We start from the raw sequence: 54,592 nt of genomic DNA on the forward strand, positions 1-54,592 counted from the left end.
CGGCCTTTCACGCCGTCGTACCGGTCCTGATCCTGCTCGGCTGTCTGCTGGTCGCCTTCCAGCCGTGGCTGTCGAAGTGGATCAGTACGCCGTCACATCTGCACCGAGGCGCGTGGTGGGTGATCCCCGCGGTGTTCGCCACCGGTATCTACGGCGGGTACTTCGGCGCCGCGCAAGGCGTGCTGCTGATGGCCATCCTCGGCCTCGGCCTGGACACCAACCTGCAGCGGATGAACGGCCTCAAGAACGTGCTCGCGACGGTCGTGAACAGCATCGCCGCGGTGCTGTTCATCATCGTCCACGACGTCGACTGGCTGGCCGCCGGGCTGCTCGCGGTCGGCTCCACGATCGGCGGTTTCCTCGGTGCCCGCTACGGCCGCAAGCTCCCGCCGATGGCGTTGCGCGGACTGATCGTCTGCATCGGCATCGTCGCCATCGTCACGATGGTGTTCTGACCCGCAGCCCCTCGAGCAGCAGCTCGAGCCCGTAGTCGAACTGCTCGTCGCCACCCGTCGTCCGGGCCAGCTCCGGCGCGAGCTCGACCACCGACGGGAACTCGCGCGCCGACAACGACTCCATCGTCGTCCGGAGCCGTCGCCACGCCTCCGGATCACGCCGCTCGGCCGCCATCTGGATCTCCCAGGACGTTGCCCCGAGCACATACGTGAAGAGCGTGGTGTGGGTCCGCGCCGCCGTCTCCGGGTCGAACCCGGCAGAACGCAGTACGCCGAGCAGGCCTTCGGCCACCCGGGCCGTCTCGTGGCCACTCAACGGCCGGCCGGAAAGTAGTTGCGCAAGGCAAGGGTGTTGCAGCATCAGCAGCCGCAACGACCGGCACACCGCCCGGACCTGGCCGGGCCAGTCCTCGTCCCGCGGTACGTCGGGCAGCAGGCCCATCAGGTGGTCCCGGACCGCGTCGTACAGCTCGTCCTTGTTACGGAAATAGGTGTAGAGCGCCATCGGACCGACACCCAGCTCGGCGGCGACGCCGCGCAGACTGAACGCGTCGGTGCCCTTGGACTCCATCAGCTCGAGTGCGGTCCGCACGATCAGCTCGGAGCTCAGCGTGTTCCGGGGCGTGCGCGCCATGTGACCCATCTCCCTTCGATCCTCATAACGTACAGTGTATAGTACGGTGTATGCGAGCCATTCAGATCACCGAGTTCGGCGGGCCTGAGGTATTGAAGGTCAGCGACGTTGCGGAGCCGGTCGCCGGCGAGGGGCAGGTGCTGATCACCGTCGATCGCGCCGGCATCAACTACGCCGACACGCATCAGGTCGAGAACAGTTACCTGTCCAAGACCGAGCTTCCGCTGATCCCGGGCGGTGAGGTCGTCGGCCACACCGCCGACGGTCGCCGAGTCGTCGCGCTGGTCGGTTCGGGTGGGTACGCCGAGCAGGCTGTCGCGCACGCGCCGTACGCCTGGGATGTGCCGGAGGGCGTCAGCGATGGCGATGCGCTCGCACTCGTACTGCAGGGCACCACTGCCTGGCACCTGCTGAGGACCTCCACCCATCTGCAGCCGGGGGAGTCCGTCCTGGTGCACGCCGGTGCCGGTGGCGTCGGATCGCTCGCCGTGCAACTCGCGAAGCTCTGGGGCGCCGGCCGCGTGATCGCGACCGCGTCGTCGGAGGAGAAGCGCAAGCAGGTGCTCGAGCTCGGTGCGGACGCCGCGATCGACGGTACGCCAGAAGGCCTGAAGGGCCGCATCATCGAAGCGAATGGCGGCAAGCGCGTCGACATCGTGCTCGAGATGGTCGGTGGGCCGACGTTCGACGAGTCGTTCTCCGCGCTGGCCCGGTTCGGCCGCCTGGTCACCTTCGGTGCCGCGTCCCGTGAGTCCGCCGCACCGATCGACCCGAGCCGGTTGATGAAGGGCTCGAAGACCGTCGCCGGTTTCTGGCTGGCCGACTGCTTCGGAAACCCGGCGTCGCTCGGCGACCCGCTCACCGAACTGTTCGACCTGACCGCGGGCGGCAAGCTCCGCCCGATCGTCGGCGGCGAGTACGCACTGACCGACATCGCCACCGCCCACGAGGACATGCGAGCCCGCCGGACCGTTGGCAAGCTCGTGCTCGACCCAACTCGCTGAAACCCCTTGGAGACAACGCTATGACGATTGCAGTAGAGAAGGTTCTGTACACCGCCCACGCCACCGCCCAGGGCGGTCGCGACGGCAAGGTCGCCACGAACGACGGCAAGCTCGACGTCACCGTCGCGCCGCCGGTCGAGATGGGCGGCAACGGCAAGGGCACCAACCCCGAGCAGCTGTTCGCGGCCGGCTACGCGGCCTGCTTCCACAGCGCGCTGAAGCTGGTCGCGCGGAAGGCCCGCCAGGACGCCGACGGCTCGACCGTCGAGGCCGAGGTCGGCATCGGCCCGATCAACGGTGGCGCCGGCTACGGCCTTGAGGTCACGCTGGTGGCGAGCCTGCCCGGCGTCGAGCGTGCGGTCGCCGAGGAACTCGTCGCCAAGGCCCACGAGGTCTGCCCGTACTCGAACGCCACCCGCGGCAACATCAAGGTCGACCTCAAGGTCGCCTGAGCTGTCAGTCCATCCGCGTGAGCGCCTGTTTCAGCAGACTCTGGGTCGCTGAGACAGGCGCCGCCGAGATGGTCAGCCCCTCCATGATCGCGACGTACTCGTCGACCTCTTCGAGCTTGTCCAGGTACAGCGCACTGGCGGCGTGCTCGATGTAGACGATGTCGGGCAGGTCGCCTTCGGGGAACCGCAGGATGCTGAACGCACCGCCGGCGCCCGGATACCCGACACTGCTGAACGGCATCACCTGCAGGGTGATGTTCGGCTGCTCGGCCCACATCATCAGGTGCTCGATCTGGGCCCGCAGGACCTCTTCGCCACCGACCGGCCGGTGCAGCACGGATTCGTCGATGACGACCCACAGCCGGGCCGGCGTGGCCCGCTGCAGGATCTGCTGCCGGTTCCTGCGCAGATCGACCCGCTGGTCGATCTCCTCGTCGGGCTGGTACGACTTCCCGAGCTGGACGACGGCGCGCGCGTAGTCCTCGGTCTGCAGCAGACCGGGGACGAACATCACCTCGTACGTCCGGATCAGCGTCGCCGCGACCTCGAGGCCGACGTAGTTGGTGAACCAGCTCGGCATCACGTCGCCGTACCGGGACCACCAGCCGGGGTTGTTCGCGGCCCGGGCCAGCTCCATCAGCCGGAAGCGTTCCTCCTCGTCGGCCATCCCGTAGAGCTCGAGCAGGTCGCTGACATCGCGTTCCTTGAACCCGACCCGGCCGAGCTCCATCCGGCTGACCTTCGACTCCGAGGCACGGATCTGCCAGCCCGCGTCGGCACGGCTGATGCCGGCCGACTCCCGCATCCGCCGCAGCTGTCCGCCGAGCATGATCCGGAGCGCGGTCGGACCACCCTCGCCACCACTCACCGTCACTCAGTCACCCCGGCACTCGTCCACTCACCCATTTCAGCCCGCGATGCTACCGCCTGTCCACGGCGACCTTCCGCTCGCCGCTCCGCCGAGTGTGATCGCGCATCCGCCGGACCAGATGGCGGGCGTCGCGATCCACACCTTGGATACTGGCGGATGCGATCGCGTACTGGAAGTCCAGGCCGAGAAACATCAGTCCGGGTATGTCTGTGGCAACGCCGCGATCGTGCCGCGGCCGGCCACCATTGAACACCGGCAGGTCGATCCAGCCGTGGTCCGGACCGGAACCCGTGCACCAGATCACCGTCGAGACATCCCGCAGTACGGCGCCTTCCGTCGTCACCGGCCGACCATCGACCACGCTCTCGATCCGGCCGACTCTTTCGATGCCGGCCGCGTCGAGATGGGCCAGCTTGTTGCGGGTGAGTGGGAGCCCGCGCTCCTCGGCGTTCGCGATCATCTTGCGGCCGATCGGCGTACTGCGGGTGAAGACGTACTTGAACAGGAACATGACCACCGGGGTGAGGATCCGCCCACTCGCGGAGTCGATGTCGACCGGCACCTGACCCGGGTGCCGGCCGGACAGCAGAGTGCGATGCGACTTGACTGCTTCGAGGGCGACGTCCGTGCCGGAGTTGGCGGCGCCGACCACGAGTACGTCGCCGGCCGCGAACTGCTCGGGGTTGCGGTACTCCATCGAATGCAGCTGCTTGATCGACGGATCGAGCTCGTCGGCGAACGCCGGCCGCCGTGCCGTCGCATGCATGCCGGCCGCAACGACCACCTGATCGGCCCGCCAGTCGCCGACACTGGTCTCGATCACGAACCCCTCGTCGTTTCGCGACAGCCGAGTCACGCGTACGCCGGTCCGCACAGGCAGCTCGTGGTGGGCGGCGTACTGCTCGAGGTAGTCGGCCATCTCGTCGCGGGTCGGGCAATCGCGCGTCCGGATCCGCAGTCCGGGCAGACTCGCGTACCGCGGCCGGCTGAAGAGCCGCAACGAGTCGTACCGCTTCCGCCAGCAGTCACCGACGCGATCGTCCGCGGTGAGAATGACGAAGTCCATGCCTGCCTTGCGCAGGTAGTAACCCATCGCGAGCCCGGCCTGACCGGCGCCGATCACCACAACCCCAACCCTGTCCATGGCCTCACGGTAGGGCGGCGCAGGATCGTGGCGCATCGACCAAGCACGCCACTTCGGTTCAGGCCGAACTGGTCATTTCTACCCAGTCAGCTTGTGCTGGTACGCCCACGCGGTCGCGGCGGATCGGCTCGAGACGCGCAGCTTGGCGAAGATGTTGCTGACGTGCCGTGCGACGGTCCGCTCGCTGAGGAAGAGCTGGTCGGCGATCCCGCGGTTCGTCGCGCCGGTCGCGAGCACCCGCAGGACTTCCAGCTCCCGGGGAGTCAGCCCGGTGCCGTCGAACGGACGGGCCAGCTGGTCCAGCGCGGTCAGTTCCTGCACGGCACCTAGGCGTTCGAACACCACGCGCGCGCCGTCGAGCTCCATCTGCTCGGCATCGACGTCGCCGAGCGCCCGGCAGGCCTGTCCGACGAGGAGACGGGTCTGCGCTCCTTCGTACGGCATCTCGAGCCGCTGCCACAACGTCCAAGCCCGCCGCAACGACGGGATCGCCCCTTGCGGATCGCCGCAGGCAATGCGTGCCGCTCCCTCGGAGTACGCCGCCAGCGCCTGCAGGTACGGCGCATCGGTTCGAGCCAACTCGCTCAGCTCGGCGGACGCTTTGCGGGCGCTCTCGCGGTCCTCGCAGGTGATGGCGAGCTCGACCCGGGCGGCCAGCAGCATCGGACGATTCGGCGAGAACGGATCCTCGGCCAGTGCCCGTTCGACTCCCGCGATCCCGGCATCCGGGTTGCCTTGCGCCGCGCGCAGCAGGGCCAGACCGGGCTGTACGTCCATGCCGTCCCGGGCCGCTGTCTGATAGGCGCGTTCTGCTGCTTCGTAGTGACCGCGCCGCCGCTCCACCTCGCCCAGCCGGTACCACGCCGAGCCGACCGTGCCCGCCGACAGCCGACGGCACGCGTCCTCGGCTGCTCCGGCGGCCTCGGTCCAAGCCCCGCGCAACTGCAGGATCTGTGCGCGATGCACCAAGCAAGCACCGCGGTACGGCACGAGGCCCGACTGCTCGTCGCACCAGCCGGTGAGGGCTTGCGTCCACTCCTGTGCGCGACGGATGTCGTACAGGTCCAGACACAGCGCGATCACCGAGCAATAGGCCATTCCGGCGACCTCGGGACCGACGCGGCTGGCGGTCACGTGCACCATCGCCTCGTCCAAGGCCTGCACGGCCTCAGGCCCGCGCCCCAGCATCGCCAGGCAACTGCCGCGACCAAGTGCAACCAAGACCATCGTGTCCGGTTCGGTCGCCGATGCGCTGTGCTGTTCGAACGCCGGTAGTGCCGCGGCTGCGTCGCCGGAGTTCATCAGCAGGGCCGCATCGGCTATCGCGATCAGGCCGGTCAGCTCAGGATTGTCAGCGGGTACGAGCCGGCCGATCCGCGTCTGCCAGCCCGCGGCCCGGGCGAGCTCACCTTGTTTCTGCAGATGGAACCCGAGCCAGAACCCACTCCGGATCGCGCGCACCACATCACCTCGGGCCAGGTGTTCCTCGTGCGCACGCTCGCGCAGCGCCGTGACCTCGTCGTCGTGACCGAGGACGAAGGCGGCGACGGCCAGCCGGTCGAGGTCAGCGGGGTCGAGCGGGGCCTGCCGGTCCGCGGCGGTCAGCGTCGCGTACTCGGCAGGCCAGTCCCGCTGTTCCATCGTCGGCCGATCAGCCGATCGACAGGTCCAGCACGGTTGCTGTTGGCAACTTCGCCAGCTCGGCGCCGTCGAGCAGGATCTTGGAGCCGCGGATCCCGCTGCCGATCACCACCGGCCCGGCCGCGATCACGGCGGAGTCGACCAGGACCGGCCAGTCCGCGGGCAGTCCGATCGGCGTGATCCCGCCGTACTCCATGCCGGTCGTGCTGACCGCGTCGTCCTGCGCGGCGAACGAGATCTTCCGGACGCCGAGGTGCTTGCGGATCACGCCGTTGACGTCGGCGCGGTCGGTGGCGAGCACCAGGACAGCGGCGTACGTCGCCTCCCCGGCCCGCTTGCCGAGCACGATGACGCAGTTCGCCGACGCGGCCATCGGTACGTCGTACTCCGCGCAGAAGGCCGCGGTGTCGGCCAGCTCGGCGTCGATCGCGGCGGCGTACGCCGGGATGTCGCCGACGGCCGCGCGGGTCGGCTCGGCCAGCAGTTCGGGTACGTCGGCAGCCGGCTTCCACTCCAGTTTGCCGAGGACAGGTGCGGTCACTGGTTCTCCTCCGCCGGTCGCTTGACGAGGTCGGCGTACTCGGTGTGCTGCTCGAGGTAGTCCCGGTAGAACGGGCAGGCGGGCTTGACCCGAAGCCCGAGTGCGCGGGCGTCGTCGAGCGACTTGGACGCGATCCGGCCGGCGACGCCGTGGCCGCGGAACTCCGGCAGGGTCTCGGCGTGCAGGAAGGCGATCACGCCCGGGTGCAGCTTGTAGTCGACAAAGCCCATCAGGGTGCCGTCGGCGTCGAGCGCCTCGTACCGGCTGCGGTCCTTGGCGTCGACCACGTTGATCTCGGTCTCCATGCCGCAACTCTAGCCACCTGCCGCCCCGGCTGACCGAGGGTTTGCGGTTCGTGACTCGCGGATACGGGATCCAAGGGTGTGTTCGGCAGAACACGCCGAGAGGACGCCGGCGGCGGGAGGAGCACGGATGAGCTCGGAACACGCGTTGGACGAAGGTAAGGCCATACCCAGTCTGGTGCCGGCCCGGATGGACCGGCTGCCCTGGACCCGGTTCCACTGGATGATCGTCGTCGGTCTCGGCGTCTCCTGGATCCTCGACGGTCTGGAGATCCAGCTGGTCTCACTGGTCGGGAACGTGCTCAAAGAGGCCGAGACGCTGGCCCTGAGCACCTCCCAGGTCGGCCTGATGGCGTCGATCTACCTGGCTGGTGAGGTGGTCGGCGCGCTGGTGTTCGGCCGCCTGACCGACCGGCTGGGCCGACGCAGCCTGTTCATCGTCACGTTGCTGGTCTACCTGATCGCCTCCGGTCTCGCCGGCCTGTCCTGGGACATCTACTCGTTGCTGGTCTTCCGGTTCATCGCCGGGATGGGCATCGGCGGTGAATATGCGGCGATCAACTCCGCGATCGACGAGCTGATCCCGTCCCGCTACCGTGGCCGCGTCGACATCGGGGTCAACGGCACCTATTGGGGTGGCGCGCTGATCGGTTCGGCCGTCGGCCTGGTGTTCCTGAACGAGAACATCATCCCGATCGAGTGGGGCTGGCGGCTCTGCTTCCTGATCGGCCCGGTGATGGGTCTGATCATCATCTACCTGCGCCGGCACATCCCGGAGAGCCCGCGCTGGCTGATGACGCACGGCCGGGTCGAGGAAGCCGAGCGCACCGTCGACGAGATCGAGGAGACGGTACGGCGCCAAGGCGGCGAACTGCGCGAGGTCAGCGACGACGAGGCGATCGCCCTGGTCGACTACCCGCCGGTGACGTACCGCGAGATCGCCCGGGTGATGTTGCGCGACTACCGCAGCCGGTCGTTCCTCGGCTTCTCGATGATGGTCACGCAGGCCTTCCTCTACAACGCGATCTTCTTCACCTACGCACTCGTCCTGAAGGCATATTTCGGGCTGAACGACTCCAGCATCGCGCTGTACTTCTTCCCGTTCGCGATCGGCAACCTGGCCGGACCGCTGCTGCTCGGGCACTTCTTCGACACCATCGGCCGACGCAAGATGATCCTCGGCACGTATTCGATCTCGGCCGTCGTGCTGTTCATCACCGCGTTGCTGTTCAACGCCGGCTCGCTGAATGCCGCCTCGTTGACCGGGCTGTGGTGCGTGGTGTTCTTCTTCGCCTCGGCCGGTGCGTCGTCGGCGTACCTGACGGTGAGTGAGATCTTCCCGATCGAGCTGCGTGGTCAGGCGATCTCGTTCTTCTTCGCGATCTCGCAGCTGACCGGTGGTGTGGTCGCGCCGTTCCTGTTCGCCTCGCTGATCGGCGAGGGCGACAACCCGGCCCGTGGTCCGCTGACCGTCGGGTACATCATCGGCGCCGCAATCATGCTGGCCGGTGGCGCGATCGCCTGGTTCTTCGGCGTCGACGCGGAAGGTCAGTCGCTGGAGAACATCGCCAAGCCGCTGTCGGCCCGCGAGTCCGCCGGCTCGACCCGGGCCCAGGGTGCCAGGCCGCGGCTGCCCAGTACCGACGCGCAGGGGCGCCGCATCACGCCGGTCAAACCGGAGGCGGACCAGGGAACCCCACCGACGAACCCTAAGATCACTGCGTGGGCTCACTCCTGATCGCCGGTACGACGTCCGACGCGGGTAAGACGACGGTCGTCACCGGGCTGTGCCGCTGGCTGGCGCGTCAGGGTGTCCGGGTGGCGCCGTACAAGGCTCAGAACATGTCGAACAACTCGATGGTCTGTGCCGACGGCGCCGAGATCGGCCGCGCGCAGTGGATCCAGGCCGTCGCGGCCGGTGCCGAGCCCGAGGCCGCGATGAACCCGGTGCTGCTGAAACCGGGCAGTGACCGTCGCAGTCACGTCGTGCTGATGGGGGAGCCGTGGGGTGAACTGTCGGCCCGCGGCTTCCTCACCGAGCGTGCCGAGCTCGCCAAGGCAGCCTTCGCGGCGTACGACGATCTCGCGTCGAGGTACGACGTGGTGATCAGCGAGGGCGCGGGCAGTCCGACCGAGATCAACCTGCGGCGGTCCGACTACGTGAACATGGGCCTCGCGCAGCACATCCAGGCGCCGGTGGTCGTGGTCGGGGACATCGATCGTGGCGGAGTGTTCGCGTCGATGTTCGGCACGGTCGCGCTGCTCGACGCCGCCGATCAGTCGCTGCTGAGCGGCTTCCTGGTTAACAAATTCCGCGGTGACGTGTCCCTCCTGCAGCCCGGGATCGATATCCTCACCGCGGTCACCGGCCGTCCGACGTACGGTGTACTCCCGTGGCTGCCCGAGCTCTGGCTGGACTCCGAGGACGCCCTGGACATCCCGGTACGGCGAACTTCGCCGACCGACCTGCTCACGGTGGCGGTGGTGCGGTTCCCGCGGATCAGCAACTTCACCGACCTCGACGCGCTCGCGGTCGAGCCGACCAACAGCGTCTTCTTCACCACCAGCCCGGCCGAAGTCCGGGACGCGGATCTCGTGGTCCTGCCCGGATCACGCGCCACGGTCGCGGATCTGGAGTGGCTGCGGACGCACGGCCTGGCGGACGCGGTGAAAGCGCGCGTTGCAGCTGGTCGGCCGGTGCTCGGCATCTGCGGTGGTTACCAGGCCCTCGGCGACTCGATCGCCGATCCGCAGGGTGTCGAGGGCGGGGGCGAGCATGAAGGACTCGGGTTGTTGCCTGTTGCAACCACCTTCCGGGTCGAGAAGACGCTGGCCCGGCCGGCGCCGACGGCGTACGAGATCCACCACGGTGTCGTCGAGGTCACCGGCGACGCGACGCCGTTCCCCGGTGGCTGCCGCGCCGGGAACACCTGGGGGACGATCTGGCACGGTCTGCTCGACGACGACGCGACCCGGCACGCCTTCCTGACCGAGATCGCGGGTCTGACCGGAAAGCCGGCTCCGGACGGGACCGTCTCGTTCGCCGGCCTTCGTGAAGCCCGGCTGGACCGGCTGGCCGACACGATCGACGAGTACGCCGATACCGCCGCGCTGCTCGACCTGATCACCTCGGGTCCGCCGTCCCGCCCGTTCGTCCCACCTGGTGCGCCAGAAACTGTCTGACCGCTCGGCTAGCGTCGTCGGTGTGAAGGACGAACTGCAGCAGTACCTCCAACAGACTCGTGCGCTCCTGCTCGCCAAACTCGAGGGACTGAGTGAGTACGATCGCCGCCGCCCACTGATCCCGTCGGGGACGAACCTGCTCGGCCTGGTCAAGCATCTGGTCGGCATCGAGTACGTCTACCTCGGCACGAGCGTGGGCCGGCCACCGGCAGAGCCGCTGCCGTGGGAAGCGGACGGTTCGGTCTGGGACGGTGCCGACATGTGGGCGTTGCCGACCGAGAGCACCGAGTACCTGACCGGTCTCTACCTCGAGGCCTGTGCTCACAGCGATGTGTCCATCGCCGAGCTGCCTCTCGACACGCCGGCCGAGGTTCCGCACTGGCCCGAGGGCGGGCGGAGTACGACGTTCGGTGCGCTGCTGGTCCGGGTCGTCGACGAGACCGCCCACCACGCCGGTCACGCGGACATCGTCCGGGAGCTGATCGACGGGCAGGGCGGCGCTGACGCCCTCGACGACGCCGACCGGAGCGAGTTCTACGGGAAGATCCAGCAGGCCGCGGACACGTTCCTGCCAGACTGAGGGTGTGGATGACTTCGAGCGCCTGCGGGGACGGCTGTTCGGGATCGCCTACCGGATGCTGGGTACGGCGACCGACGCCGAGGAGATCGTGCAGGACGCCTGGCTGCGCTGGCAGGAGGTCGACCGGTCGAAGGTTCGCGACGCGGACGCCTACCTGGCCAAGGTCGTCACGAACCTCGCCCTGAAACAACTGACGTCGGCCCGCGTACGGCGAGAGACGTATGTGGGGGAGTGGTTGCCCGAGCCGGTGCTCACCGGGCGGGCCGAGTTCGAGGCGCTCGGTCCGTTGGAAGTCGTCGCAGAGCGGGAGTCCGTGTCGTTCGCCCTGCTGCTCCTGCTCGAACGGCTCACACCGGCCGAGCGGGCGGCGTACGTACTGCATGAAGCCTTTGGCTACAGCTACCGCGACGTGGCCGAGCTGATCGGGACGACCGAGGCCAATGCCCGTCAGCTCGGGTCGCGGGCGGGAAAGCGGATCGCCGCCGAGCCGCGGCGGGATCGGCCCGTCGACCGGGCCGGCTGGCGGAATCTGGTCGAGCGATTCCTCGCGGCGGCTCGCCTGGGTGAGATCGAGGAACTGGAGCAATTGCTCGCCGCGGATGTGATGTCGACGGCCGACGGCGGCGGCAAGGTGATCGCGGCCCGGAAGGTCCTCGTCGGCCGCGAGCGGGTCGCGCGCTACTTGATCGGCACCCTCGAACACTTCGGCGCCGGGATCGAGGCACGCCTGGCCGAGGCGAACGGGAGCCCCGCACTCGTTGCCGTCGGCCCCGATGGGGTGGTCGCGGTCTGCTTCATCGACCTCGGTCCGGACGGTGTGACCGACCTGCGGTTCGTGCTGAACCCGGACAAGCTCGCCTTCGCCGCGACCCAGCTGTCACGAATCGAAGGGCTACCGGATCTGGACTGGTGAACCTGAAAGGACACCAGCCAAGATGACCTCCATCCTCGTCACCGGCGGCACCGGCACCCTCGGCCGCCCGACGGTCACCCACCTCGTCGCGACCGGCCATCAGGTCCGCGTGCTCAGCCGAAACCCTGCCGAGGCCCGTGCATCCGGCCAACTCACCGGGCCTGTCCGGGTGATCGGTGATCTGACGTCCGGTGCGGGTCTCGCGGCCGCGGTCGACGGCGTGGACACGGTCGTGCACCTGGCCACCAGCCTCGGCCGGCGCGACATCCAGCAGGCGCAGAACCTGCTCGCCGTCCTCCCGCAGACAACGCACCTCGTGCTGATGTCGATCGTAGGAATCGACCGCATCCCGATGGGCTACTACCGGCACAAACTCGCGGTCGAGCGGCTCGTCGTGGACTCCGGCCGGCCGCACACGATCCTGCGCGCGACCCAGTTCCACAACCTGCTCGACCGGATCTTCCGGACTGAACGGTTCCTCCCGGCCCTACTCGCTCCGGACATCACCCTGCAGCCGATCGCCGTCGAGGATGTCGCCGTACGCCTGACCGAGTTGGTCGACCAGCCTCCGGTCAACGGTCGTGTTCCTGACATCGGCGGACCTGAACGCCGTCCCGTCCCCGAGCTCGCCCGGGTGTGGTCGCGCCGCTGGGTGATCCCGCTGCGCGTTCCCGGCAAGGCCTTCCGGGCCTTCGCAGACGGCGGTGCGCTCGTGGACGGACCGGCGTACGGAACCATCACCTTCGAGGAGTACCTGGCCGCATGAGAACTTATGTCCGCACCGTCCTGGTGGTCTTCGCCGCGTACGAGATCATCCTCGGCCTCTGGCTCACGATCGTTCCGAAGACGTTCTACGACCATGTGCCGACGGTCAACTGGACTCCGCCGTACAGCGATCATCTCTTCCGCGACTTCGGCGGCGCGTCCCTCGGGCTCGGCTTGGTTCTCGCCGCCGCCGCGATCCGGTTCGACCGCTATCTGACCGCGGTCGCGCTCGTGGCCTACCTCGCGTACGCCGGTCCGCACCTCTTCTTCCACCTCGGCCATCTGGAGGGCGACGAGCCTGGGCTGTCGATCGGCCTGGCCGTCGTGCTCGCGCTGAGTGCCCTGGTCCCGCTCTCCGCCTTGGCCGGTATCCGTAAGGTCACTTGACGACCGTGACAGTAGAACTGTCACAATAGGCCGCATGGGTCCTCTGGAAGGCGTGAAGGTGGTCGAGCTGGCCGGGGTCGGCCCGGCTCCGTTCGCCTGCATGCTGCTCGCCGAGCTCGGCGCGGACGTACTCCGGATCGACCGCCCCGGCGGTGGCCCGTCGATGGGTCCACCGGAGCTCGACCTGGTCAACCGTGGCCGCCGGAGCGTGGCCCTGGACCTCAAGCAGCCCGCGGCGGTCGACGTCGTACGACGCCTGGTGGCCCAGGCCGAGGTACTCGTCGAGGGGTTCCGGCCGGGCGTTGCCGAGCGGCTGGGCCTCGGTCCGGACGACTGTCACCTGATCAACCCCAGGCTCGTCTACGGCCGGATGACCGGTTGGGGTCAGGACGGACCGCTCGCGCAGACGGCCGGTCACGACATCGACTACCTGGCGTTGACCGGGGCACTGCATCTGGTCGGGCGGGCCGGTGGACCGCCGCAGGTTCCGGCCAATCTGCTTGGTGACTTCGCGGGCGGCTCGCTGTACCTGGTGGTCGGCGTACTCGCGGCCTTGCACGAAGCTCAGCGCAGTGGTCGCGGCCAGGTGGTCGACGCCGCGATCGTCGACGGTTCCGCGCACCTGACCACGATGCTGCTCGGTGCACTCGCGGCCGGCGCGTGGCGGCAGGAGCGGGGAACGAACCTGCTGGACACCGGCGCGCCGTTCTACGACGTGTACGAGACGGCCGACGGCAAGCATGTCGCGGTCGGTGCGTTGGAGCCGCAGTTCTACGCCGAGCTGATCGAGAAGCTCGGCATCACCGTCCCGGACCGCAATGATCCGGCGAACTGGCCGGCGCTGCGGAAGACATTCACTGAAACGTTCCGCGAGCGCACCCAGGCGGAGTGGACCGAACTGTTCGACGGCACTGACGCCTGCGTCACCCCGGTTCTCCCGATGGCCGCCGACCACCCACATCTCGTTGCCCGAGGCATCTTTGTGGACCACGACGGTGTCCGCCAGGCCGCCCCCGCCCCACGCTTCGACCGTACGCCGACCACGCTCGAACGACCGCCCGCCCGGCCGGGGCAGCACACCCGCGAAGCCCTGGCCGACTGGGGGATCACCGACCTCGATCACCTGCTCGAGACCGGCGCAGCCATCCAGACTGAGAACTGAGAGGACCGCCCGTGGAACGACACCTCTTCGATGCCGATCACGAAGCCTTCCGAGAGTCCGTCCGTGCGTTCTGCGACAAGGAGATCGTGCCGCACCACGCAGGCTGGGAGGAGGCCGGCATCGTCCCGCGGGAGCTCTGGACAGCGGCCGGCGCGGCCGGTCTGCTCGGTTTCATGATGCCGGAGCAGTACGGCGGTGGCGGGGTGCGCGACTTCCGGTTCAACACCGTGCTGATCGAGGAACTGACCAAAGCGCGCGCGAGCGGTGTCGGCTTCACGATCCACACCGACATCAATTCGGCGTACCTGCTCGACTATGCGACCGAGGAACAGAAGGCGCGCTGGCTACCGCGATTCTGCTCGGGGGAGACGATCACGGCGATCGCGATGACCGAGCCTGGTGCCGGCAGCGATCTGCAGGGCATCCAGACCACAGCCCGGCGGGACGGCGACCACTATGTCCTGAACGGCCAGAAGACATTCATCTCCAATGGAATCCTGGCCGACTTCGTCATCGTCGTTGCCAAGACCGATCCCGAGGCCGGTGCCCAGGGCATCTCGTTGCTGGTGGTCGAACGGGGGATGCCGGGGTTCGAGCGCGGCCGCAATCTGGACAAGATCGGCCTGAAAGCACAGGACACGGCCGAACTGTTCTTCGACGACGTCCGGGTCCCGGCCGCGAACCTGCTCGGTGCCGAGGGCAAGGGCTTCACCTACTTGATGGAGAAACTCCCACAGGAACGTCTCACCATCGCCGTGGTCGCGGCCGCTGCCTGCGAGACCGTTCTCGACGAAACCCTGCGCTATGTCAAGGAACGCAAGGCTTTCGGCCGACCGATCGGCTCGTTCCAGAACAGCCGCTTTGTCCTGGCCGAGCTCGCGACCGAGACCCAGATCGCCCGCGTCTTCGTCGATCGCTGCATCGAGGAACTGAACGCCGGCACGCTGACCGTGGCCGAGGCCGCGATGGCGAAGTGGTGGACCACCGAACTCCAGCAGAAGGTGGTCGACCGCTGCCTGCAGTTGCACGGCGGCTACGGCTTCATGACCGAGTACCCGATCGCCAAGGCCTACCTGGACACGCGCATCCAGACCATCTACGGCGGCACCACCGAAATCATGAAGGAAATCATCGGCCGCACGATGGGCCTGTGACTGCGGGCCTGTGATTGCGGGGGGTGTGGTTGCCCCGGGCATCTTGTTGCCGGAAGTCCACCGCAGCCGCGCCTGCGGGGTGGCGCGGCGCGGTGGACTCCTGCGCCTGAACCATCAGCGATCCGGTGGTGCGTCCGACGCTGAGTCGTTTCGCCGGCTCCAACCCCTCCTAGGGGCCGCGAGACAACGACGCCGGGGGCTGGGGCATGCCTGGACAGGCTCGCACAGCCTAGTCACCTACCAGGGGAGGGCGCCAGCTCTCGTCGTCCCGACCCGGGTCAGGCCGACCTGGGATCAGGGATGGTGAGCCGATCCTCGACGATGTCCTCGGCAACGTCGGTCAAGCGGCGGTTGTTGCCGCGGGCGTACGAGCGCAGCACGGCGAACGCCTCGTCGACACCGAGGCCGAGGCTGTGGCTGAGGAATCCCTTCGCCTGCTCGATCAGGATCCGGCTGTTCAGCGCGGTCTGCAGCTGCTCGGTGACGACCTCGTGCCGGGCCATCGCGCGCTGGTGCACGATGCCGATGGTCGCGGTGTCGGCCAGCGCCTGCCCGAGCGCGATCGTGTCGTCGTCGAGCGGGCCGACCGTGCTGCCGAACAGATTCACGGCTCCGAGGACGGTGTCGCGCAGCCGCATCGGCAATGCCTGCACCGAGAGGTACCCGGCGTCGACGGCCGCGGTGGCGAACCGTGGCCAGCGCGAGTTGCCCTCACGCAGATCGGGATGCTGCACCGGGCGTCCGGTGGTCAGCGCCTCCAGACAGGGACCTTCGGAGTTCTGCAGCTGGACCAGCTCGACCAGCCGTGCCTGCTCGCTGGAAGCCGCCACCATGTTCAGCACCCCGTGATGGTCGACGACCAGGATCCCGCAGGCCGAAACGCCCAGGAGCTCACTGCAGTGGTCGGCCAGCCGGTCCAGGAAATCGATGATGTCGAAATCCTCGACCAGGGTGTCGGCAAGTTCGATCAATACCTCTCTCACCCTCCGATCAGATGCGCTCATCAGTCTTCCTCCTGCTCGAAATCTCTCGGAACGCCATCGAGGCCGCTGTCCAGGACCACCCGGCCGGCCATCACATCGGCGGCGACCTCGTGCAACGGTCGCCCCCGGCTGTAGGCGTAGGCACGCAACCGGGCCAGTCCATCGGCGACGTTGATCCGTTGCTGGGAAGCGATCACTCCGGCCGCTTGGTGCACCTCCGCCCGCCGGGCGGAGAACGCGGCGTCGATCACCTCGTGCAAATCCGAACTGAGCCCGCGCCGAGCGTCCAGGGCGAGGACGAACAGTGCATCGGCGTAGATCAACGCGTCCTGGATCTGATCCGGTTGAAGGTACCCGGTCTGGCGCCGGTACACGGTCAGGACGCCGAGCCGCGCGGCACCGGCGCCGACCGGGAACGCGAACAGTCCGCGCACACCCAACTCGGTCGCGGCCGGCGCGAACGACGGCCACCGCCGCCCTGAGTCGACGTCGGAGAGGTCGGCCCGCAGGACCGGCGTACCCGTCGCGAGGACATCGCCGCTCGGCCCCTCGCCAAGAGTGGCCTGCAGTTCTTCCAGTTCACCCACATCGGGATCGGTTGCCAGCAATGGTTCGAACTCCCGGCCGTCGCGACGCATCGACAACGCGCCGCCGATCGCGTCCATGGCCTCTGCACAGGCGATCACGGCGTACCGCAGGGACGGCGGTTCGCCGTTGCTCCTGGCGACGGCATCGATCGCCGACCACACTTTGGCTCCGCGGTTGTGATCCACCCAGTCCGTCCACAGTCGGGCCGCCGACGGGCGGATGGTCCACCCTAGCGGCTCGACCGACGGACATCCGTGCACTACCACGCGCCTGTACCCCGCTCATCGAATTCTCACTCGACCGTACGCCAATTTCTTCCCGGCCGACGATGGACATCCGGCGCGGGCGTGGTTGACTTCCCCCAGGAGCAGAGGAGGTCGGCATGAACATCGTGTCGCCGGGTTTCACCGGCCGTCGCCGGAGTGGTTCGGATCTTCCGCCGGGGCAGTATCTGACCCGGGACTTTCCGGTCCTGTCGGCCGGTCCGACGCCGCACATCCAGACCGAGCACTGGGAATTCACGGTCACCACCGAGACCAACGACCTGGTCAAGTGGGACTGGGCCGCGTTGCTCGCCTTGCCGGCTGAAACGATAACCAAAGATATTCACTGTGTGACCCGGTGGACGAAGCTGGAAACGGAGTGGAAGGGCGTCTCGCTCGACACCCTGCTGGCTGACGTCGAGACCGGCGCCGACTTCGCGATGGTCCACAGCTACGGCGGATACACGACCAACCTGCCGCTGGACGACCTGCTCGACGGCCAGGCCTGGATCGCCTACGAGTACGACGGTGAGCCGCTGGACCCCGAACACGGCGGCCCGGCCCGGCTGCTCGTGCCGCACCTGTACTTCTGGAAGAGCGCCAAGTGGGTCCGCGGACTGGTCCTGTCCGACACCGAGGACCTCGGCTTCTGGGAGACCGCCGGCTACCACGAGTACGGAGACCCATGGAAAGAACAGCGATACGCCGGCGACTGACCTGGCAGACCGCCACGGTCGCCGACGTACGGCGTGAGACGGCGACCTCGCGGACGCTGGTGCTCGACGTACCGGAGTGGCCCGGGCACCTGGCCGGGCAGCACCTCGATGTCCGGTTGACCGCGGAAGACGGCTACCGGGCCTCCCGCTCGTACTCGGTCGCGTCGGCGTGGACCGGCGGCTCGATCGAGCTCACCGTCGAGCAGGTGCCCGACGGCGAGGTCTCGCCGTACCTGGTCGACGTACTGAAGGTGGGCGACCCGTTGGAGATCCGCGGACCGGTCGGCGGCTGGTTCGTCTGGAAGCCCGAGCAGGAAGGGCCGATCCAGCTGATCGGCGGGGGATCGGGCATCGTCCCATTGCGGGCGATGCTGCGCGCGCACAGCGCCGCGACGAGCACCACGCCGGTCCGGCTGCTCTATTCGGTACGGCGTCCTACGTCGGTGATCTACGTGGACGACCTGAAGGAGCTGGCCGCGTCGGACGACGTCGACGTACGACTCGTCTACACGCGCGAGGCGCCGGAGGGGGAGCCGCGGGTGGGGCGGATCGATGCCCAGCTGATCGAGGAGCACGCGTTCCGGCCGGAGGACGCGCCGACGACGTACGTCTGTGGGCCGACGCCGTTCGTGGAGACGGTGGCGGATCTGCTGGTCGAAGCCGGGCACGACCCGGCCCGGGTGAGAACAGAGCGGTTCGGACCCACAGGAGGCCCGCGATGACAGAAGCTACCTACCTCGACGGAAACGCGGCCGCGGGTGCTCTCAGCGAGCTCTTCGCCGTCGACATCACCGCAGCCATCACGCGGTGCGCGGGATGCGGCCACGTCGGTGTGTTCGCGGAGTCCCGCGTGTACGTCGACGCCCCGGGCATGGTCGCTCGCTGCGTCGGCTGCGAGGGCGTGCTGCTCCGGGTCGTGACCACCGGCGAGGACACCTATCTCGACCTCCGTGGGCTGACCTACCTCCGGGTTTCCAGCAGCTGATCAGCGACGCTGTTTGTTCTGGGTCCGCCGGATGGTGTCGCGCTGGGTCTCGCCGACGGCGCGTTCGTACGCGAGCACGAGGCCCTGGATCGTCACGGGCTTGAACCGCTCGACGAGTTGCTGGATGTGCTCCGGCGGTCCGCCCGAATCCCGGTAGTGCGGCCACACCTTGGTGCGGAACACCTCGGTGAGTTCCTCGGCGATCGCCCGGCCGTGTTCGGTGAAGATCCGGCCGGCGTCGAGCACCGCCTCAACGGGTAGATCCAGGTCGAGCAGTTCGACCCCGAGACTCAGATGAGCGGTCGCAACCTGGAACACGTCGTCGTCCGGCGTCGGCTCGACCACGCCGAGCGCGACCAGCATCTCGATGTCGTCATCGGTGAGCTCGCGGCCGGTACGGCGTACCAGGGTTGATCGATCGAGGGTCTCGGGAAGGTCCCGCATCCACGGGGTGAGCAGAGTGCGGTGCAGTGCGATGTCCTGCGGGCTCGCGTTCGGCGGGATGCGCTCGAGGTAGCCCTCGATCGCGGACAACGTGAAGCCGTGGGCCTGAAGTTCGCGCACGAGATCGAGCCGGGCGATGTGCTCGGGCCCGTAGTACCCGACCCGGCCGCGCCGGATCGGAGGCGGGATCAGCCCTCGCCCGGCATAGAAGCGCAATGTGCGCACCGTCATCCCGACCCGGGCCGACAACTCGTCGACTGTGAGGGTCGCTTCCCCCGCGACTTCAGACATGGCGGAGATCATAACGATCCCCGCTTGACCATCGTGACAGTGCGACTGTCACAATCAGTGGGGACGACCGACCGACGGGATCATCATGAGTAACGAAGCCTTCCTGTACGACGCGATCCGCACGCCGCGTGGTAAGGGCAAACCGACCGGGGCGCTGTACGAGGTCAAGCCGATCCAGCTGATCACCGGCCTCCTGCACGAACTGCGGAACCGGCACCCCGACCTCGATCCGGCCGTCATCGACGATGTCGTCCTCGGGGTGGTCACGCCGATCGGCGATCAGGGCATGGACATCGCCCGGACCGCCGTCCTCGCGGCCGGTTATCCGGAGACGACCGGCGGCGTGCAGCTCAACCGGTTCTGCGCGTCCGGTCTAGAGGCGGTGAACCAGGCGGCGCAGCGGATCCGGTCCGGCTGGGAGGACTTCATCCTCGCGGGCGGGGTCGAGTCGATGTCGCGCGTACCGATGGCCTCCGACGGCGGCGCGTGGGCGATGGACCCCGAGACGGCGCTGCAGACGAACTTCATCCCCCAGGGCATCAGTGCGGACCTGATCGCGACGCTCGACGGGTTCTCCCGGACCGACGTCGACGCGTACGCCGCCGAGTCGCACGCACGCGCTGCGAAGGCGTGGGCGAACGGGTACTTCACCCGTTCCGTCGTACCGGTCGAGGATCGCAACGGGCTGCGGATCCTCGACCACGACCAGCTCGTCCGGCCGGGGACGACGGTCGAGACGCTGGCCGGACTGCCCGCGTCGTTCGCGGCGATCGGCGAGCACGGTGGGTTCGACGCGGTGGCGCTGGAGAAGTACCTGACCGTTGAGCGGATCGAGCACGTGCATCACGCCGGCAACTCCTCCGGCATCGTCGACGGCGCCGCGCTGGTTGCTGTCGGCAACGAGAAGGCGGGCGAGGCGCTCGGTCAGGCGCCCCGTGGCCGGGTGGTCGCGACCGCGGTCAGCGGCGCCGACCCGACGATCATGCTGACCGGCCCGGCACCGGCCGCCCGGAAGGCGCTGGCCAAGGCCGGTCTCGAGGTCGGCGACATCGACCTGTTCGAGATGAACGAGGCGTTCGCGGCCGCCGTCCTGCACTTCATGAAGGACCTCGGCGCACCGCACGAGAAGGTGAACGTGAACGGCGGCGCGATCGCGCTCGGTCACCCACTCGGCGCGACCGGCGCGATGCTGATCGGAACCCTGCTGGACGAACTGGAGCGACGCGAGCTCCGGTACGGACTGGCCACCCTGTGCGTCGGCGGCGGGATGGGCGTCGCGACGATCATCGAGAGGCTTGCGGCATGATCTCCTGGGACCTGGCTGACGGCATCGTCACGCTGACGATGGACGACCCGGACGCGTCGGCGAACACGATGAACGAGACGTACCTCGCCGCGATGGCGGCCACGATCGAGCGTCTGCAGACCGCATCGGGCCTGAAGGGCGTGGTGATCACCAGTGCGAAGTCGACCTTCTTCGCGGGTGGGAACCTGCAGATGCTGTCGCAGCTCCAGCCGTCGGACGCGGCCCAGGTCTTCGAGACCGTCGAGGAGGTCAAGCGGCAGCTCCGGGTGCTGGAGACGCTCGGTGTACCGGTCGTTGCCGCGATCAACGGGTCGGCGCTCGGCGGTGGGCTGGAGATCGCGCTCGCGTGTCACCACCGGATCGTCGCGGACGACAACCGGATCGAGCTCGGCGTACCCGAGGTGACGCTCGGCCTGCTGCCCGGCGGTGGCGGGGTGACGCGGACCGTGCGGATGCTGGGTCTGCAGGACGCGCTGATGAAGGTGCTGCTGCAGGGTCAGCGGATGAAGCCTGCACACGCTCAGTCGGTCGGGATCGTGGATGAGGTGGTGCCGGCCAACGAGCTGCTCGACGCGGCCTACCGGTGGATCGCGGCGTACGACGGAGACGCGAAGCAGCCGTGGGATCGGGACGGGTACAAGATCCCCGGTGGTACGCCGGCCTCGCCGAAGCTGGCCGCGTTCCTGCCGGCCTTCCCGGCGAACCTGCGCAAGCAGCTGAAGGGTGCGCCGTACCCGGCGCCGCGGGCGATCATGAGCGCGGCGGTCGAGGGCAGCCAGGTCGACTTCGCCACTGCCTCGCGGATCGAGTCGCGGTACTTCGTGTCGCTGGCGACCGGGCAGATCGCCAAGAACATGATCCAGGCGTTCTTCTTCGACCTGCAGGCGATCAACGGCGGCGCTTCGCGGCCATCCGACGTGCCTGCCTATCGAGCCCACAAGGTCGGTGTCCTCGGTGCGGGCATGATGGGCGCGGGCATCGCCTATGTGTGCGCGAAGGTGGGCATCGAGGTGGTGCTCAAGGACGTCTCGCTCGAGGCCGCTGCGAAGGGCAAGTCGTATTCGGAGAAGCTGCTGGCCAAGCAGGTGCAGAAGGGCCGTCTTGATGCCGCTGAGGTGGAGGCCCTCCTCAGCCGGATCACGCCGACCGCGGACCCGAACGAGCTGGCCGGGTGCGACCTGGTGATCGAGGCGGTGTTCGAGAGCGAGGAGCTCAAGCAGAAGGTGTTCGCGGAGATCGCGGGCGTGGTGGAGCCGGACGCGTTGCTGTGCTCGAACACGTCGACCCTCCCGATCACCTCGCTGGCCGACGGGATCGATAGGCCGCACGACTTCATCGGCATGCACTTCTTCTCGCCGGTCGACCGGATGCCGCTGGTCGAGCTGATCGTGGGGGAGAAGACCTCGGACCGCGCGATCGCCAAGGCGTACGACGTGGTCCGGCAGATCAAGAAGACCCCGATCGTGGTCAACGACAGTCGTGGCTTCTTCACCTCACGTGTGTTCGGCACGCTGGTGATGGAGGGTGCGGCGATGGTCGCCGAGGGCATCGATCCGGTCACGATCGAGCGGGCCGCGACGCAGACCGGCTTCCCGGCGCCGCCGTTGGCGATGCTGGACGAGGTCACGCTCACGCTGCCGCAGAAGATCCGCGACGCGGCGCGGGCTGCCGGTGACAGTGCGGGTGCGTTCGACGACCATCCGGGAATGGCGGTCGCGGACCGGCTTGTCAACGAGTTCGACCGGCGCGGGAAGGCTGCGGGTGCGGGCTTCTACGAGTACCCGGCGGACGGGCCGAAGCGTTTGTGGCCAGGACTGTGGGAGCACTTCGCGCGTGACAGCGACGTACCACTGATCGATCTGCAGGAGCGGATGATCTTCGCGATGTCGCTCGAAACCGTGAAATGCCTGGACGAAGGGGTACTACGCTCCGTTGCCGATGCCAACATCGGCTCGATCTTCGGTATCGGTTTCCCGCCGCTGCACGGCGGCGCGCTGCAATACGTCAACGCCTACGGGCTTTCCGCGTTCGTCGAGCGGTCCCGTGCACTCGCCGCGTCGTACGGCGCGCGGTTCGACCCGCCGGCGTTACTGGTTCGCAAGGCAGCGGCCGGCGAGATCTTCGCCTGATCACGGACCGGTATCGACTCAAGCAAAGTCCACACATTCGAACAGAGAAGAGCGCGTCCGGTCTTGCATCGGGCGCGCTTTTGCGTCATGGTGCTGGCACTTCTACAACGATTGACCTGACGCTGGCCTGAGTCTGGTCTTCCGATGTGGCAGGGTCCGTTGCGGAAACGCGTGGCGGTAAAGGCTGTTGCAGTGTTGGAACTAGTTGTACTGTGTGCGAAATCGGAGATGCTTAACTTCGTTAAGTAACTCGGAACCTGGCGTCGTACCCCTGCGGCGTTGCTCTTCGGGAGGGTGGAATTCATGCCTGCTCATGTTCCGAACGCCGGTCTGACCCGGCGCGATCTGCTCAAGCGGACCGGTGGATTGGCCGCGCTCGCCGCGTTCACCGCGGCCTGCGGCGGAAATACCGGCCGGCCGGCCACGAATGACGGCGGCGGCGGCGCAAAGGTCAATCTGTCCCAGTGGTATCACCAGTACGGCGAAACCGGGACGCAGCAAGCCGCGACGAAGTACGCCAAGGCCTACACGGACGCGAACGTCGCCGTGCAGTGGACCCCGGGTGACTACGGGACCAAGCTGTCCTCCGGACTGCTGTCCAACAAGGGACCCGACGTCTTCGAGAGCCAGCTCAACATCGGCATGGTGAAGAGCAACCAGGTGGTCGCGCTCGACGACATCCTTGCCGACGTCAAGGATGACTTCCAGCCGGGCGACCTGGCCACGAACACCGTCGACGGCAAGATCTACGGCATCCGGATGATCGTGGACCCGCAGGTGATCTACTACCGCAAGTCCCTGCTGGACAAGGCCGGGATCAAGCCACCGGAGACGATCGACGACCTGATCTCCGCCGCCAAGGAACTCACCACGAACAAGGTGAAGGGCATCTTCGTCGGCAACGACGGCGGCCTGGCGCTCGGCGGACCGGCACTGTGGGCCTCCGGTGGCCAGTACCTGACCGACGATCACAAGCCGGGCTTCACCGACGGGCGTGCGGCGCAGGCGTTCGGCAAGCTGCACGAGCTCTACGCGAGCAAGAGCGTGCTGCTCGGCTCGCCGACCGACTGGACCGACCCGGGCGCGATCAACCAGGGCCTGGCCGCGATGCAGTGGATCGGTATGTGGGCCGTGCCTGGCATGCAGAAGGCGCTCGGCGACGACCTCGGTGTGTTCGCCTTCCCGGCGCTGGACGCGCAGAGCAAGCCGGCCGTGTACTCCGGCGGCTGGACCCAGTTCATCTCGGCGAAGAGCGCGAACGTGGACGCGGCCAAGAAGTTCGTGAAGTGGCTGTGGCTGGAGAAGGAGGACTTCCAGGAGGACTGGTGCCTCAACTACGGCTTCCACATCCCGCCGCGCAAGAGCCTGGCGGCGAAGGCGGCCAAGCTGCAGAGCGGCGTGGCGGCCGACACGGTCAAGCTGACCGCGGACTACGGCCACACCGACAACCCGGCCTGGACTCCGAAGATGGGTACGGCGTTCGGCGACATGCTCACCAACGTCATCAAGAAGGGAGCCGACCCCGCCGCCGAAATCAGTAAGGCCGAGAAGACCGTCAACGCCGAACTGTCCCGGTTGTTCGGATGAGCGCTTCGGTCAAAACCGCCAAGGACCCCGCCATCACTGGTGAGCGGCGGGGTTCGCGGCGGCAGAAGGGGATCGCCGGAAACGCCCTGTGGTTCTGGGTGTTCGTCGGTCCGTTCGTCATCGGTCTGCTGGTCTTCTCGTACCTGCCGATCATCTGGAGCCTGGTCCTCAGCTTCTTCGAGGCCTACAACACCGCGACACCGTCGAAGTTCGTCGGGCTGCAGAACTACGTCGACATGCTCAAGGACCACAACTTCCTGAGCAGCCTCGGCACGTTCACGATCTTCGCGGTGTTCATCGTGCCGCTGACGTTCGCGCTGTCGCTGGTACTGGCGTTGCTGGTCAACCAGGTGAAGATCGCACGCGCGTTCTTCCGGTCGGTGTTCTTCCTGCCGACCGCGTGCTCGTACGTGGTCGCGTCGCTGGTCTGGCGGCTGTCGATCTTCAACGGCGTCCGGTTCGGCCTGGCGAACACGGTGCTGGGGTGGTTCGGTGTCGACGGGATCGCGTGGCTCTCGACCGTCGATCCGCCGTGGTACTGGCTCCCGATCGTCACGGTGCGGCTGTGGCTGCAGCTCGGGTTCTACATGATCTTGTTCATCGCCGGTCTGCAACGGATCTCGCCGACGCTGTACGAGGCGGCGTACGTGGACGGGGCGAAGCCCGGCTGGCAGGTGTTCCGGTACATCACGTTGCCGCAGTTGCGGGCGACGTCGGTCGCCGTACTGATCCTGAACCTGATCGCGGCGTACCAGGCGTTCGACGAGTTCTACAACCTGGTCGGCAACGTGAACTACGCGCGGCCGCCGCTGGTCTACCTGTACGGGATCTCGCTGGGGTCGATCCAGGACCTCGGCCATGGTTCGGCGGGTGCACTCATCCTGGCAGTCATCATCATGATCGTGACGCTGCTGCAGAGCCGGCTCTTCGGCTTCGGAAAGGCAGGTGACTGATGGCCGTCGCCGAGCGTACGACGGGAACACCCCAGCCGATCGGGTTCAGCCGTAGCCCGCTCGGGCGGGTCGGCCTGGTGCTGCGCTGGATCGCGCTGTTCATCGCGGTGGTGCTGTTCCTGCTGCCGTTCTACCTGATCCTGCGTAACGCGCTGTCCACCGAGGGCGACATCACGGCTCCGGACTGGACCCTGTTCCCGGCGCATCTGCAGTGGGGGAACATCTCCGAGCTGTTCAAGGACACCCAGGTGCCGATGGCGCGGGCGCTGTACAACTCCGCCGTGGTGGGGATCCTGGGCACGGCCGGACAGTTGCTGTTGGCATCGATGGCGGGGTACGGGCTGGCCCGGATCCCTTATCGGCATGCGGACAAGATCTTCTACTCGATCGTCGCGACGCTGATGATCCCGGGTGCGGTCACGTTCATTCCCAGCTTCATCGTGGTGTCGTCGCTGGGGTGGGTGTCGTCGTTGCGGGGTCTGATCATTCCCACGTTGTTCAGTGGGTTCGCGGCGTTCCTGTTCCGGCAGTACTTCCTCGGGTTCCCCAAGGAACTGGAGGAGGCCGCGCGGGTGGACGGGGCCGGGTACTTCGGGGTCTTCTGGCGGATCGTCGTACCGAACTCGCTGCCGTTCTTCGCGGCGCTGGCGGCGATCACGTTCATCGGCAACTGGAACTCGTTCCTGTGGCCGCTGGTGATCGGTCAGGATCCGTCGTCGTGGACGGTGCAGGTCGCGATGTCCACGTTCGTGACCGCCCAGACCATCAACATCCATGAACTCTTCATGGCGGTTGCCGTCTCGATCTTCCCGTTGGTCCTCATCTTCGCCTTCCTCCAGCGCTACCTGATCCAAGGCGTAACCCAGTCCGGCATCAAGGACTAACAGGCCGGCGGCGGGGAGTCCACCAGGCCCCCCGCCGCCAACCCCCGGCGTACGGCGTGTGCGGATCGGCCGTCGGCACCATCTCCACCGGCGTCACCACGGCGGAGGGCACTTGGGGGGATATCCCTTGGTGATGTCGGTTGTCTGGTGGTGTGAGCGGGGGAGAAGCGGCAACTCGCGGGGATATCCCCAGGGCGCTCCTGGGACAGACTGTGCTCCGCCCGGTGTGATCACGTCGACCAGATCTCAACGTCATCCTGCGGATGCTGCCTGAGATCGGCGTGCGTGGTGGGTTAGCGCCAGTCGTTCTACCGATGCGGGGGTGGTAGGGCGGCTTTTAGCGTTTTGGGTATGGGAAAAGTGATTGTTCATAACCAGATCACCGTCAACGGGGCCTTCGAGGCGCCTACGCCTGAGCACTGGCTGGAGTTCGACGCCGACAGTGGTGACGCCGGGCTCGAGCAGCTGATCCTGGCTGATGCGCTGCTGCTCGGCCGGAAGACGTACGAGGGGCTGGCGGCCGTCTGGCCGAGCCTCGCCGAGGATCCGCTGATGGGCCACTACGCGGAGCGCATCAACGGCATGCCGAAGTACGTCGCCTCGCGGACGCTGACCGGGTCCCTGGAATGGAACGCCACCCTGATCGAGGGCGACGTCGTACAGGCCATCCCCGAGCTCAAGAAGTCGCACCCGGGCAACCTGATCATCTCCGGATGCGGGGAGCTGGCCGACACCTTGGCGCAGGAGGGCCTGGTCGACGAGTTCTGGTTCTGGGTGAATCCGCACCTGTGGCCGTCCGGTCCGCGGATCCTCGACGGCGTCGGACCCATCCGCCTCCAGCTGGTCGCGGCGACGCCATTCAGATCCGGTGTGGTCTGGCTACGCTACCGGCCGGCCGAGGCTTGAGGGATCTGGCCTATGGAACGGTTACCTTCTTCACCAGGCATCAGTGACGCATATGGAGGTACGACGATGGACACGTCCGCGTATTTGAACGCGGTTGTCGAACAGACGAACACGTTCGCCGATTGGGTGGACGGCAAGGACGCGTCTGCCCCGGTACCGACTTGCCCGAAGTGGACGCTCCTTGATCTTGTCGACCATGTCGGTGCGACCCAGCGCATGGTGACGATGCTCGTGGGCGAGCGGATGACCGATCCGAGCCAGGCCTTCGCCCGGCAAGCCAAGGGTCCGACCGATTCGGCCGAGTGGCGCGCCTGGCTGATCGCCGGAGCGGCTGAGGCGAAGCAGGCCTTCGAATCGGTCTCCGAGGACACGCCAGTATGGGATCCGTCCGGCGCCGAAGCGGGCGTGCAGTTCTGGTCACGTCGCCTGCTCGGCGAGGCTTGTGTGCACAGCGCCGACGCAGCTGCGGCCACCGGTACGCCGTACAAGCTCGCGCCCGAGCCCGCCGTCGCAGCCATCGAGGACTGGCTCGACACCATGACGTCCGCCGGTTACTGGGAGAACAGGCCGGACTTCGCCGAGGCGATGCGTGGCGACGGCCAGACCCTGCACTTCCACACGACCGACGCGCCCGGGGAGTGGCTGGCACGCCGGGAGCCGGACAAGGTCGTCCTCGAGCGGACGCACACCAAGGCGGACGTCGCCGTACGCGGCCCGGGCGCCGAGCTACTGCTCGTGCTCACCAGGCGCGGCCCGCTGAGCGAGGCTGCCAACCTGGAAGTGCTCGGAGATCGGGCCCTGTTCGAGCACTGGATCGAGCACATGGACTGGGTCACCGACTGACCGTGGTGCGGAGGGGGAGCGGGGTCGGGAACTGGATTCGGGCGACCGGGCAGAAACGGGTATGCATCCTCTACGCGTCGACGCCGAGCCCGTCACGGTTGACTCCGTGCCGGCCGGCCCCGCCCCACCCGCCGCTGTCTTGTCGGAGCCGCTCGGATCGACGGAACAGGCCAGAGACTCGCCGGAGATTAGGCCCGAGAGAGCGCTGGGTGGGGATGCGCGCGAGGTGTTTGCGCGCTTGTTCGATCAGTACGCCGTCACCATCCACCGCTACGTCGCCCGGCGGCTAGGCCGTACCGAGGCCGACGACCTGCTCGGCCAGACGTTCCTGATCGCATTCGAACGCAGGCATCGGTACGCCGGTACGTCCGAGAGCGCACTGCCGTGGCTCTACGGGATCGCGACCAACCTGATACACCGGCGGCGGCGCGACGAAGTGCGTCAGTACCGCGCCTACTCCCGGGCGGAACCGGCCGGTCTCGATCGGCACGACGACTCGCTGTCCACGGGGGTCGCGGCGCGGATCGATGCGGAGTCGGCGTCGCGGGCGCTGACCGGCGTACTGGCCGGATTGCGCCAGGCGGAGCGCGACGTACTGCTGCTCTACGCCTGGGAAGACCTCAGCTACGCCGAGATCGCTGCGGCACTGGACCTACCCATCGGGACCGTGCGGTCCCGCCTGCACCGAGCGCGTCGAGCCCTTCGCTCCGCCCTCGGACCCGACTTCCAGGAGACCCTGTCATGACCGAGATCGACCTGCTCAAGCGCGTGCGCGACGACGTACAAGACCCCGATCCCGCTGTCCTGGCCGCGGCTCGTGAGCGGCTGCTGAGTCCCACGCCTGTCCGCCGTCGGCTTGCGCCCGTACGTCGCCTTGCCAGCCGTCCGGTGGATCCGGCGCCCGTACGTCGTCCAGTCGCTAGATCGCGCCTGGTCCTCGCTGGAGGGCTTGCGCTGACGCTGGCCGGTGGGCTCCTCGTCGCTGACGTGATCGGTCGCGACAGCGGTCAGGTGCCCGGTGCGGTCGCCGACGCCGGCACCTTCCTTGCCAACGCGTCCGCCCAACTCAGCGCCAACCCGGATGCTCCGATTCCGCCCGGGCAGTTCCGCCAGATCACGGTTCAGAGGTCGAGCATCGCGCCGTTCGGAACCACGCCGGAGCTGCGGGCGACGACGTACAGCCGGTCCGACAAATGGATCCCGTCTGTGGACAACAGCCAGTACGTGACCAGGTACATCCGGAACTACAAGGTGGACTTCGAGACGCCGGCCGCCCGGGTTGCCGCGCATACGCAGGCTCCCGATCTGTTCGAGGTCGCGAAGCCGAAGATCTTCCGCACGACCTGCGGGGACATGACGATCAGCGCGGCTCCCGGGGCTGAGCGCCGGATTGCGCCGTTCCTGTGCAAACCCAGCTGGATGGTCGCGACGCCGCAGTTCCTCGCCCGCCAGCCACGGGACCCGGACGCGTTGCTCGCCTCGCTGCGGAACGACACCGGGATGGGAATGGGAGGCCTCGCCCCCGACCAAAGGGCCTTCGCGAACCTCGCGTCCGCGCTGAGCACCGGAATCGTCCCGGCCGACCTCCGCGCAGCCCTGTACCAAGCCGCCCGCAAGATCCCGGGCATCCAGCTCCTGCAGGACGTCGTCACCCTCGACGGCCGCCGCGGCCGCGCTATCGGCCTGGCCAACAACGGATACCGTCACGACATCATCATCTCCGCCGCGAACGGTCAGTACATTGGCGACCGAATCGTCGTCACCCAGGACGGTCCCGGCAAAACCAACGCCAACGGCCACCCGGACAAGGCGCTAAAACCGGGCGACACCTACTACTCAAACTCAGTAACCACCCAGATAACCCCAACCCGACCGCCCACCAAGTAGGCCGTGCCGCTCGGTTCTGAGCCGGGGTTCAGCGGTTGGGTGGGCGTTGGGTCCAGAAGAGGGTGTGGCCGGTGGAGGCTTCGGGGATGAAGGATTGGTGGGTGACGGTCAGGCCGGCTTGGGTTAGCCAAGTTTTGTTGGTGGTGGCGTCGGTGTGGCTCCACCACATGGGGACTCCGCCGTCCAACCAGTTGTCGTCGGTGCCGGTCCATTCACCGTGGCCGGTGGTGCAGAGGAACCAACCGCCTGGTTTGAGCCACGTGGCGATGTTCTTGAGCAGGTCCTGTTGCTCGTTCAGCGGGATGTGGATCAGGGCGTAGAGGGAGACAACCGCGTCGAAGGACTCGGGCGGGAAGTCCAGTGTGGTTGCGTCGGCGCGGATGAACTCGGCGGCCGGGACGAGTTCACGCGCACGTTGGATCTGCACCTCGCTGATGTCGACGCCGGTGACGTGGTGGCCGGCGGCGGTGAGTTCGCGGGCGATCGGGACACCGCTGCCGCAGCCGACGTCGAGTACGCGACTACCTGGCTCGAGTCGTGCGGTCAGCTCGTCGATCCAGCTTCGGTACTTGGTGTCCGCGCCGGTTGCTTCGTCGTACCTGGTGGACAGTACGTCGTAGCCGCGCCGGACCATCTGTTTCGGATCGTCCGCTGTCATGCCCGCCGACGCTACGGCGAGATGATGCGCCGGGCAACGGGTTTCCCTGTGCCTTGCATCCGCGGGGGTGGTTCGGTTGGATGCGTTGGTGATCAGGCTGGTTGTGTTGTGTGGGACGTCGTTCTCTGGGAAGAGCACGGTGGCGCGCGTGTTGGCCTCGCGGTTGGGTGCGACGGTCGTGAGTCTCGACGAGATCAATGAACGCCGTGGGTTGTGGGGTGGGGACGGGATCCCGGTCGAGGAGTGGGTCCGGACCCATGAGCTCGCCTCGGATGAGGTGCGTGGGCTCCTTGCGTCGGGTACGTCGGTGATTGTTGACGACACCAGTTCACCTCGTTTCCTGCGCGACGGTTGGCGTTCGCTGGCCGCGGCGGCGGGGGCTCGATTCACCTTGATCTACGTCGATGTGGACCACGCAACCGTCCGTCGCCGACGAGCCGCCAACCAGGCGGATCCACACCGCCGTGACGTCACGGACGCCGTACTCGATCAACACCTCGCCGACTTCGAACCACCCCAACCCGACGAGAACGCTGTACGAGTGAACTCCGCGGACGACCTGCAGCACTTGACGATCTGAGTGCTTGTACGTTGGCCGGTTGGTCGATTTGGCCTGATCGAACAAGTGTTCTAATATTAGTGCATGCGAGAGATCTTGGTCAGTGAGCGTGGTGGTGGTCGTTCAGCCGTCGCCGACACCGCCACGCCGGCCTCGCAATCTCGCGTACATTGCCGATGCGGTGACTCCACCTGGTCGGATGATCGTGCGGTGTCGGAGGAGTTCGGCATTCCTGATGGTCTTGATATGCCGGAGGAACCTGGCGATCTCGCTGGCCCGCGGTTCGTGAGTGAGCAAGATGTGTGGGATGCCGAGCTGGATGCGCTGCTGGGCCGGGATCGGGTGTCGCGCGTTGATGGGCTCGAGTGGGAGTTGTGGGACGGTGTCGAGCAGGACGCGGCGGAGCGGGAGATGCTGCGTCAGGCGGCGCCGGACTGGGTGCTCCTGCCGCCTGGTGGTGCACTGGCGTCTGCGTTGGAGGGGACGCGGCCGCAGGCGATGTCGCCGATGGCGCTGATCGAACTGATGAAGGCGGCCAATCGCCTGTGTGGTTGGGCGGAATCGATCAAAGCAAGTGCGATGGCGTCGTTCTACCGGCAGCGCCGGGCGGAGCATAGCGAGTCGCCTCGCCCGACCCAGCTGGACTCGTCAGGCCGCCCGATCGATCCCGAGCGGTCCTGGTACGGCGAGATCGGTTTGGCGCTGGGCCTGTCGCCGAACACGGTCGGTCCGCGGGTCGAGACCGCATTGCGGCTGACATCGACATTGTCGGCGACGTACACGGGCCTGAAGTGTGGGGCGCTGACCTGGGGCAAGGCCCTGGCGATTTCCGAAGCGACCAGCAACCTGTCCGACGAGGCGGCGCAAGCTGTCGAGGCGCATGTGCTGAAGCGTGCCGCGAAACAGACCCACAAGAACCTGCTGGTATCGCTGCGCCGTCAGGTCGCCAAGCACACGATCCATGAGGCGGCCGAGGCGCATCGTGCGGCCGTAGCTGAGCGGACCTGCAAGATCGTCCCGCTGGCCGACGGTATGGCAGGCCTATGGGTGGTTCACACCTCCGACAAGATCCAGCAGATGTGGGTCGTCATCCAAGCCATGGCCACCCTCGCCAAACGCAACACCCCCACACCCATGAACCCTACGACCGCCCTCACCACCGCCAACGCCGAAGCCGCCAACCCCACCACACGCTTGCCGGCCCCGGTCAACCGGGAACAGGACATTGTCGGACCCGTCTCCAGCGCGGGGCCACGCGACGTCGGCTCGATCGGCGGCGACTCCGCGACGCAGGCCTGGTCCAGTGGATGCAGCACTGCTTCCAAAGGTGCAGATGTTGTGAGTGGTGACGGTGCTGAACACGACGTTGGCGGTGCGCATGGTGGTGGTGGCGAGGAGGCGGTGGGTCGGGACGGGCGCAGTGTCGAGCAGCGGCGGGCGGATGTGGCCGCGGATCTGTTCGAGCAGATCCTGCACAACGGTCTGGACTGGCTCGGCAGGCGGTTGCCGGATCAGCATCGGCGCCGCCCCCACATCGAAGTCGTAGTACCCGCGTCCACCCTGCTCGGCCTCGACGACGATCCGGCCGAGCTGACCGGCTACGGCCCGATCCCTGCCGACATGGCACGACGCATCGCGGCTGACGGCACCTGGCGACGGCTACTCACCGATCCCACCAATGGCACAGTCCTCGAAGCCTCCACCACCCGCCATGACCCCGGAGTCCTGGTCACCGAGACGCTGCTCGCTCGCCACCCCGTGTGTGCCTGGCCCGGCTGCAACCGAACCTCGCGAGACTGCGACCGCGACCACACGACACCCTTCGCCCGCACCGGCACCACGAGCCTTACCGGATTGGCGCCGTACTGCGAATACCACCACGTCATCAAAGACACCCCCGCCTGGGGCTGGACCACCACCAGCCACCCCGACGGCTCCATCACCCTCACCACCCCCACCGGCCACCGCTACACCACCGTGCCACCCGCCCGCGGCCCCCTCACCCAACCACCATCCACCGAACCAACCCCTACGCCGAAACCCCACATAGCAAGAACCCACACCGCGGAACCCCGCACAGCCGGGAACCACGCAGCCGGAAGTCACCCAGCCGGGAATGAGGCGGTCGGGAATGACGCAGCCAAGCGCCACCCTCGCGGTGCCCTACCGATGCCTCCTAGCGAGCAGGCTGCCTACCTCGAGCCTCCTCCGTTCTGACAGCGGCGCGGGATTCCGGGGTGCGGGCACGCGCCGCGCGCCTACCCGGAGCGCCAGTACTGGCACGGGCACCGGCGGGCGCCTATCTCGCTGAACCGGTCGAGGGCCGAGCTGTCGCGGGCCTACCAGGCGCCGTACGCGTGAAATCGGCGGACGACCCTCGGGACTTGCCTGCACAGTTCTTAGGGCAGCCGCAGTTGGTGGGTGGTGAGGCGCTGGGTGACCTGGAATCCGTGTAGCAGGTAGAGGTGCTGGGCGCGGGTCGGGCTTTCGCCGTCGACGGTCAGGGTGATGGGGCCTGATCGGGTCTCGCGGCAGAGCAGGAGGACCGATGCCAACAGGGCAGAGGAGATGCCGCGCGTGCGCCAAGCCGGGATGGTGCCGATCGGGCCTAGTTCGATTCCGCCGTGGTCCTGGATGAAGCCGAGAGCGAATCCTGCGACTTGGCCATCAGGAGCTACTGCCAGGGTGGCGAGATCGGTGGCGAACGAGTCGGAAGCGGTCAGGCGCTCCCAGGCTTCTGCGGTGTGTGGTTCAACGGGGCGTTGGTCGCGGTAGGCCTGTTCGTACGCCGTCTGGAACTCGGACAGCACCTCGTCGGACCAGCGGCCGTAGCGCAGCGGGGCTGGCAGGTCTGGTTGAACACGAGGCCAGGTCTTGTTGTCGTGAACCATCGTCCACAAAGGGAAGGCGCGGTCGAACCCCAAGGCACGGAGCTGATCTGCGTCGGCTGACCGCTCAGTAGATAGGGCGATCTGCAGGATGCTCAGGCCGGGCGTCGAGTTCGCCAGTTGGATGAGGCGACTGATCTCGGCGAACCGGTCGAGGGTCGAGTCGTCGCGGGTCCACCATGCGCCGTACCGCGACTATGACCACTGGCAGGTCGAAGGACGGCTACTGCAGCCTCCGTGGCCAGGCCCGGATCGGCGATCTCGACGTGCCAGGAGCGGTAGGAAATCCGAGGCCGGGCTGAACGCGGTTCCCGACGTTGTGCTCGCTAGGTCGGCCAGCAGGACTGCGTCTGTGGGGGTCGCGCGGCGCCATTGCATGAGTGTCACCTCCCGTGTCTCGACCTGCTCAGGAGGTGTTGTAGTGAGTCGGGGACTGTCATGTTGGGGAACTCTGATTGTTTGTCGGCGATCGCGCGGTGCAGGAGCGGCAGGTTGAGTTGGGTTGGGTCGATGGCGGTGATGGTTGCGTCGATGCGGGCGTCCTGGCGCCGGGAGATCATGGTGGCGAGTTGGACCTCGATCGGGACGGTTGGGATGGGTTGTCCGTGGCAGGTCAGGGTTTCGCGCTCGTGCCAGACGAGGGGTGCGCGGGTCTCGATCATCAAGGTGGCTACGGCGGGTGCGTCGATGTGCGCCAGTTCGACCTTGACGCTGCCAACGATCCATCGCCCGAAGGTCCAGCGTTCGCCGGCGTCGCCGAACTGGAGTGTCGGTTGCGTCGTTGTGCTGAACCACAGTGAAGGGCTGGCTGTGGCGTCCTGCACTACCGCCGAGCTCGGCTCAGCCAGCTCTGGCGTCGGTAGGACGGTCGCGGCTCGGGCTACGTCGTCGGCTGCGCGGATGGCGATGTCGATATCGCCTGGGACGATGGCAGCACCATGGAGCGCGGTTGCCGCGCTGCCGAGGAGCATCCACTCAATGCGACTGCCGTTCAGCCGCTCGGCGACGGTTGCCAGCGCCATGGTCCACGGAGCATCCATGTCTCCTGAAGCTAGCTGGCACGACCGACAGTCGTTGCCTGAGGCTAGCTGGCACGACCGACAGTCGTTGCTTGGAGCTGGCTGGCACGGCCGACGGCCGTTGCTTGGAGCTGGCTGGCGCGGCCGACGGCCGTTGCTTGGAGCTGGCTGGCACCGACGACTGCGTTACTGCGGCAGGGGGCCTGAGATGGTGAGGTGGTGGCCGTCCGATAGGACGAGGGTGGTGGTTCGGCGGTACCAGGGGGTGTCGGTCGGCGGGGTGGAGTTGGTTAGGCCGGCGGAGAGGGCTGCGGCGTACAGGGGGTCGACGAGGGTGCCGACTTCGAGGGTGAGGGTTGTTGGGGTGATGTCGGCGGTTGTGTGTTGCAGGTCGAGGCCGCTGCCGCCGCTCCAGGGGGTGAGGTCGAGGCGGGCGAAGGTGGGCTCGGGGTCGCCCAGTTGGAAGGCGAGATGTAGTCCGAGCAGATCGCGCAGGAGTTCGACGGTTGTCGGTACGTCGCGGACGCGGAGGACGGGATGAATCGCGAACGTCGTCGGGTCCACCGGGTTCGCGGCGCAGGCCATGATGACTGATTGGGCGATCTCGCCGGGATGGGTTCGGGGGAGGCGGCCGACGAGGTCGAGGCCGGCGTGGCGGGCGACTCCGATCGAGCGGACGTTGCGCGAATCGATCCAGGCTTCGACGCCGGTGATGGCGGGTTGAGCCAGGAGGTGATCGACCACCGCCCGGGCCGCTTCGCTCATGAGACCGGCGCCCCAGTGGTCGCGGTGGAGGTACCAGCTCAGCCCGCGGACCGTGGTGCCCTGGTCGGAGAAGACCCCGATCAAACCGATGGCGGCATCGTCAGGCCGAAGGCGCAGCACCCAGGTCCACCCACCGTTGTCCCCGTACTCCTGCTCCAGCCGATCGACGGTCTCAGCCACGCTGCGGCTCGGTGTCGAGTACCCACCCCGTGCCCATTCCTCGTCGGCGAACATCTCGTGCAAGGCGTCGAGATCACGAGCCAGTTCGTATGGCGCCAGTTCGAGTCGCCGAGTCGTCAGCATCTCCATCGGTCGATTCTGCCCTCTTTCGCACGGCAGGATGCTGTAGCCAAGGCGTGCCGTCCGGAGTAACGATGGGCGCCTGGGGAAGGAGAGAACGTGGCGGAGTCAGCTAGAGACCCCTTTGGTGGGCGCGTGCCTACTAGTCATGAGCGGATGACCGGGGTGCCTTGGGATGCGTCGTACGCGGATGGGCCGGCGCCTTGGGAGGTGGGGGAGCCTCAGTCGGCGGTTGTGCGGCTGGCGGCAGCAGGTGGGTTCACGGGGGCTGTGCTTGATGCGGGGTGTGGGAGTGGGGACAACGCGCTGCACCTTGCCTCGTTGGGGTTGTCGGTCCTTGGCGTGGACGTTGCGGAGACGGCACTGGCCAGGGCTCGGGTGAAGGCTGAGGAGCTGGGGCTCACCGTCGAGTTTGCGTACGCCGACGCGTTGCAGCTCGAGAAGCTGGGCCGGACGTTCGACACGGTGCTGGACAGCGCGTTGTTTCATACGTTCGGGATCGATGAGCGGCGGCCGTACGTCGACAGTTTGGCGAGCGTCGTCGCACCCGGCGGGACTCTCTACGTGCTCTGCTTCAGTGACGAAGGGCCCGATGTCGGACCGCATCCTGTCGCCAAGGACGAGCTGACAGCAGCGTTCGCGGACGGCTGGAGTATCACCGCGATCGAGTCGACGAGAGTCGAGACGCGCTTCCACGAGGATGGTGCATCGGCCTGGCTGGCGACCATTACGCGCTGAAGGTTCGACCTCGCTCGAATAGTTCTGCCCGCGGACCTGTGGGTGCCTATGGTCCGCTTTATGGCTGCTGGGGTGGGGTATCGGGAGGTCTTTCGGGTCGCTGAGTTCCGGGCGATGTGGCTGGCGGAACTGCAGTCGGTGGCCGGGGATCAGTTGGCCCGGGTTGCGTTGTCGGTGCTGGTGTTCAACGACACGGGCTCGGCGGCGCTGACCGGGCTGACGTATGCGTTGACGTTCGTACCGTCGTTGCTCGGTGGGATCTTCCTGACCGGGCTGGCGGATCGGTTCCCTCGGCGGGAGTTGATCTTCGCGGTCGATGTGTTGCGCGGCTGTCTGATCCTGCTGGTCGCGTTGCCGGTGATGCCGTTCTGGTCGTTGTGTGTGCTGGTCGGGATCGTGTCGTTGCTGCAGCCGGTGTTCAAGTCGGCGCAGCTCGCGGTGCTGCCGGACGTGCTCGGCAAGGAGCGGTTCGCGACCGGGATGGCGATCCGCAGCATCACGATCCAGTCCGCGCAGATGGCCGGGTTCGCGGGTGGTGGTCTGCTGATCGCGCTGTTCAATCCGTACGTCGTACTCGCGCTCGACGCACTCACCTTCTTCGGCTCCGCGATCCTGATCCGGATCCGGCTGACGGCCCGTCCGGCCGCGGATCGAGCGGCCTTCGAACACACCGGCGTACGACGGTCTTGGCGGGCGTCGGCGGGTGAGTCGTGGGGGCTGCTGTTCGCGGATCGTGGGATGCGGACGCTGGTCCTGATGTTGTGGTTGATGGCTCTCGTCGCGGTGTACGAGGGGATGGCTGCGCCGTACGCCGCTGTCTTCGGAGGCGGGTCCGTGGTGGTCGGGTTGATTCTGGCTGCGGATCCGTTCGGCAGTGTGGTTGGCGCGTTCTTGTTCAGCAAGTTCGTGCCGGAGGAGAAGCGGTCCGGCCTGCTCGGGCCGTTGTCGATCGCGTCGGCGGTGCCGGTGGCGGTCTGTTTGTTGCGGCCCGGGCTGGCGGTGTCGATCGTGATGTTCGTACTGGCGGGTGCGTTCGGGACGGTCGTGGTGATGCAGACGACGACGTCGATGACGATGATGCTCCCGGACGAGCGGCGCGGGCAGGCGATCGGGATGTCGAACAGCGGGTTGACCACCGCGACGGGGGTCAGCCCCTTGTTCGCCGGCCTACTGGCGGACCGGACCGATGCCGTGAATGCCGTTGGCTGGTTCGGGTTGGTCGGCACTGTGGCGGCCGTTCTCCTCGCCCTCGCCTGGCAACGAGTTCCGACCCCCGCCACGGAGTGACAGGATGAGTGGGTGGAGGTTCGTAGTTTTCGAAGTCACTGGCTGGTGCGGGTCTTGCTGTGCATTCCGCCGCTCGCCGCGGTGGTTGCTGGATTCATCGATGCCGGGTTCTGGCTGGCCGTGCCGGTTGCCATGATCCCGTTGTTCGCGGCGATCCTTGACGAGGTGCGCTTCACCAAGGACGAGTTGCTGATCAGAGGGCTGTTCAAAAGCGCGCGGTTGGCGAGGCAGGACGTGGATCACGCGCGCTTCGACTACAGACCGCTGGGGGCCTTCCTCGAGATCTACCGTCGAGACGGTCAGGTCGTCCGGTTCCAGCGCGTGCCCAAGATGACGTCGAGCGAGTTGAGCGGCGACCCGCCACCTCCGGACAGCCTGGCCTACAAGATCACGAAATGGGCTCAGACCGGTGAGTTGCCGGAGGGGTGATCGTGGTTGGCGATGGGCTTGATCGGTGATTGTTGCTTTTCACCAACCGCCGGGTGCCCTAGCGTCGGTGACGTGGACAACGCCTTCGATTACGACGCTGAGTTGAGCCGGTATCACCAGCAGCTGGTCGCGGCGATGGCTGTTAGGCCTGATGATCAGGTGCTCGACGTCGGTTGCGGTACCGGTCTCACCACTCGCGAGGCAGCTGGGCGGGCTGTCCGTGGCAGCGCGGTCGGCGTTGATGTCTCCGTGGAGATGATCGCGACCGCCCGGCAGCTGAGTAAGGACGTGCCGAACGCCCGGTTCGAGCAGGCCGACGTCCAGACCCATCCGTTCCCAGCGGGGGAGTTCTCGTTGGGCGTGAGTCGCTTCGGGACGATGTTCTTCGGCGACCCAGAAGTTGCGTTCAGCAACATCGCGCGAGCGTTGCGTCCGGGCGCGCGGCTGGTGCAGCTGGTCTGGCAGGAGTCGAAGTACCAGGAATGGGTGACGGTCATCCGCGAAGCGCTCACCGGCGCACCCCCGGATCCCATCGAGGGCGGCGCATTCTCGCTCGCGGATCCGGCGACGGCGCAAGGTCTGCTCACCGCAGCGGGCTTCATCGACATGGAACTGACCGAGGTGCGCGAGCCGGTCTACTACGGTGCGGACGCCCAAACAGCTTCCGATGCGATCCGCGGGCTGGGTATGGCCGGCGATGCGGATGACCGTGCCTTTGACCGGCTGCTCGCCGTACTGGCTGAACGCGAGCAGCCGGACGGAGTCTGGTTCGACTCCCGAGCCTGGATCATCACGGCAATCAAAGACTGAGCTGCCCGACCTGGTAGTCGCCGCCGCGCTGCTGCGTCATCACCATCAGCCGGTTGAACGCGTTGATGAGGGCGATCAGCGAGACGATAGCCATCAGTTGCTCGTCGTCGTAGTGCTTGGCGGCGCGCGCCCAGACATCGTCGGTGATGCCGCGGGAGTCGGCCAACCGGGTGCCTTCCTCGGTGAGTTCCAGCGCAGCCCGCTCGGCCTCGGTGAAGACCGTTGTCTCGCGCCACGCCGCGACCAGACTGAGTCGTACGGCGCTCTCACCGGCGTGCGCCGCCTCCTTGACGTGCATGTCGAGGCAACCACCGCAGCCGTTGATCTGGCTCGCACGAATCCTGATCAGCTCGGCCGTTGCCGTTGGCAACTCCGAGCCGGCGATCGCCTTGTCGGCCAGTACCAGTTGCTTCCCGAACTTCGGGCCGAACTCCGTAGCGAACGGGTTGAGCCTGGCATCCATCAGAATCTCCTTCGTCGGTTGAGGCTTTCACCTACTTGGACGAGAAGAATCCTCAAGACGTAACAGCGCCCATCGCCGCCAGCCGCTCGGGGTCGCTGGTGGACTCGACCGCGACGATCCGGCCGTCCACCACCGTGCATGCCATGACCCCGACCAGCCGCCCGTTCGCGGCGTACGTCGCGACACCTGGCAGACCGTTCACTACCGCCGCGCGCATGTCCACCGAGGAGCGAGCGCCGCGCAGGGCCGTGGTCGCGATCTCTTCCGCGCCCTGCCTGACGACGAGGCCGCGGCGGGTGTGCGAGTGCCAGGTCACCTCGGGGTCGAGCAACCGGAGCAGTTCCTCGAAGTCCCCGCTCCGGGCGGCAGCCAGGAAGGCGTCGACAACGGCCCGCTTTTGCGGTTCGTCCGCCGGCCGGTCGGTGCCTTGGACCTTCCGCCGGGCACGGCTGGCGAGCATCTTGGTCGCGTCCGCGGACTTGCCGATGATCTGGCCGATCTCCGCGAACGGCACGGCAAACATGTCATGCAGTACGAACGCCAGCCGCTCACTCGGCCCGAGTGTGTCGAGCACCACCAGCAGCGCTAGGCCGACGGATTCCGCGAGTACGGCGTCCTCCTCGGGACCGTCCTCGAGGATCACGAGGTCAGGCAGTTGGTCGTCGTACGACGCCTCCGGCCGGGTTTTGCGGGACCGCAGTACGTCGATGCACACGCGGCCGACCACGGTCGTCAGCCAGCCGGAGAGGTTGTCGATGGCGCCCGCATCCTGCCGCGCGAGCCGCAACCAGGCCTCTTGTACGGCGTCCTCCGCATCAGCCCGGGATCCGAGCATCCGGTAGGCCACCGACACCAGCCGCTCCCGCTGATCCTCGAAAGCGCGAGCCAACCCGTCATCCGTGGTCATCCAGTTACCTCCCTCGACCATTCACCGTCATGACCATGACGAGCGCCGATGGGGAAAGGTAACTGGACGACACGGGGAGGACTACTCCGCGACCTGGTAGGTCGGGGTGATGATCGCGCGGGCCAGCGTGTGGAACGCCAGGTTGAAGCTGACGACCGCCGGGGTGGCGTCGGCATCCACATCCAGGGCCTCTACGTCGATGGCGTGGACGACGAAGTAGTACCGGTGGACCTGGTCACCCGCCGGCGGGGCGGCGCCACCGAAGTTCTTGGTGCCGAAGTCGTTGCGGACGTGGAAGGCGCCGTTCTCGAGGCGGTCGGTCGCGCCCGCGTTGGCGGGGAGCTCGGTGACGGTGGCCGGGAGGTTGACCAGGACCCAGTGCCAGAAGCCCGAGGGCACCGGCGCGTCCGGGTCGAAGCAGGTCACGACGAACGCCTTGGTCTCGGCGGGGAAGCCGGACCAGCTCAGCTGCGGGGACTGGTTCCCGCCGGCGAAGGCGTGGTCGTCGGACAGCTGCTCGCCGTCGGCGACATCCGAGCTGGTGACGGTGAAGGAACCCGCCTTCGGGAGCAATTCGTACGGGTCCGGGGCGACGGGTCGATCGAGCGACATCTGTGATCCTCCGGGATCTCGCGACGTGTGGTGATTCCGACATTACTGTCCACCGGAACCGGATCCGTCCCGGGGCAGGGGTCAGGGGATGCGAAGATCGTCGGGCAGTGGATCGTCAGGCAGTGGATCCTCGGGCAGTGGATCGTCAGGCAGTGGATCGCCAGGCAGTCGATCCGCAGGCAGGATCGCGAACGGACTTGGAGGAGCGCGGTGGAGGAGTACCTGGACCGGATCGGGCCGGCGGACGAGGTGGCGATGCGCGCCGCGACCGAACGGCAGGCCGGGCTGACGAAACCGGCCGGTTCCCTCGGCGTACTGGAGGAGCTGTCCGTCCGGGTCGCCGGGATGACCGGCACCTGTCCGCCTGCGGTGCCCGCGCCGGCTGTGGTCACGGTGTTCGCCGCCGATCACGGCGTACACGCGCAGGGCGTGTCGCCCTGGCCGCAGGAGGTGACTGCCGCGATGCTGGCGAACTTCGCCGCCGGCGGTGCCGCGGTCAACGCGTTCGCGACCAACAACCGCGTCGACGTCCGCGTCGTCGACGTCGGGGTGGCCACGCCGGTCGACGAGCTGGACATCGTCCACGCGAAGGTGCGCCCCGGTACGCGCGACCTGTCGACCGAGCCCGCGCTCACCGAGGACGAGGCCCGCGCGGCGATCGCGGTCGGCTTCAATCTCGCCGACACGCTGGTCGCCGACGGCTACCGCTGCCTCCTCACGGGCGACATGGGGATCGCGAACACGACTGCGAGCGCCGCCCTGATCGCCACGTTCACCGGCTCTACCGCGGACGCCGTTACCGGCCGCGGCACCGGCATCGACGACGCGACCCTGGCCCACAAGACCGCGATCGTACGGTCCGCTCTCGCGCTGCACGACGTACCGGCTTCGGACCCGCTGAAGGCGCTCCAGGCGTACGGCGGCCTCGAACACGCGGCCCTGGCCGGGTACATCCTCGGCGGGGCAGCCAACAAGGTGCCAGTAATCCTGGACGGCGTGATCGCGGGAGCGGCCGCCCTGGTCGCGCAGGCGTTCCACCCGGCGGTGATGGACTACTGCGTCGCCGGCCACCGTTCCGCCGAGCCGGGACACGCGATCGCGCTCAAGACCCTCGGCCTCCAGCCCCTGGTCGACCTCGACCTCCGCCTGGGCGAGGGGACGGGGGCGGTACTCGCGTATCCGATCCTGACCTGTGCGGTCCGGGCGCTCGCCGAGATGGCGACCTTCGAGTCGGCCGGGATCGACTCGTGACAAGTCAGTACCTGTCCGGACTCGTCCTCGACGGCCGGCGCGTGGTCGTCGTCGGCGGCGGGGGAGTCGCTCAGCGCCGCCTGCCCCGGCTGCTCGAGTCCGGCGCCCAGATCGACCTGATCTCACCCTCGATCACTCCGACGATCGAGGGCCTCCTCGCCAACCCGTCGCTGACCTGGTTCGAGCGCGGCTACGAGGACGGCGATCTCGATCGCGCCTGGTACGTCGTGGTCGCGACCGACGATGCCGCGGTGAACGACCAGGTCTCGGCGGAGGCCGAGGAGCGGCGGATCTTCTGCGTCCGGTCAGACGATCGTGCGCGCGCGACCGCGTGGACCCCCGCGTCCGGGCAGCACGACAACGTGACGATCGGCGTCCTCGGTGGCGGCGATCACCGGCGTTCGGCCGCGGTCCGGGACGCGATCCTGGAAGGGCTGCGGACGGGGGAGTTGGGCGCCCGGGAGGTCGAGAAGCGCCCGGGCGTGTACCTCGTCGGTGGTGGACCCGGCGATCCGGACCTGATCACGGTTCGCGGGCGGCGGTTGCTGGCCGAGGCGGACGTGGTGGTGGCGGACCGGCTCGCACCGCAGCCGTTGCTGGATGAGCTGCACCCCGACGTCGAGCTGTTCGACGCGGCCAAGCTGCCGCGGGGGCGGGCCGCGCAGCAGGAGGAGATCAACCGGATCCTGGTTGATCGCGGGCGGCAGGGGAAGGTCGTCGTACGGCTGAAGGGCGGCGACCCGTACGTGTTCGGCCGAGGCTTCGAGGAGGCGCTCGCCTGCGCCGAGGCCGGTGTCCCGTGGACGGTGGTGCCGGGGATCACGAGCTCGATCTCGGTGCCGGCGGTGTCCGGGATCCCGGTCACGCATCGCGGCGTGACGCATGAATTCACCGTGGTGTCAGGGCATATCCCGCCGTCGCATCCGGACTCCTTGATCAACTGGGACGCGCTGGCGCAGTTGCACGGGACGCTGGTGCTGTTGATGGCGGTCGAGAACCTGCCGGCCATCACCGAGCGCCTGATCGGGGCCGGTCGGCCGGCGACGACTCCGGCCGCGGCGATTGCCGACGGCACCCTTCCGGGGCAGCGGATGGTGACGTCGGACCTGGCCGGTATCGCGTCCACGATGGCCGAGGCCGGTGTCGGTGCTCCCGCGATCGTTGTCATCGGCAACGTGGTCGACGTGGCTGCGCAGGCACGATGAAGGTCCCGTTGGAGGATCCGGCGGATCCACGCCTCGCGGACTACGTGCAGTTGCGGGAGGTGAATCTCCGGCGGTTGCTGGAGGAAGAGCACGGGCTGTTCATTGCCGAGGGCGACAAGGTGATCCGTCGCGCCGCGGATGCCGGGTATGAACCACGCTCGTTCCTGCTCGCGCCGCGCTGGCTGGACTCGCTGCAGGACGTGCTGGAGAAGTGGCCCGACACCCCGGTGTACGTCGTCTCCGAGGAGCTGGCCGAGCAGGTCACCGGGTTCCATGTCCACCGTGGTGCGCTGGCGTCCTACCGCCGCCGTCCTGCGGTGCCACTGGGCGAGTTGCTGACGGAGAACATCAGTCGTATCGCGATCTTCGACGACATCGTGGATCACACCAACGTTGGAGCTGGGTTCCGGGCGGCGGCCGCGATGGGCGTGGAGCTGGTGCTCGTGACGCCGACGTGTGCGGATCCGCTGTACCGGCGTTCGATCAAGGTCTCGATGGGCACGGTCTTCCAGGTGCCGTGGACCCGGCTGGAGAGCTGGCCCGGGGATCTCGCCGTACTGCAGGACAACGGGTTCACGGCTGCCGCGTTCGCGCTCACCGACGACTCGATCACGCTCGACGACCTTGCCGCGCGCCGTGATGACCGGCTGGCGTTGATCTTCGGGACCGAGGGGCACGGGCTCAAGCCGCACGTGCTCGAAAAGGCCGACCTGACCGTGCGGATTCCGATGGCGGGCGGCGTCGACTCCCTGAACGTGGCATCGTCGGCAGCAGTCGCGTTCTACGCGACCCGACGCTGAGGGGGACCCATGCGTACGACGGAACGCCTGCTGCTGCGCCCGTTCCGCGAAGAGGACCTGGAGCCGTGGGCCGCGCTCAACACGGATCCCGAGGTGATGAAGTACCTCGGTGAGCAACTGCTGAGTCGCGAGCAGGCGGACGAGATCGCCGAAGGGGTGAACGAGCGGTATGCCAAGGACGGCACCGGGTTCCTGGCGATCGAGCGTCGAGCCGACGGGGCGTTCCTTGGCGCGTGCGGGTTGCAGCACACGCCGTGGTTCCCGGACTTCGAGATCGGCTGGCGACTGGCCCGGGAGTACTGGGGTCATGGGTACGCGACCGAGGCCGCGGCGTCCTGGCTGGAGCACGGGTTCACCGCGATGGGGCTGCCGCACGTAATCTCGGTGACCGATACGCCCAACGCCCGTAGCATCGCGGTCATGCGCCGGCTCGGGATGAGCTTCGACCAGGAGACGGTGCTGGAGGAGGACGGCGTTCCGTTCGACGCCACCATCTACCGACTCACGGCGGAGGCATGGAACGCAGCCCGAAAGTAATCCTGGTCACCGGCATGCAGGCAGCCGGGAAATCGACGATCGCGCCGCTCCTGGCCGCGCGCCTCGGCCCACCGGCGGCCACCCTCGACGGGGACGTGTTCTACGTCGGCGTCGTCGCGGGAGCCGAGGTCATGACGCCGGAGCCGTCGGCGGAGGCTGTGCGCCAATTGGAGCTGCGGTACGACGCGACCGCGCTGGTAGCGCAGCACTACGCGGACGCCGGGTTCGACTTCGTCTGCAGCGACATCATCCTCGGTGGGCACGTCGAACGCTGGTTCAGCCGGTTGCACGACATCACGCCATACCTTGTGGTCCTTATCCCGTCCGTGGAGTCGATCGTCGAACGGGAGATCGGGCGCGGCGGCAACAACTCCTACCGGGACTGGGGAGACTCGCTGGAGGACGGCGTACGGGCGTTGCAGGCCGGGCTGGAGGACATCCCGCGCCGGGGTCTGTGGCTCGACACCACCGGTCAGACCCCGGAGCAGACCGTCGAGACGATCCTTGCCGACCTCGAGAAGGCGCGCTGGTAGCCCGTCCGCTGGTAGCCCGTCCGCTGGTAGTCGGTCCGCTGGTAGTCGGTCCGCTGGTAGTCGGTCCGCTGGTAGACCGTCAGGTCGCGGGGGTGTCCTCGTGCTCGTCCTCGTGCTCGACCATCGGGGAGACCGGCCAGTCGTCCGGGTAGTCGGGGGCCAGTTCCTCGGCCTCGCCGAACAGGCGCTTGCGGTACTTGCGGGAGATGCGGTCGCCGAAGACCGTGCCCTGGGTGTGGTCGGTCTCGTGCTGGAGGCAGCGGGCGAGCAGGCCGTTGCCCTCGAAGGCGACGGGCTCGCCGTGCTGGTCGACGCCGGTGACGCGGGCGAAGTCGGGGCGGGCGCACTTGGTGAACGCGCCGGGGAGGGACAGACAGCCCTCGTCACCCTCGTCCAGGTGCCGGTCCTTGCCTTCCGGGAGCTCGATCTGCGGGTTGCAGACGACGCCCTGGACCCGGTTGCCGTCCTTGTCCGGGCAGTCGAAGACGAACAGCTGCAGGTCCACACCGACCTGGTTCGCGGCCAGGCCGACGCCCTCGGCCGCGTTCATCGTCGCGACCATGTCGGCGACCAGCGTCTGCAGCTCGTCCCCGAAGTCGGTCACGGGCTTGTTGACCCGATGCATCACGTCCTCACCCCACCGGGTGATAGGCCGCACCGAACCGTTCGAAGGCAACGTAGACATGGCGGAAATCCTAGCCGGACCGGCGGGGTGACGGCCCAGGGACCGTCACCCCGCCGTACGGTCCTACTTCGCGTTGATCTCGTCCCGCCAGCTGACCCACTCGCGGAGCAGACCGAGGTCGTAGTCCGGGCCGGAGGAGTGGACGGTGAAGAGCCGGGTGCCGACGTCGAGCAGCGACTTGCCGACCTGCTCGGGGCTCTTGTCGCCGACGGCGACCGAGCGCTCGATCTCGCCCGGGTCGCGGCCGATCGTCTTGCAGTGCTCGTCCAGTACGGCGTGCTTGTGCGCGATCGTCTCGGCGTCACCGAAGCCGTGCCAGATGTTCGCGTGCTTCGCGACCAGCTTCAGCGTCTTCTTCTCGCCGCCGCCGCCGATCAGCACCGGGATGTCCCGGGTCGGCTTCGGGTTCAGCTTCTCCCAGCGGCGCTCGATCCGCGGCAGGGCCTCGCCGAGGGCGTCCAGCCGGCCGCCCGCGGTGCCGAACTCGTAGCCGTACTCGTCGTAGTCCTTCTCGAACCAGCCGGAACCGATGCCGAAGATCAGCCGGCCGTCCGAGATGTGGTCGACCGTGCGGGCCATGTCGGCCAGCAGGTCGGGGTTGCGGTAGGAGTTACAGGTGACCAGGGCACCGATCTCGACCCGCTCGGTCGCCTCGGCCCAGGCGGCCAGCATGGTCCAGCACTCGAAGTGCAGGCCCTCGGGCTCACCGCTGAGAGGGTAGAAGTGATCCCAGTTGAAGATCGTGTCCACGCCGATCTCCTCGGCCGCCGCGACCGTCCGCCGGATGTCGGCGTACTGGGCGTGCTGGGGCTGGACCTGGAGGCCGATCCGTACCGGGAAGGCAGCGTAGGGGCGCTCGGTGGATTCGGAAGATGTCATGGAGGAGATCCTAGCCACGTTGCGGAGGCCCCTCCGGATCGGGCCGGGTGCTGGACCGGCCACGGGGGCTAGCGGGTGAAGTACGACGCCATTTCGCCGAGCATATGGGCGACGCCGGACTTGGTGACCGGTTCGTGGTCGGCGGGCAGGCCCTCGCTGCGGTAGTCGAGCCGGGTCCGGCCGTCGCCGAGGTCCTCGAACTTGATCGTGATCTCCTCGGCCGGCTCGTCGAAGCGCAGGACGACGCCGCGCGGGAGGTCGAACTCGCCGAAGCGGACGGTGAACGGCACCTCGACGTCACCCGCGCCGACGAAGACGGCTGAGATCTGGCCGTCGGTACGGGCGTCGATGCTGACCCGGTCACTCGGCGTGGTGAACCCGTCGGCGACGAACCACGCCGCGAACGGCTCCGGCTCGGTGAAGGCGCGGGAGACCTCGGTGGGCGGTGCGTCGATGGCCTGGGTGAGCGTGAACATGAGCTGGACCTCCTGGAATCGGGCTGACTCCAGTACTGTCGCGCACCCCGTTTACGGAATCTTTCCGGTCGGGATCTGGTCGGCGTACTCGGCCGCCCAGTCGCCGAGGGCCCGGAGCGGGACGAGGAGTCCTTCACCGGCCGTGGTCAGCGAGTATTCGACCCTGGGTGGGGCCTCGGCGTAGCGATCACGTCGTACCAGGCCGTTGTGTTCGAGCCGGCGGAGCGTCTCGGTGAGGACCTTCTGGCTGATGCCGCCGATCTGCTCACGGAGCTCGCCCGGGCGGGCGGGGCCGTGGGCGAGCGAATAGAGGACGACCATCTGCCAGCGGCCGCCGATCACGTCGATGGCGACGCGGGCCTGGCAGTCGGCGAAGAATCTCGGCTCCACGGGTCCATTCTGCCTGGGCCGTTAGGTACCTGGAGGTGTGTATCGGATTGCCTACCGTCGAGGCATGCGGATAGGAACTCTTGGAAATGGCCTGATGGCCGAAGCATTGGCTGGTCGATGGATCAAGGCCGGTCACGACGTGATGATCGGTGGACGCTCGCGGGAGCGGGCGGGGGAGTTGGCGAGGCGGATCGGGGCCCGGGCGGGAAGTTTGCAGGAGGCAATGGAGTACGGCGAGGTCGTGCTGCTCGCCGTACCTGCTGAGGTGGCGGTGGCGGTGGTCAGCGGTTTGGAGCTTGAGCCCGGTCAGATCCTGATCGACTGCACGAACGCGGTGAATCACCAGGACTTCACGCTGGACGAGCCGGCGATGGCGGAGGCGATCAGCCGGGCGGTGCCGCAGGCCCGCGTTGTCAAGGCGTTCAACCTTGCCGCGGAGACGGTGTGGCAGGACGCACCTCACGGGCTTGGGGTGCCGATCTGCGGTGACGACGCGGCTGCGCTGGATCTGGTAGGCGAGCTGGTGCGGGACCTGGGGTGTGAGCCGGTGCACGCGGGCGGGCTTCGACGGGCGAGGTTGCTTGAGGCAACGGCTGCGCTGGCGATCGGGATCTGGGTTAATGGCGGGGATGTGCGGGGGATGTTTCCGCCGGTGGAGATCGCGTTCGGGTCAGTGCCGCCTGGGAGCTGAGGGGCCGAGTCGGAGGCTCCAGAGTGGGAAGAGGAGGTAGGTGCCTGCCCAGCTGGACTCGGCGACGTACGTCCAGCCGGGGGCCGTGTTCAGGTCGTCCAGACCCATGAAGACGCCGGGCAGGCCGACCAAACCGAGCGCCATCACCGCGCCGGTGATCAGGCCGAGCCGCCGCGGCACCGACGCCGCGGCGGTGCGGTTGGCAGCTATCAACCAGATGCCGATCAGGGCGAACCCGACGCTCGACACCAGTCCGGCGAGGTAGTAGCCGGTGGTATCGGTCAGGACGAGAATCGAGCCCACGACCGTGATCACGGCTCCGACTGCGGCGAGGGCTCTGAAGACGACCGCGGCGGACGTCCGCAGCTGCCAGGCCAGTACGGCGCTGAGCAGCCCGAACACGGCGTTGCCGACATCGTTGATCGAGCCGAACGGCTCACCGGCCACCCACAACAGGATGAGACACAGGCAGGTGCCGAACCCGACAATCCCATGCACCATCGCCAGCCGCCACAACTCGTAAACCCTGTCCGTCGCCATCGCCGCCCCCGAAGTGCCTCAGCAGAGGCACCCTACGAAGTGCCTCTCCAGCAGAGGCGTCCCCGAGAGTGCCTCCCAGCACACGCTTCCCCGGGAGGTGCCCCCAGCACACGCTTCCCCCCGGAGTGCCTCTTAGCTGACTGTCTCTCCGGAGGCGGCGAGTGGCAACTACTTGTCGCCGAGAGAGCCGAACAGCTCGTTGAGTTCCGCTTGGGGGATCTGGTCGCGGGCGAAGGTGATCGTGCCCTTCGTGGCCAGTTCCTCCGCGCTGCGACGGACGAAGCCGAGGGCGGCGCGGGCGATGCTGCCGCCGAGGCTGATCCGGGTGACGCCGACGTCCTGGAGGTCGGCGACGGTGAGGGTGGACGTGCCGAGGCCGATGACGACGTTGACCGGACCGTCGATCTCGGCGACCAGCGTGCGGATCGTGTCGAGGTCGTTCACGCCGGGCACATAGAGGCAGTCCGCTCCGGCGGCGCGGAAGCGGTTCGCCCGGTCGATCGAGTCGGCGAGCGAGGTCGGCGTACGCAGGAGTTGTCCGTCGGTCCGGGCGGTCAGGACGAAGTCGGGTCCGGCCGCCTCGCGTGCGGCGACGATCCTTTCGACGGACAGCTCGGCGTCGTACAACTCCCGCCCGTCGAAGTCCTCGATGTTCCCGCCGGCCAGCCCGGCTTCGCGGGCCAGCGTGATGGTCTCGACGACTGCGGCCGGCTCGGCGCCGTACCCGTCCTCGAGGTCACCGTTCACCGGTACGGCGCTGACCGCGGCGATCTCGCGCATCCGGGCGAACATGACGTTCCGGGACACCGACGGCGCGCCATCGGGCAGCGTGTGATCACCCTTCGCCTGCGAGAACGCGATCCCGGCACTCGTGGTCGCGATCGCCGGGAAGCCGGCCGCGGCGAGAATCACCGCACTGCCGGCATCCCAGGCGTTCGGCATCACGAAAGGGGCGCTGTGCAGCTCACGAAAGCTCGTCATGCCACCGAGTCTGTCACCCGATCACTTAGGCCCACACCGAAGCATCAGCCAAGCTTCGCAACCATCCGAGCCACCGCCGCCCGAGCCTTCGGACCGTTGATCAGGTCGGCATCGCCCTCGGTGCCCTTGGTGTTCCAGTACAGGTAGAACGCAGGCCTGGCCTGTGCGGACAACTTACCGAGGTACGCCGTCTCCCGGTCGATCTCGCTCGCCCGGGCCTGGTCGCTCTTCGTGCCCTTGAACCCGCGCTCGGTCAGACCCCACCGGGTCGTTGCCCCCGGCGTCTTCTGGACGAGCTCGCTGAACCAGCGGACATGACCGTCGTGCTCGCTGATGATGTCGGTGGCCGGCTGGGTGCCACCGCTGTACGTATCGGCACCGTAGAAGTCGGCCTCGACCCGCCACGGCTTCGGGTCCTTGGTCCGCGGCCGGTTGTCGTCCCACTGGTACGCCATCGCCGAGTAGCCGACCTTCACCTTCGGGTCGGCCGCCTTCATCACGTCCCGGACCCGCTTGAACCCCTTCGCAAACGTCGTCCCGTCCATGACGCCTTCGCGACCCCGTCGTACTTCTTCCGCAGGTCGACCTTGGTGCCTTGGACACCGTTCACGAACTCCCGGGTCGCCTTGACGCCGGGATAGCGCTTGGCGAGCTCTTTCGGCGCGATGTCGCCGTGGACGCCCATCAGGACGGGCGTCGCCGCATCCGCTTGATCGGCGGCGGTCAGAACAACAGCGGTGGTGGCGAGCGAAGCGCCCACCACCACCGCGAGGATCTTGTTCAGCATGTGGCCTCTATCCGCGAGTCAGTTGCTGTGCAGCCCCCTCATCGAGCAACCATAGTGTGCGGTCGAGGCCGCGGGGGTGAGCTGCGGGGACGTCGCCACCGGACAGAGCCTGGCTGACGGCGTCGGCCTTGTCGTTGCCGGCGACCACCATCCACACCTCGCGGGCGTTGTCGATGGTGGGGAAGGTGAGAGAGATCCGCGTCGGCGGCGGCTTGGGGGAGTCGTGTACGGCGACAGCCGCGACATCGGTCACCTTTAGTTGCTCATAGCCCGGAAAAAGCGAGGCCACATGGCCGTCCGGACCCACTCCGAGCATCAGTACGTCGAACGTCGGCGAACCGGCCGCGGACAGCTCAGCGGCGTAGGCCTCCGCAGCTGCCTCGGCGCCTTGCCCGGTGTCGGCCGCCATCGGGTGGACCCGCGCCGGATCCACGTCCACGCGCGAGAGCAGGGCCTCACGGGCCTGCGTCTCGTTGCGGTCGGGGTCGCCGTCCGGCAGGAAGCGCTCGTCACCCCACCAGAACTCGACCCGCTGCCAGTCGATCGCGGTCGCAGCCGGCGATTCCGCGACGGCCCGGAGCACGACCGCGGCGACCCGGCCGCCGGTCAGCACGACCTGAGCGACCCGGCCCTCGCTCTGGACGTCGACGAGGCGGGTGATCAGGCGGCCCGCGACGGCGTGGGCAAGGCCCTCGGCGTCGCGGTTCACCAGTACGGTCGGCTCACTCATGACCGCTTCGCCACCCGCTTGCCCGCCACCTTCTTGGCCGCACTCTTCCTCACAGCAGTCTTCTTCACTGCGGTCTTCTTCGCCGGAGTCTTCTTGGCAGCCACGGTCTTCTTGGCGGCCGAGGACTTCTTCGCCGCGCCCTTCTTCACCAGGGCTTTCTTGGCCGCCGTGCTCCGAGCCGGAGCAGTTGACGTCCTGGCGGCAGCCTTCGCGACCGCGGTCTGCACCGAGCGGCGATCCGCAGCGTCGACCTTCTTGGCTGACTCCGGCATGTTCTCCCGCTTGACCATGCAGGCCAGCGTCGACGCGTACACGTCGTCCGGGTCGAGCCGCCGCAACTCCTCGCTCAACAACTCGGACGTCGTACGGCGCTTCAACGCCACCGGCCGGTCCGGCTGCCCCGGGATGCTGAACGTCGCGACCGCACCATCCGGCCGCGTGAGCGCGATCGGCCCGGACGGCGTGAACATGCGTACGGCGGTGATCCCCGGGCCGCGCGAGTTCTTCTGCTCGACCGGGACGCCGAGCCGGCACTGCAGCCACGCGGCCATCAGGTCCGCGCTCGGGTTGCCCTTCGCCGAGATGACCTCGGCGCCCGTCACCTTGGTCGGGTACTGATCCAGGGCGGCCGCCATCAGCGCACGCCACGGCGTCAGCCGCGTCCACGCGAAGTCGGTGTCGCCCGGCTCGTAGCCCTCGGCCCGCGCGGTGAAGTCGACGGAGGCACGACGGGTCGCGGCCGCGTCGGTCACCCGGCGCCGGCCGAGCCGGCCCAGCGGGTCGTCGTCCGGAACCTTCGGCCCGCCACCCGGCCACCAGACGATGACGGGGGAGTCGGGCAGCAGCAGCGGCGTGACCACGGACTCGGGCACCTTGGCCAGCTCACCGTGCAGCCTGAGCAGTACGGCCTCGCCCGGAATGCCTTCACCCACGCGCACCTCGGCATCCAGACCGGGCGCACCCCGGCCGGGCCGCAGGATCGCGACCAGGACGCGGGACGGGTGTTCGCGACCGGCCTCGTTGGCGGCCTTCATCGCGTCGTGGTGGGACGCCTCGTCGACGACCACCACGATCGTGCCGACCATGCCCATGGCCGGCGAGCCCGCGTTCCGGCGGGCCTTGAGCAACGCCGAGGCGATCTCGCTCGACGTCGTACCGGTGAGGTCGATGATCATGGCCGCCTCCAAGCGCGTCCGTCGCGGGCGAGCATCTCGTGGGCGGAGTCCGGCCCCCAGGCACCGGACTCGTACTGCTCCGGCTTGCCGTGGTCGGCCCAGTACTCGATCACCGGGTCGAGGATCTTCCAGCCGAGCTCGACCTCGGTGTGCTGCGGGAACAGCGGCGGGTCGCCGAGCAGGACGTCGAGGATGAGCCGCTCGTACGCCTCGGGCGAGGACTCCGTGAACGAACCGCCGTACTGGAAGTCCATGTTCACGTCGCGGATCTCCATCGCGGTCCCTGGCACCTTGGCGCCGAACCGCATCGTGATGCCTTCGTCCGGCTGGATCCGCAGTACGAGCGCGTTCTGGCCGAGCTCCTCGGTCTCCGTCTTGGCGAACGGGAGGTGCGGCGCACGCTTGAACATCACCGCGACCTCGGTGACGCGACGGCCGAGCCGCTTGCCGGTGCGCAGGTAGAACGGAACGCCCGCCCAGCGCCGGGTGTCCACGTCGACGCGCAGCGCCGCGAAGGTCTCCGTCGCGGAGGACGCGGGGATGCCGTCCTCCTGCAGGTAGCCCTTCACCTTGACGCCGCCGGCCCAGCCGGCCGCGTACTGACCGCGGGCGGAGTGCAGGTCGAGCCGCTCCGGCAGCTTGACCGCCGCCAGCACCTTCTTCTTCTCCTGGCGCAGCGACCAGGCGTCGAAGCTGACCGGCTCCTCCATCGCGACCAGCGCGAGCAGCTGGAGCAGGTGGTTCTGGATCACGTCGCGGGCCGCGCCGATGCCGTCGTAGTACCCGGCCCGGCCGCCGATGCCGATGTCCTCCGCCATCGTGATCTGGACGTGGTCGACGTAGTGGCTGTTCCAGACCGGCTCGAACATCGAGTTCGCGAACCGCAGCGCCAGCATGTTCTGGACGGTTTCCTTGCCCAGGTAGTGGTCGATCCGGAAGACCGCCTCAGGCGGGAACACCGACTCGACCACGCGGTTCAGCTCCCGCGCGCTCTTCAGGTCGTGACCGAACGGCTTCTCGATCACCACCCGCCGCCACGAACCCGGGGCCTCGTCGGTCAGCCCGTGCTCGGACAGCTGCCGCACGACCTCAGGGAACAGGCCCGGCGGGATGGACAGGTAGAAGGCGTGGTTGCCGCCGGTACCGCGGGTGACGTCCAGCTCGTCCACGGTCTCCCGCAGCCGCTCGAACGCCACGTCGTCGGTCAGGTCACCCGGCACGAACCGGAAGCCCTCGGCGAGCTGCTGCCAAACCTCCTCACGGAAGGGGGTCCGGGCGTGCTCCTTCACCGAGTCGTGCACGATCTGGGCGAAGTCCTGGTTGGTGTAGTCGCGGCGGGCGAACCCGACCAGGGCGAAACCCGGGGGCAGCAGCCCCCGGTTCGCCAGGTCGTAGACCGCCGGCATCAGCTTCTTGCGGGCCAGGTCGCCGGTGACACCGAAGATCACCAGGCTGCACGGTCCCGCGATCCGCGGGAGCCGCCGGTCCTGCGGATCCCGCAGTGGGTTCACCGGGCCGACCGGCCCGTCATCGAGCTCAGCGGT

General features: G+C 67.8%; 62 protein-coding genes (2 of these 62 running past the window's edge). 35 read left to right on the forward strand and 27 right to left on the reverse strand.

Features of this window, described 5'->3' with window-relative positions; translation table 11 throughout:
- Positions 1–455 carry the 3' portion of a sulfite exporter TauE/SafE family protein gene (locus tag AB0L70_RS32130; protein WP_363690531.1) on the forward strand. The gene continues 292 nt to the left of window position 1, outside the view, so only the last 455 of its 747 coding nucleotides appear in the window; its start codon lies beyond the left edge, outside the window; it ends in the stop codon at positions 453–455.
- On the opposite strand, the gene AB0L70_RS32135 is transcribed toward AB0L70_RS32130, so the two are convergent.
- Complete coding sequence (locus tag AB0L70_RS32135) at positions 439–1,089, reverse strand: TetR/AcrR family transcriptional regulator (protein ID WP_363690532.1); 651 nt, start codon at positions 1,087–1,089, stop codon at positions 439–441. The genes AB0L70_RS32130 and AB0L70_RS32135 overlap by 17 nt on opposite strands.
- A gap of 50 nt (positions 1,090–1,139) precedes the next feature.
- On the opposite strand from AB0L70_RS32135, the gene AB0L70_RS32140 reads away from it, so the two are divergent.
- Both AB0L70_RS32140 and AB0L70_RS32145 read left to right on the forward strand, forming a co-directional pair.
- Positions 1,140–2,093, forward strand: a complete 954-nt coding sequence (locus tag AB0L70_RS32140) for a zinc-binding dehydrogenase (RefSeq protein ID WP_363690533.1) — start codon at positions 1,140–1,142, stop codon at positions 2,091–2,093.
- A 20-nt stretch (positions 2,094–2,113) separates the two neighbouring features.
- On the forward strand, positions 2,114–2,545 hold the full coding sequence (locus AB0L70_RS32145) for an organic hydroperoxide resistance protein (protein ID WP_363690534.1): 432 nt from the start codon (positions 2,114–2,116) through the stop codon (positions 2,543–2,545).
- 4 nt (positions 2,546–2,549) lie between these two features.
- On the opposite strand, the gene AB0L70_RS32150 is transcribed toward AB0L70_RS32145, so the two are convergent.
- The 5 genes from AB0L70_RS32150 to AB0L70_RS32170 all read right to left on the reverse strand — a co-directional run bounded on the left by AB0L70_RS32150 (position 2,550) and on the right by AB0L70_RS32170 (position 7,047).
- Complete coding sequence (locus AB0L70_RS32150) at positions 2,550–3,374, reverse strand: helix-turn-helix transcriptional regulator (protein WP_363690606.1); 825 nt, start codon at positions 3,372–3,374, stop codon at positions 2,550–2,552.
- Between the two features lie 91 nt (positions 3,375–3,465).
- Positions 3,466–4,560 (reverse strand): NAD(P)-binding domain-containing protein, encoded by a 1,095-nt coding sequence (locus AB0L70_RS32155; protein ID WP_363690535.1) that lies wholly within the window; start codon positions 4,558–4,560, stop codon positions 3,466–3,468.
- Between the two features lie 78 nt (positions 4,561–4,638).
- Positions 4,639–6,201, reverse strand: a complete 1,563-nt coding sequence (locus AB0L70_RS32160) for a LuxR C-terminal-related transcriptional regulator (RefSeq protein ID WP_363690536.1) — start codon at positions 6,199–6,201, stop codon at positions 4,639–4,641.
- A 10-nt stretch (positions 6,202–6,211) separates the two neighbouring features.
- Positions 6,212–6,742, reverse strand: a complete 531-nt coding sequence (locus AB0L70_RS32165) for a YbaK/EbsC family protein (protein ID WP_363690537.1) — start codon at positions 6,740–6,742, stop codon at positions 6,212–6,214.
- Positions 6,739–7,047 (reverse strand): GNAT family N-acetyltransferase, encoded by a 309-nt coding sequence (locus AB0L70_RS32170; protein ID WP_363690538.1) that lies wholly within the window; start codon positions 7,045–7,047, stop codon positions 6,739–6,741. Before AB0L70_RS32170 ends, AB0L70_RS32165 begins: the two co-directional genes overlap by 4 nt.
- Positions 7,048–7,174: 127 nt before the next feature.
- Between AB0L70_RS32170 and AB0L70_RS32175 the strand changes: the two genes are divergently transcribed.
- Genes AB0L70_RS32175 through AB0L70_RS32210 form a run of 8 tightly spaced genes read left to right on the forward strand, consistent with a single transcriptional unit; the run spans position 7,175 to position 15,188 of the window.
- Complete coding sequence (locus AB0L70_RS32175; RefSeq protein ID WP_363690539.1) at positions 7,175–8,782, forward strand: MFS transporter; 1,608 nt, start codon at positions 7,175–7,177, stop codon at positions 8,780–8,782.
- Positions 8,767–10,227, forward strand: coding sequence for a cobyric acid synthase (locus tag AB0L70_RS32180; protein ID WP_363690540.1), 1,461 nt, complete (start codon positions 8,767–8,769; stop codon positions 10,225–10,227). Before AB0L70_RS32175 ends, AB0L70_RS32180 begins: the two co-directional genes overlap by 16 nt.
- A gap of 22 nt (positions 10,228–10,249) precedes the next feature.
- Positions 10,250–10,807 carry a DinB family protein gene (locus tag AB0L70_RS32185; protein WP_363690541.1) on the forward strand — a complete coding sequence of 186 codons (558 nt, stop codon included), beginning with the start codon at positions 10,250–10,252 and terminating at the stop codon, positions 10,805–10,807.
- A gap of 4 nt (positions 10,808–10,811) precedes the next feature.
- Positions 10,812–11,720, forward strand: a complete 909-nt coding sequence (gene sigJ / locus AB0L70_RS32190; protein ID WP_363690542.1) for an RNA polymerase sigma factor SigJ — start codon at positions 10,812–10,814, stop codon at positions 11,718–11,720.
- A 22-nt stretch (positions 11,721–11,742) separates the two neighbouring features.
- Positions 11,743–12,486 carry an NAD(P)H-binding protein gene (locus tag AB0L70_RS32195; RefSeq protein ID WP_363690543.1) on the forward strand — a complete coding sequence of 248 codons (744 nt, stop codon included), beginning with the start codon at positions 11,743–11,745 and terminating at the stop codon, positions 12,484–12,486.
- Positions 12,483–12,872 (forward strand): DUF4345 family protein, encoded by a 390-nt coding sequence (locus AB0L70_RS32200; protein ID WP_363690544.1) that lies wholly within the window; start codon positions 12,483–12,485, stop codon positions 12,870–12,872. The genes AB0L70_RS32195 and AB0L70_RS32200 overlap by 4 nt, the downstream gene beginning before the upstream one ends.
- A gap of 34 nt (positions 12,873–12,906) precedes the next feature.
- Entirely contained in the window at positions 12,907–14,034 is a 1,128-nt protein-coding gene (locus AB0L70_RS32205) for a CaiB/BaiF CoA-transferase family protein (RefSeq protein ID WP_363690545.1), read from the forward strand.
- Between the two features lie 11 nt (positions 14,035–14,045).
- The gene (locus AB0L70_RS32210; protein WP_363690546.1) at positions 14,046–15,188 is read left to right on the forward strand and encodes an acyl-CoA dehydrogenase family protein; all 1,143 of its coding nucleotides are present in this window, start codon (positions 14,046–14,048) and stop codon (positions 15,186–15,188) included.
- A gap of 278 nt (positions 15,189–15,466) precedes the next feature.
- On the opposite strand, the gene AB0L70_RS32215 is transcribed toward AB0L70_RS32210, so the two are convergent.
- Together AB0L70_RS32215 and AB0L70_RS32220 are read right to left on the reverse strand one after the other, a co-directional pair.
- Entirely contained in the window at positions 15,467–16,171 is a 705-nt protein-coding gene (locus tag AB0L70_RS32215; protein ID WP_363690547.1) for a GAF and ANTAR domain-containing protein, read from the reverse strand.
- A 20-nt stretch (positions 16,172–16,191) separates the two neighbouring features.
- Positions 16,192–16,944, reverse strand: coding sequence for a GAF and ANTAR domain-containing protein (locus tag AB0L70_RS32220; RefSeq protein WP_363690548.1), 753 nt, complete (start codon positions 16,942–16,944; stop codon positions 16,192–16,194).
- Between the two features lie 197 nt (positions 16,945–17,141).
- On the opposite strand from AB0L70_RS32220, the gene AB0L70_RS32225 reads away from it, so the two are divergent.
- The 3 genes from AB0L70_RS32225 to AB0L70_RS32235 are packed head-to-tail and all read left to right on the forward strand — an operon-like array spanning position 17,142 to position 18,723.
- Positions 17,142–17,738, forward strand: coding sequence for a sulfite oxidase-like oxidoreductase (locus tag AB0L70_RS32225; protein WP_363690549.1), 597 nt, complete (start codon positions 17,142–17,144; stop codon positions 17,736–17,738).
- The gene (locus AB0L70_RS32230) at positions 17,708–18,460 is read left to right on the forward strand and encodes a ferredoxin reductase (protein WP_363690550.1); all 753 of its coding nucleotides are present in this window, start codon (positions 17,708–17,710) and stop codon (positions 18,458–18,460) included. The genes AB0L70_RS32225 and AB0L70_RS32230 overlap by 31 nt, the downstream gene beginning before the upstream one ends.
- The gene (locus AB0L70_RS32235) at positions 18,457–18,723 is read left to right on the forward strand and encodes a DUF6510 family protein (RefSeq protein ID WP_363690551.1); all 267 of its coding nucleotides are present in this window, start codon (positions 18,457–18,459) and stop codon (positions 18,721–18,723) included. The genes AB0L70_RS32230 and AB0L70_RS32235 overlap by 4 nt, the downstream gene beginning before the upstream one ends.
- On the opposite strand, the gene AB0L70_RS32240 is transcribed toward AB0L70_RS32235, so the two are convergent.
- Entirely contained in the window at positions 18,724–19,458 is a 735-nt protein-coding gene (locus AB0L70_RS32240) for a MerR family transcriptional regulator (protein ID WP_363690552.1), read from the reverse strand. It lies immediately after the preceding gene.
- 85 nt (positions 19,459–19,543) lie between these two features.
- Here AB0L70_RS32240 and AB0L70_RS32245 point away from each other — a divergent pair, with 85 nt between their 5' ends.
- The 9 genes from AB0L70_RS32245 (at position 19,544) to AB0L70_RS32285 (ending at position 29,953) form a co-directional block, all read left to right on the forward strand.
- Positions 19,544–20,764, forward strand: a complete 1,221-nt coding sequence (locus AB0L70_RS32245; protein WP_363690553.1) for an acetyl-CoA C-acetyltransferase — start codon at positions 19,544–19,546, stop codon at positions 20,762–20,764.
- Entirely contained in the window at positions 20,761–22,893 is a 2,133-nt protein-coding gene (locus tag AB0L70_RS32250; RefSeq protein WP_363690554.1) for a 3-hydroxyacyl-CoA dehydrogenase NAD-binding domain-containing protein, read from the forward strand. Before AB0L70_RS32245 ends, AB0L70_RS32250 begins: the two co-directional genes overlap by 4 nt.
- 303 nt (positions 22,894–23,196) lie before the next feature.
- On the forward strand, positions 23,197–24,480 hold the full coding sequence (locus AB0L70_RS32255; protein WP_363690555.1) for a sugar ABC transporter substrate-binding protein: 1,284 nt from the start codon (positions 23,197–23,199) through the stop codon (positions 24,478–24,480).
- On the forward strand, positions 24,477–25,433 hold the full coding sequence (locus AB0L70_RS32260; protein WP_363690556.1) for a sugar ABC transporter permease: 957 nt from the start codon (positions 24,477–24,479) through the stop codon (positions 25,431–25,433). Before AB0L70_RS32255 ends, AB0L70_RS32260 begins: the two co-directional genes overlap by 4 nt.
- Positions 25,433–26,317, forward strand: a complete 885-nt coding sequence (locus tag AB0L70_RS32265) for a carbohydrate ABC transporter permease (protein ID WP_363690557.1) — start codon at positions 25,433–25,435, stop codon at positions 26,315–26,317. Before AB0L70_RS32260 ends, AB0L70_RS32265 begins: the two co-directional genes overlap by 1 nt.
- A gap of 351 nt (positions 26,318–26,668) precedes the next feature.
- A complete protein-coding gene (locus AB0L70_RS32270; protein WP_363690558.1) occupies positions 26,669–27,223 on the forward strand; it encodes a dihydrofolate reductase family protein in 555 nt (184 codons plus the stop codon).
- 66 nt (positions 27,224–27,289) lie between these two features.
- Positions 27,290–28,066 (forward strand): maleylpyruvate isomerase family mycothiol-dependent enzyme, encoded by a 777-nt coding sequence (locus AB0L70_RS32275; RefSeq protein WP_363690559.1) that lies wholly within the window; start codon positions 27,290–27,292, stop codon positions 28,064–28,066.
- A gap of 226 nt (positions 28,067–28,292) precedes the next feature.
- Entirely contained in the window at positions 28,293–28,811 is a 519-nt protein-coding gene (locus tag AB0L70_RS32280; RefSeq protein ID WP_363690560.1) for an RNA polymerase sigma factor, read from the forward strand.
- Entirely contained in the window at positions 28,808–29,953 is a 1,146-nt protein-coding gene (locus AB0L70_RS32285) for a CU044_5270 family protein (protein ID WP_363690561.1), read from the forward strand. Before AB0L70_RS32280 ends, AB0L70_RS32285 begins: the two co-directional genes overlap by 4 nt.
- A gap of 28 nt (positions 29,954–29,981) precedes the next feature.
- Here AB0L70_RS32285 and AB0L70_RS32290 read toward each other — a convergent pair whose 3' ends face one another.
- Entirely contained in the window at positions 29,982–30,611 is a 630-nt protein-coding gene (locus AB0L70_RS32290; RefSeq protein WP_363690562.1) for a class I SAM-dependent methyltransferase, read from the reverse strand.
- Between the two features lie 103 nt (positions 30,612–30,714).
- On the opposite strand from AB0L70_RS32290, the gene AB0L70_RS32295 reads away from it, so the two are divergent.
- Positions 30,715–31,191 carry an ATP-binding protein gene (locus AB0L70_RS32295; protein WP_363690607.1) on the forward strand — a complete coding sequence of 159 codons (477 nt, stop codon included), beginning with the start codon at positions 30,715–30,717 and terminating at the stop codon, positions 31,189–31,191.
- A gap of 225 nt (positions 31,192–31,416) precedes the next feature.
- Positions 31,417–33,387, forward strand: a complete 1,971-nt coding sequence (locus AB0L70_RS32300) for an HNH endonuclease signature motif containing protein (protein ID WP_363690563.1) — start codon at positions 31,417–31,419, stop codon at positions 33,385–33,387.
- Positions 33,388–33,569: 182 nt separating this feature from the next.
- Here AB0L70_RS32300 and AB0L70_RS32305 read toward each other — a convergent pair whose 3' ends face one another.
- From AB0L70_RS32305 to AB0L70_RS32315, 3 genes are all read right to left on the reverse strand, one after another.
- Positions 33,570–34,061 carry a GNAT family N-acetyltransferase gene (locus AB0L70_RS32305; protein WP_363690564.1) on the reverse strand — a complete coding sequence of 164 codons (492 nt, stop codon included), beginning with the start codon at positions 34,059–34,061 and terminating at the stop codon, positions 33,570–33,572.
- Between the two features lie 380 nt (positions 34,062–34,441).
- Positions 34,442–35,098, reverse strand: a complete 657-nt coding sequence (locus AB0L70_RS32310; RefSeq protein ID WP_363690565.1) for a hypothetical protein — start codon at positions 35,096–35,098, stop codon at positions 34,442–34,444.
- Positions 35,099–35,263: 165 nt separating this feature from the next.
- The gene (locus AB0L70_RS32315; protein WP_363690566.1) at positions 35,264–36,151 is read right to left on the reverse strand and encodes a GNAT family N-acetyltransferase; all 888 of its coding nucleotides are present in this window, start codon (positions 36,149–36,151) and stop codon (positions 35,264–35,266) included.
- A 126-nt stretch (positions 36,152–36,277) separates the two neighbouring features.
- On the opposite strand from AB0L70_RS32315, the gene AB0L70_RS32320 reads away from it, so the two are divergent.
- From AB0L70_RS32320 to AB0L70_RS32335, 4 genes are all read left to right on the forward strand, one after another.
- Positions 36,278–36,880, forward strand: coding sequence for a class I SAM-dependent methyltransferase (locus AB0L70_RS32320; protein ID WP_363690567.1), 603 nt, complete (start codon positions 36,278–36,280; stop codon positions 36,878–36,880).
- 60 nt (positions 36,881–36,940) lie between these two features.
- Positions 36,941–38,167: an MFS transporter gene (locus AB0L70_RS32325; protein ID WP_363690568.1), complete on the forward strand. Its 1,227-nt coding sequence runs from the start codon at positions 36,941–36,943 to the stop codon at positions 38,165–38,167.
- A 45-nt stretch (positions 38,168–38,212) separates the two neighbouring features.
- A complete protein-coding gene (locus AB0L70_RS32330) occupies positions 38,213–38,596 on the forward strand; it encodes a hypothetical protein (protein ID WP_363690569.1) in 384 nt (127 codons plus the stop codon).
- A 72-nt stretch (positions 38,597–38,668) separates the two neighbouring features.
- Entirely contained in the window at positions 38,669–39,406 is a 738-nt protein-coding gene (locus tag AB0L70_RS32335) for a methyltransferase domain-containing protein (protein WP_363690570.1), read from the forward strand.
- Here the strand turns inward: AB0L70_RS32335 and AB0L70_RS32340 are convergent.
- From AB0L70_RS32340 to AB0L70_RS32350, 3 genes are all read right to left on the reverse strand, one after another.
- Positions 39,396–39,869 carry a carboxymuconolactone decarboxylase family protein gene (locus AB0L70_RS32340; protein ID WP_363690571.1) on the reverse strand — a complete coding sequence of 158 codons (474 nt, stop codon included), beginning with the start codon at positions 39,867–39,869 and terminating at the stop codon, positions 39,396–39,398. The genes AB0L70_RS32335 and AB0L70_RS32340 overlap by 11 nt on opposite strands.
- A 52-nt stretch (positions 39,870–39,921) precedes the next feature.
- Positions 39,922–40,776 (reverse strand): sigma-70 family RNA polymerase sigma factor, encoded by an 855-nt coding sequence (locus AB0L70_RS32345; RefSeq protein ID WP_363690572.1) that lies wholly within the window; start codon positions 40,774–40,776, stop codon positions 39,922–39,924.
- 81 nt (positions 40,777–40,857) lie between these two features.
- The gene (locus tag AB0L70_RS32350; RefSeq protein ID WP_363690573.1) at positions 40,858–41,388 is read right to left on the reverse strand and encodes a YbhB/YbcL family Raf kinase inhibitor-like protein; all 531 of its coding nucleotides are present in this window, start codon (positions 41,386–41,388) and stop codon (positions 40,858–40,860) included.
- A gap of 210 nt (positions 41,389–41,598) precedes the next feature.
- Between AB0L70_RS32350 and cobT the strand changes: the two genes are divergently transcribed.
- The 5 genes from cobT to AB0L70_RS32375 are packed head-to-tail and all read left to right on the forward strand — an operon-like array spanning position 41,599 to position 45,714.
- Positions 41,599–42,639 carry a nicotinate-nucleotide--dimethylbenzimidazole phosphoribosyltransferase gene (gene cobT / locus AB0L70_RS32355; RefSeq protein WP_363690574.1) on the forward strand — a complete coding sequence of 347 codons (1,041 nt, stop codon included), beginning with the start codon at positions 41,599–41,601 and terminating at the stop codon, positions 42,637–42,639.
- A complete protein-coding gene (gene cobA, locus AB0L70_RS32360; RefSeq protein WP_363690575.1) occupies positions 42,636–43,844 on the forward strand; it encodes a uroporphyrinogen-III C-methyltransferase in 1,209 nt (402 codons plus the stop codon). Before cobT ends, cobA begins: the two co-directional genes overlap by 4 nt.
- Positions 43,841–44,644 (forward strand): RNA methyltransferase, encoded by an 804-nt coding sequence (locus AB0L70_RS32365; protein WP_363690576.1) that lies wholly within the window; start codon positions 43,841–43,843, stop codon positions 44,642–44,644. The genes cobA and AB0L70_RS32365 overlap by 4 nt, the downstream gene beginning before the upstream one ends.
- Positions 44,645–44,653: 9 nt before the next feature.
- Entirely contained in the window at positions 44,654–45,181 is a 528-nt protein-coding gene (locus AB0L70_RS32370; protein ID WP_363690577.1) for a GNAT family N-acetyltransferase, read from the forward strand.
- Positions 45,160–45,714: a hypothetical protein gene (locus AB0L70_RS32375; protein ID WP_363690578.1), complete on the forward strand. Its 555-nt coding sequence runs from the start codon at positions 45,160–45,162 to the stop codon at positions 45,712–45,714. Before AB0L70_RS32370 ends, AB0L70_RS32375 begins: the two co-directional genes overlap by 22 nt.
- 79 nt (positions 45,715–45,793) lie before the next feature.
- Here AB0L70_RS32375 and def read toward each other — a convergent pair whose 3' ends face one another.
- From def to AB0L70_RS32395, 4 genes are all read right to left on the reverse strand, one after another.
- Complete coding sequence (def, locus tag AB0L70_RS32380; RefSeq protein WP_363690579.1) at positions 45,794–46,399, reverse strand: peptide deformylase; 606 nt, start codon at positions 46,397–46,399, stop codon at positions 45,794–45,796.
- A 63-nt stretch (positions 46,400–46,462) separates the two neighbouring features.
- Positions 46,463–47,278, reverse strand: a complete 816-nt coding sequence (locus AB0L70_RS32385) for an LLM class F420-dependent oxidoreductase (protein WP_363690580.1) — start codon at positions 47,276–47,278, stop codon at positions 46,463–46,465.
- Between the two features lie 68 nt (positions 47,279–47,346).
- The gene (locus AB0L70_RS32390) at positions 47,347–47,754 is read right to left on the reverse strand and encodes an SRPBCC domain-containing protein (RefSeq protein ID WP_363690581.1); all 408 of its coding nucleotides are present in this window, start codon (positions 47,752–47,754) and stop codon (positions 47,347–47,349) included.
- Between the two features lie 51 nt (positions 47,755–47,805).
- Positions 47,806–48,144 (reverse strand): helix-turn-helix domain-containing protein, encoded by a 339-nt coding sequence (locus AB0L70_RS32395; RefSeq protein WP_363690582.1) that lies wholly within the window; start codon positions 48,142–48,144, stop codon positions 47,806–47,808.
- Between the two features lie 64 nt (positions 48,145–48,208).
- On the opposite strand from AB0L70_RS32395, the gene AB0L70_RS32400 reads away from it, so the two are divergent.
- A complete protein-coding gene (locus tag AB0L70_RS32400) occupies positions 48,209–48,835 on the forward strand; it encodes an NAD(P)-binding domain-containing protein (protein WP_363690583.1) in 627 nt (208 codons plus the stop codon).
- On the opposite strand, the gene AB0L70_RS32405 is transcribed toward AB0L70_RS32400, so the two are convergent.
- From AB0L70_RS32405 to zwf, 7 genes are all read right to left on the reverse strand, one after another.
- Complete coding sequence (locus AB0L70_RS32405) at positions 48,815–49,375, reverse strand: hypothetical protein (RefSeq protein WP_363690584.1); 561 nt, start codon at positions 49,373–49,375, stop codon at positions 48,815–48,817. The two genes, AB0L70_RS32400 and AB0L70_RS32405, sit on opposite strands and share 21 nt — an antisense overlap.
- A gap of 168 nt (positions 49,376–49,543) precedes the next feature.
- A complete protein-coding gene (locus AB0L70_RS32410) occupies positions 49,544–50,356 on the reverse strand; it encodes an isocitrate lyase/phosphoenolpyruvate mutase family protein (protein WP_363690585.1) in 813 nt (270 codons plus the stop codon).
- Positions 50,357–50,400: 44 nt separating this feature from the next.
- Complete coding sequence (locus AB0L70_RS32415; protein ID WP_363690586.1) at positions 50,401–50,901, reverse strand: hypothetical protein; 501 nt, start codon at positions 50,899–50,901, stop codon at positions 50,401–50,403.
- The gene (locus tag AB0L70_RS32420) at positions 50,853–51,143 is read right to left on the reverse strand and encodes a hypothetical protein (RefSeq protein ID WP_363690587.1); all 291 of its coding nucleotides are present in this window, start codon (positions 51,141–51,143) and stop codon (positions 50,853–50,855) included. Before AB0L70_RS32420 ends, AB0L70_RS32415 begins: the two co-directional genes overlap by 49 nt.
- A gap of 7 nt (positions 51,144–51,150) precedes the next feature.
- Entirely contained in the window at positions 51,151–51,873 is a 723-nt protein-coding gene (pgl, locus tag AB0L70_RS32425; RefSeq protein ID WP_363690588.1) for a 6-phosphogluconolactonase, read from the reverse strand.
- Positions 51,870–53,048, reverse strand: a complete 1,179-nt coding sequence (locus tag AB0L70_RS32430; RefSeq protein ID WP_363690589.1) for a glucose-6-phosphate dehydrogenase assembly protein OpcA — start codon at positions 53,046–53,048, stop codon at positions 51,870–51,872. The genes pgl and AB0L70_RS32430 overlap by 4 nt, the downstream gene beginning before the upstream one ends.
- Positions 53,045–54,592, reverse strand: the 3' portion of a protein-coding gene (gene zwf / locus AB0L70_RS32435; RefSeq protein WP_363690590.1) for a glucose-6-phosphate dehydrogenase. 3 nt of this gene lie beyond the right edge of the window; 1,548 of the gene's 1,551 nt are visible here — the last part of the coding sequence; the start codon falls outside the window, past its right edge; its stop codon occupies positions 53,045–53,047. Before zwf ends, AB0L70_RS32430 begins: the two co-directional genes overlap by 4 nt.

This window comes from Kribbella sp. NPDC051952, assembly GCF_040680855.1.
Taxonomy (GTDB): Bacteria; Actinomycetota; Actinomycetes; order Propionibacteriales; family Kribbellaceae; genus Kribbella.

Coding starts and splice junctions, on each gene's coding strand:
- AB0L70_RS32430 (WP_363690589.1), bottom strand. CDS start 53,048: ATGATCATCGACCTCACCGGTACGACGTCGAGCGAGATCGCCTCGGCG.
- AB0L70_RS32420 (WP_363690587.1), bottom strand. CDS start 51,143: ATGCTGAACAAGATCCTCGCGGTGGTGGTGGGCGCTTCGCTCGCCACC.
- pgl (WP_363690588.1), bottom strand. CDS start 51,873: ATGAGTGAGCCGACCGTACTGGTGAACCGCGACGCCGAGGGCCTTGCC.
- AB0L70_RS32350 (WP_363690573.1), bottom strand. CDS start 41,388: ATGTCGCTCGATCGACCCGTCGCCCCGGACCCGTACGAATTGCTCCCG.
- AB0L70_RS32300 (WP_363690563.1), top strand. CDS start 31,417: ATGCCGGAGGAACCTGGCGATCTCGCTGGCCCGCGGTTCGTGAGTGAG.
- AB0L70_RS32250 (WP_363690554.1), top strand. CDS start 20,761: ATGATCTCCTGGGACCTGGCTGACGGCATCGTCACGCTGACGATGGAC.
- AB0L70_RS32415 (WP_363690586.1), bottom strand. CDS start 50,901: ATGGACGGGACGACGTTTGCGAAGGGGTTCAAGCGGGTCCGGGACGTG.
- AB0L70_RS32240 (WP_363690552.1), bottom strand. CDS start 19,458: ATGTCTGAAGTCGCGGGGGAAGCGACCCTCACAGTCGACGAGTTGTCG.
- AB0L70_RS32325 (WP_363690568.1), top strand. CDS start 36,941: ATGGCTGCTGGGGTGGGGTATCGGGAGGTCTTTCGGGTCGCTGAGTTC.
- AB0L70_RS32135 (WP_363690532.1), bottom strand. CDS start 1,089: ATGGCGCGCACGCCCCGGAACACGCTGAGCTCCGAGCTGATCGTGCGG.
- AB0L70_RS32160 (WP_363690536.1), bottom strand. CDS start 6,201: ATGGAACAGCGGGACTGGCCTGCCGAGTACGCGACGCTGACCGCCGCG.
- AB0L70_RS32150 (WP_363690606.1), bottom strand. CDS start 3,374: ATGCTCGGCGGACAGCTGCGGCGGATGCGGGAGTCGGCCGGCATCAGC.
- AB0L70_RS32305 (WP_363690564.1), bottom strand. CDS start 34,061: ATGGTTCACGACAACAAGACCTGGCCTCGTGTTCAACCAGACCTGCCA.
- AB0L70_RS32370 (WP_363690577.1), top strand. CDS start 44,654: ATGCGTACGACGGAACGCCTGCTGCTGCGCCCGTTCCGCGAAGAGGAC.
- AB0L70_RS32275 (WP_363690559.1), top strand. CDS start 27,290: ATGGACACGTCCGCGTATTTGAACGCGGTTGTCGAACAGACGAACACG.
- AB0L70_RS32345 (WP_363690572.1), bottom strand. CDS start 40,776: ATGACCACGGATGACGGGTTGGCTCGCGCTTTCGAGGATCAGCGGGAG.
- AB0L70_RS32400 (WP_363690583.1), top strand. CDS start 48,209: ATGCGGATAGGAACTCTTGGAAATGGCCTGATGGCCGAAGCATTGGCT.
- AB0L70_RS32260 (WP_363690556.1), top strand. CDS start 24,477: ATGAGCGCTTCGGTCAAAACCGCCAAGGACCCCGCCATCACTGGTGAG.
- AB0L70_RS32200 (WP_363690544.1), top strand. CDS start 12,483: ATGAGAACTTATGTCCGCACCGTCCTGGTGGTCTTCGCCGCGTACGAG.
- AB0L70_RS32375 (WP_363690578.1), top strand. CDS start 45,160: ATGGAACGCAGCCCGAAAGTAATCCTGGTCACCGGCATGCAGGCAGCC.
- AB0L70_RS32410 (WP_363690585.1), bottom strand. CDS start 50,356: ATGACGAGCTTTCGTGAGCTGCACAGCGCCCCTTTCGTGATGCCGAAC.
- AB0L70_RS32155 (WP_363690535.1), bottom strand. CDS start 4,560: ATGGACAGGGTTGGGGTTGTGGTGATCGGCGCCGGTCAGGCCGGGCTC.
- AB0L70_RS32140 (WP_363690533.1), top strand. CDS start 1,140: ATGCGAGCCATTCAGATCACCGAGTTCGGCGGGCCTGAGGTATTGAAG.
- AB0L70_RS32170 (WP_363690538.1), bottom strand. CDS start 7,047: ATGGAGACCGAGATCAACGTGGTCGACGCCAAGGACCGCAGCCGGTAC.
- AB0L70_RS32405 (WP_363690584.1), bottom strand. CDS start 49,375: ATGGCGACGGACAGGGTTTACGAGTTGTGGCGGCTGGCGATGGTGCAT.
- def (WP_363690579.1), bottom strand. CDS start 46,399: ATGTCTACGTTGCCTTCGAACGGTTCGGTGCGGCCTATCACCCGGTGG.
- AB0L70_RS32365 (WP_363690576.1), top strand. CDS start 43,841: ATGAAGGTCCCGTTGGAGGATCCGGCGGATCCACGCCTCGCGGACTAC.
- AB0L70_RS32340 (WP_363690571.1), bottom strand. CDS start 39,869: ATGGATGCCAGGCTCAACCCGTTCGCTACGGAGTTCGGCCCGAAGTTC.
- AB0L70_RS32315 (WP_363690566.1), bottom strand. CDS start 36,151: ATGGAGATGCTGACGACTCGGCGACTCGAACTGGCGCCATACGAACTG.
- AB0L70_RS32175 (WP_363690539.1), top strand. CDS start 7,175: ATGAGCTCGGAACACGCGTTGGACGAAGGTAAGGCCATACCCAGTCTG.
- AB0L70_RS32310 (WP_363690565.1), bottom strand. CDS start 35,098: ATGGATGCTCCGTGGACCATGGCGCTGGCAACCGTCGCCGAGCGGCTG.
- AB0L70_RS32205 (WP_363690545.1), top strand. CDS start 12,907: ATGGGTCCTCTGGAAGGCGTGAAGGTGGTCGAGCTGGCCGGGGTCGGC.
- AB0L70_RS32235 (WP_363690551.1), top strand. CDS start 18,457: ATGACAGAAGCTACCTACCTCGACGGAAACGCGGCCGCGGGTGCTCTC.
- AB0L70_RS32265 (WP_363690557.1), top strand. CDS start 25,433: ATGGCCGTCGCCGAGCGTACGACGGGAACACCCCAGCCGATCGGGTTC.
- AB0L70_RS32385 (WP_363690580.1), bottom strand. CDS start 47,278: ATGACATCTTCCGAATCCACCGAGCGCCCCTACGCTGCCTTCCCGGTA.
- AB0L70_RS32245 (WP_363690553.1), top strand. CDS start 19,544: ATGAGTAACGAAGCCTTCCTGTACGACGCGATCCGCACGCCGCGTGGT.
- AB0L70_RS32285 (WP_363690561.1), top strand. CDS start 28,808: ATGACCGAGATCGACCTGCTCAAGCGCGTGCGCGACGACGTACAAGAC.
- AB0L70_RS32270 (WP_363690558.1), top strand. CDS start 26,669: ATGGGAAAAGTGATTGTTCATAACCAGATCACCGTCAACGGGGCCTTC.
- AB0L70_RS32145 (WP_363690534.1), top strand. CDS start 2,114: ATGACGATTGCAGTAGAGAAGGTTCTGTACACCGCCCACGCCACCGCC.
- AB0L70_RS32225 (WP_363690549.1), top strand. CDS start 17,142: ATGAACATCGTGTCGCCGGGTTTCACCGGCCGTCGCCGGAGTGGTTCG.
- AB0L70_RS32290 (WP_363690562.1), bottom strand. CDS start 30,611: ATGACAGCGGACGATCCGAAACAGATGGTCCGGCGCGGCTACGACGTA.
- AB0L70_RS32195 (WP_363690543.1), top strand. CDS start 11,743: ATGACCTCCATCCTCGTCACCGGCGGCACCGGCACCCTCGGCCGCCCG.
- AB0L70_RS32255 (WP_363690555.1), top strand. CDS start 23,197: ATGCCTGCTCATGTTCCGAACGCCGGTCTGACCCGGCGCGATCTGCTC.
- AB0L70_RS32230 (WP_363690550.1), top strand. CDS start 17,708: ATGGAAAGAACAGCGATACGCCGGCGACTGACCTGGCAGACCGCCACG.
- AB0L70_RS32390 (WP_363690581.1), bottom strand. CDS start 47,754: ATGTTCACGCTCACCCAGGCCATCGACGCACCGCCCACCGAGGTCTCC.